Source organism: Erwinia typographi (assembly GCF_000773975.1).
Classification (GTDB): domain Bacteria; phylum Pseudomonadota; class Gammaproteobacteria; order Enterobacterales; family Enterobacteriaceae; genus Erwinia; species Erwinia typographi.
In genome coordinates this window covers 1-57,157 of the sequence record NZ_JRUQ01000059.1, presented here as the reverse complement: position 1 = coordinate 57,157, position 57,157 = coordinate 1, and the positions used below count along the sequence as shown (strand labels likewise).

The window sequence follows — 57,157 nt, the reverse complement described above, 5'->3', positions numbered from 1 at the left end:
ATATAGGGATTGGCAAAACGGGCCAGCACAACATCGCGATAGGCCTCGAGGTCGAGCGGGCTTGGCATCAGGGAAGGAATGACGTCCTGGGTCACGTATTCCCAGGCCATCTCTTTAATTTCGTGAGTCTGAGTGCTCTGATGAATATAGTCTTGTCCAACCAGCGTTCCGGCCCAGGCTATGCAACTGTGGCTGGCGTTCAGAATACGGATTTTAGCTTCCTCCCACGGCAGCACCGAGTCAACCAGCTCCACGCCAACGTTCTCCAGCGCAGGGCGACCGGCAGCAAAATCATCCTCGATCACCCACTGAATAAACGCCTCTGCCATCACCGGCGCTTGATCTTCGAAGCCGGTAGCGGCCAGAACACGCGGAGCGATATCGCTGGTAGGGCGAGGCGTGATGCGGTCGACCATAGTATTGGGGGAGGTGGTGTTTTGCTCTACCCAGGTCAGCAGCGTCGGCTCGTTGCGCAGTTTCAGAAAGGTCAAAAACCCCTGGCGGAAGCGTTCGCCGTTGTGTCGCAGGTTGTCGCAGTTCAGTAAAGTGACAGGGTCACCGCTAGCGACTCTGCGCGCCTGTAAAACCCGGGTTAATGCGCCGTAAATCGTGCGGGCTTCACCGTTGAGATCGGCTTTAATATCGGGTTGCTGAACGTCCAGTTTATGATCGGTATCCAGATAATAGCCGCTCTCAGTCACGGTAAAGGCGATGACTTTTGTCCGGGGGTCCGCACCCTGTTTGATCAGTCCTTTCAGCTCCTCATCCCAGGGAACCAGCGTTTTGATAGAGGTGATTTTTTCATACTGGCGTTCGCCTTCCGGCGTTACCGTTTCAAGAGTGTACTCGCCATTCTGCGCGGCAAGGGTGTTCAGTAACGGCACCGCATCATCGCGAATGTTGCTCAGGGCGATCTCCCAGCGATTATCTCCCTGCTGTAACAATCGGTGCAGATACCAGGCCTGATGGGCACGGTGGAAAGAGCCTGCACCAATGTGCAGCCAGACTGAAGGAATAGCAGCGTTCATCATCGTCTCCGGTTAATTTGGGCAATTGCTCTTGATTAGGGCTTTTGCCTGGTTGGGCTATAGACTGGTGATTTACCCTGCGACTGTCTGCGGGTTAGATCACAAAATTTGCTTTTGCCCATCGGTTGGGCAATTATTCGGAGTAAGCTGCAAAAAAAAACAGAGAGCGGCCAATGAGCAAACACGATAAGAAGCTGGATCAGGCGGCCAGAGCGGCCTGGATGTATTACGTCGCGGGAGAAACTCAGCAGGATATTGCCGATAAGCTTGGCGTTTCGCGCCAGGTTGCCCAGCGGCTGGTGTCGCTGGCGGTTGAACAGGGGCTGGTCAGCGTCAGCATCACCCATCCGGTCGCCGACTGTATGACGCTGGCCGGGCAGCTTAAAGCGCGTTTCGATCTCCAACTTTGTCAGGTGGTGCCTTCTGCTGGCATTGAGGCGTCCGGCTTGCAACAGATGATTGCGGTGGCGGGCGCAGAGGTGATGGCGCAAACCCTCAAGCTGGAGGAGCCGCAGATTATCGCGGTCGGTTCAGGCAGGACTCTTCGCGCCACCATCGATGAGCTGCCCGAATTCGACCGGCCGCAGCACAGCTGCGTGTCGCTGATTGGCGCTATTGCCAGCGACGGCTCCTGTACCCGTTATGACGTGCCGCTGTGGATGGCGGAAAAAACCCAGGGGCGCTATTTCATCCTGCCTGCGCCGCTGTATGCAGACAGTACGGAAGATCGCGACCTGTGGTGCAATCATCGTATCTACCGCACCGTCACCGAAGAAGCAGAAAAAGCCGACGTGATGTTTGTTGGCATTGGGCATGTTTCCGCTGGCTGCCCGCTGAATGCCGACGGTTTCATCAGCGATGAGCAGGTACGCAGGCTGGAATCGCTGCATGTGGCGGCTGAAATGCTGGGGCATTTTATCGGCCAGGACGGGCAGCGGTTGCGCAGTGAGCTGGACGATCGGCTGACCAGCGTTGAGCTGACGGCCAGTACCCAGCGCAAGGTCATTGCCTTCGCGGGCGGCAGCGACAAGCACCAGGCAATCTTTGCGGCTTTGCGCGGCCGCTGGATAACCGGTCTGATTACCGATGAAGAGAGCGCCCGTTTCGCTTTGGCACAGCCAGATTAAGAGGATCGCTTCCCGCCAGACTTTTGCTAAACTAGCCAGATAGAAGCGACATCTACAGCCTCTTTTTTTGCCACAGGGGGACCGGCAAGATGAACCTCGAAGATTGGGATCTGTTTAAAGACGCAATGGAAGACGTTAAGCCGCTGAAGGATTGCGCTAACGTTCACTGGCTGAAATCTCCCGCCGTTAAGTCTCCGCGCGACGCCTGGTCAGATCAGCAGCTCGATAATCCCCTGACCAGCGGTTACCTGACCCTTATCCCGAAAGAGACGCCGCTAGAGTTCAGGGCGGAAGGGATCCAACAAGGGGTCATCGATAAACTCCGGCAGGGCAAATATCCGCCGAATGCGACCCTCAACCTGCTACGGCAGCCAGTGGAAGCCTGCCGCCAGACGCTCTACAGTTTTATGCTGGAGGCAGACCAGCGAAATTACCGTAATTTATTGATTATCCACGGAAAGGGGCGGGAGGATGACTCACATGCCAACATTGTGCGCAGCTACCTTGACCGCTGGCTGCGGCAGTTTGAACGGGTTCAGGCTTATTGCAGCGCGCAGCCCCATCATGGCGGCAGCGGTGCCTGTTACGTAGGGTTGAGAAAAAGCGAGCTGGCGCGGCTGGAAAACCGTGAGCGCCACGCTAAGCGAAGCCGATAATGGTCGGCTAGCCGGAATGGGACTTGCGAACGGTAGCCAGCAGCACTTCCGCGCTCAGACTTAACGGGGTGCCGGAGCGGGTGATGATCCCGACAGATTCCCCCGGCCCGTGTGAGGCGATCGGCAGCGCGGCCAGCGCATTGTGCAGCAAATCCTCTTTAATCGCCCCGGACGGGACAAACCACACGTAGTTGTAGCGCAGCGCCAGCTGCCGCGCCAGCGATGTCGCCGAAGTCTCCACCAGCGTTGCCGGCAGCCTGCAACCGTGCTCTTTGATCATCTCGTCAGCCAGTCGTCTGGGAGCCGTGCCCTCAGGGGAGATGACCACCGGCCATGACAGCGCCTTTGACAGTGTGACATTGTCACTTAACAGGGGGTGATCGGGCCTTACCACCAGCCTCAGCTGCTCGAGAAACAGCAGCTCATAGCTCAGTCCGGTCATCATCTCCGGGTCGGCCATCCGGCCAATTCCGACGTCAAACTCACCGGCTTTCAAACCGGCAATCAGCACGTTGTTATGCAGCGTGGCAACCTGAACAATAGCCTGCGGCTGAAGCTGATGAAAGCTATCCAGAATCGAAGGCAGCATACCCAGCGCCACGGTGGTTAATACGCCGACGCGAAGAACGGCCGGGCGATCCAGATCCGCAGGTCTGAATGACTGTCCGGCATGATTCAGCGCATCCAGCACCCGTACCGCATGGGTAAGAAACTGTTCGCCGAGGGTAGTCAGCTGCGCGCCAAGGCGTCCGCGCTCAAACAGGCGCGCACCGGCCAGCTGTTCCAGCTCGTTCAGCGTTTTGGAAAGGGCTGGCTGGCTGAGGGAGAGTGTTTCGGCGGCGCGGCCCAGCGTACCCTGCTGAGCAACGGCGACGAAAGTATGCAGGTGGCGCAGGCGAATGCGCTGGTTAAACAGGTAATTTTTATCCATAGCCCAGCTAAGCAGCGGGCTGGGTTACAGGCAAGCGGCATGTAATGATTTTGTTAAGCTTATTGCAAATTTAATTAACATTTGCCGAATATGGCACGTTTTCCATCACTTTTCTTCTGCCGTCAGGCGCGATGCATCAGGCCTTATTATTAAACTCGTTGGCCCCACGCCGCGAGGGAATGACGGACTTTAACGTCAGCAATTTGCCGGCGATGAATGCCGTAGCCGATCACATTTTATTAAAAATTTTCTCCGGGTCCGGCGCTTTCCAGTACTCTGACTGCAATACGCCAATGAGGGGCTGAGAATGAAAAGTTTATGGGTGTCGGCTGACAGCCTGCGCGACGGATTTGCCAGCGCGATGTCGCAGATGTACCAGCAGGAAGTGCCGCAGTACGGCACGCTGCTTCACCTGGTCTCAGAGGTGAATGCGGAGGTTTTAGCGCAGGATCCCGCCCTGAAACAGCAGCTGGAACGTGACAATGAACTGTCGCGCCTGAGCGTTGAGCGTCACGGGGCGATCCGGGTCGGTACGGCAGCAGAGCTGTCCATGCTGCGTCAGGTCTTTGCCATTATGGGCATGTATCCGGTGGGCTACTACGATCTCTCGCAGGCTGGCGTACCGGTGCATTCCACCGCCTTTCGCCCGATAGAGGATCGGGCGCTCAACGCCAACCCCTTCCGCCTGTTTACCTCCTTACTTCGCCTTGAGCTGATTGACGATCTGGCTTTACGGCAGCAGGCCACCGAGATTCTGGCCGCCCGTGATATTTTCACTCCGCGCTGCCGTGAGCTGGTCAGGCTGCATCAGCAGCAGGGCGGCTTCAGCGCGCAGCAGGCCGAAGAATTTATTCCCCAGGCGCTGGAAACGTTCCGCTGGCACCAGCAAACCACCGTTGACCAGGCCACCTATCAGGCACTGCTGGCACAGCATCGTCTGATCGCCGACGTGGTCTGCTTTCCAGGTTGTCATATCAACCACCTGACGCCACGCACGCTGGATATCGACCGGGTGCAGGCGCTGATGCCGCAGTCAGGGATTACGCCCAAAGCGATTATCGAAGGGCCGCCGCGCCGCACTGTGCCGATTCTGCTGCGGCAGACCAGCTTCAAAGCACTGGATGAGCCGGTGCGCTTTCGCGATGGTCTGGGGACACATACCGCACGCTTTGGTGAAATTGAGCAGCGCGGCATTGCGCTCACCGCAAAAGGGCGCGCGCTTTACGATCGGCTATTGCTGGAGAGCGAAACCGGCACGGAAAATGATGCTCACCAGCAGAAGCTGGCCGCAACTTTCGCCGCGTTTCCGGACGATGCCAGGGTATTAAGAGAGCAGCCGCTGGCATGGTTCACCTACCGGCTCAGCGAGAAAGGCCGTGCCAACCCGGCGCAGATTGCCGGGCAGCAAAATATTGAGCGCCTGCTTGAGGAGGGACTGATTATCGCCACGCCAATGATTTATGAAGATTTTCTGCCGGTCAGCGCCGCCGGTATTTTCCAGTCCAATCTTGGCAGTGAAGCGAAGCCGCGCAGCCAGGGACACAGTAGCCGGGCGGAGTTTGAACAGGCACTGGGCGCGGCGGTCAGCGATGAAATTGCGCTCTACGGGCAAAGACAGCAGGCCAGCCTGGCAAGATGTGGCGTGAAACAGGGTGGATAGAGAGGCAGGGGCAGAGGTTCTGCCCCGAACAGCTTATTGTAAGCGAGGATTACGGATCAGCGCGTATTTACCCGCACCCAGCAGCATTATGGCTAAGGCGCCAAACAGGTAAATCGCTTCCCCTTCCAGCGCCCAGGCGCCTACGCTGGTACGGTCCCAGAATGCGCCGGTTTTGACCAGCAGCGTGGCGACCACCAGGTTAACCGCAATCACAAAAGCTGCCGGACGGGTCAGCAGCCCAATAATGACCATGATTGGCGCGACAACTTCACCGAGGTAAGCGCCGTAGGCCACGAAGCCCGGAATGCCGTGCGGTTTCAGCATCGTGGCAATCCAGCCGACGCCGTGCACAACCTTAAATTCCCCATGAAACAGCAGCAGGATGCCAAACGTCAGTCTCAGCACCAGCTTGCCAAAATCAGGGTGGTCGGTCAGGCGGGAAAAGCCATTATTCAGGGCCGAAAACATGGTTGAATCCTTACGTATAGACAGATAAGCCAACATAGACAATAACGCCCGCTGATGAAACTCAAATTCTCTGAATTTCTCTTTCAGTCAGTTTCTTTTATCTCGCTCAGCGTAATCCGTAACTGAGCGTGTTGACTGCACTTTTGTCCCACCGCTGCAAATGATAATCGGCAGGTTTGATGCGGTTTGGCGAAAAAGGCCTGTCCTGCCGAAGCGGGAGAAAAGCTTTATGCGGCGGCGTATCCAGCCGTTTCGTCCGCTAATGAAAGGGATGGGGCGGTTAAAAGAGTTGTGGCCGGGCAAAGTAATTTATCAGCAAAATTTTCCATCCGACCTACCTCTGGCGGAAATAGCTGACAGAGCAATGACTTAACGAAAGTCGACTACCATGTAAGTTTCTGAATAACAACCCTTAATTCCTCAAACTTTTTTGCTCCGTGCCGATAACACCTGATAAGCGCCCGATTCTCACGGCGCTATCATCCGGTTTTTTATCGTTACGGAGCAGTTATGAAACTACTAAGAAACTTCACCATCCGCAGCGTAATGCTCTGGGTCCTTGGGCTGTTCTGCCTGATGTGGTCCGCCGTAGGCATGTACAGCGTCTTTTCCCTGAATGCCCTCGGTAAAGGTAATGAAGTCGATCGCATATTGGTTAATCAGATGACCACACTGGGCAAAGGCAACGATCAGTACTTCCGTTTTATCACCCGACTGAACCGGGCGGTGGACTCCCGACTGGCAGGCAGCGCATCCGCCACGGCAGATATGGCGTCGGCGCAGAAGGCTCTCGACAATATGGCTAAGCTGCTCGACGATTTTAAGGCGGAATCGCCGGGGCCGCTGGAGACCAGCTATTATACCAGCGTGATTGCCAGCTGGCAGAAGCTCCTCGAGCAGGGCGTGCTGCCGCAGATGCAGCTGGCGCAGAATACCAGCCTTGACGATTTCCGCCGTCATGCCGCCACGGTTACGCCGTCGCTGAGCCGTGATTTCGGCGCAACGGTGGAAAAATTCAACCTGGCCGCGGGCGTGAAGCTGGATGCCACACGCGTGACCGTCGACCGCCTCACCGACGTGACAAAAATCGTAATTATTATTGCGACTATCGTCGGACTGATCATTCTGCTGTTTACCGATCGTTATCTGGTCAGGATGCTGGTTCGCCCGCTTGAAGGAATGCGCACGCACTTTCGCCTGATCGCCGACGGCGATCTCAGCCAGCCGCTGGAAGACATTGGCCGTAACTGCGTGGGTAAGCTGGTGCCGCTGCTGCGGACCATGCAGGATAGCCTGCGCGATGCGGTGAGCGCTATTCGCAGCGGTACGGACAACATATACCGGGGCGCTGCAGAAATTTCATCCGGTAATAACGATCTTTCCTCGCGGACCGAAGAGCAGGCAGCGGCGCTGGAAGAGACGGCGGCAAGCATGGAGCAGCTGACTGCGACGGTGAAACTCAATGCCGATAACGCGCGTCAGGCCAGCGAACTGGCACAAACCGCTTCGGTTACCGCCAGCAAAGGCGGCAGGCTGGTTGACGACGTTGTCTCGACGATGGAAGGCATTGCCGGCAGCTCAAACAAAATTGCCGAGATCACCAGCGTCATTAACAGTATTGCCTTCCAGACCAATATCCTTGCGCTGAACGCTGCGGTAGAAGCCGCGCGGGCTGGCGAACAGGGACGCGGATTTGCCGTGGTGGCTAGTGAAGTGCGCAATCTGGCGCAGCGCAGCGCCGGAGCGGCGAAAGAGATCGAAACGCTGATTGCCGACTCGGTGACCCGCGTGGACAACGGTTCCCGGCTGGTTGGCGAAGCGGGCAGCACCATGAATGAGATCCTGAAAGCGGTGGCAGAGGTTACCGAAATCATGAAGCAGATAGCTTCCGCTTCCGAAGAGCAGAGCAAGGGGATTTCTCAGGTCGGCACGGCTATCAACGAAATGGACAGCGTTACCCAGCAGAACGCCTCGCTGGTGGAGCAGGTCTCGGCGGCGGCCAGCGCGCTTGAGCGACAGACGGAAGAGCTGACGCTGTCGGTGTCAAAATTCCGCCTCTCGGCCGTGGCGGCCACCTCATCTGCCGCGGCATCCAGTAAGCCGGCTCTTACGCAGGCCCGTTCACTTGTCGCAAAGCCTGCCGCCGCTTCATCCGATGAGTGGGTATCGTTCTAACCTGGCTGACGCAGCCACGCCACCAATGCGGCAAGCTGCGGTGGCGCATCCTCTGCCGGGCGCTGGATCAGACTATATACCGCGCCCGTTTTCACCGTTTCACTGAACGGGGCGATCAGCCGCCGCATGGCCAGGTCCGTCTCGATCAGCGTTACGTCCGCCACCGTCACGCCAAATCCCTGAATTGCCGCGCTGATCGCTAAATCCATTGTATCGAAATGCTGGCTGCGCCTGATGCTGAAGCCTGCCTGCTGCTGGTTAAGCCACAGCCGCCAGTCCCGTCCGTCGGCGGTCGGGTGCAGGAACGTATAGCGCGCCAGATCCTCTACCCTCAGTACTGCCGCTGGCAGCAGGCTGGCGGCGATGGCCGGCGTCAGTTCCTCATCGAACAGTCGCCAGCTTCCCGCAGGCGCACTGCCATAAAGGATCGCCGCGTCATAATTCTCCAACTGCGTGCTGTGATCGACGGTAGTGGTCAGCGAGACGTGGAGATCGGGCTGAGCCTGTTCCAGCGCCACCAGTCTCGGCACCAGCCAGCGCATGGCGCAGGTAGGGGCTTTCAGCCGGATCACCGCATGGGATTTGCTGGCCTGTTCAGCGGCGAACACCATCTGTTCGAAGTTGGTTTTCATTGCGGGGAGCAGGCTGGCGCCCTGAGCGGTAAGGGTCAGCCCACGCGCGTGGCGATCGAACAGCGCAAAGCCAAGCCAGCTTTCCAGCGAGGCAATTTTACGGCTGACGGCACCTTGCGTAATGCACAGCTCGCCAGCGGCGCGAGTCAGGTTAAGATGCCTGGCGGTGACAATGAAGGCATGAACTGCATTTAGCGGGAGCGAGCGCCGTGACATTGTAAGCCTCTGAGCTATGTTTAAAAGTCATGGCTATTATGACAACAATTCGCTTGTCGCCTCAAGTGCGCTCACGTTGAATAGGTTAACCGCGCTTTTACCTCCACCGGAGACAGCATGACTCTGAAATCTTCCGTACAGCAGCGTTCAAAATTACCGGACGTGGGCACCACTATTTTCGCCGTTATTGGTCAGCTTTCCGCCCAGCACAACGCGATCAATCTGTCGCAGGGCGCGCCTAATTTCCCCTGCGATACCGCCCTGATCCACGGCGTTACCACCGCGATGGAGCAGGGACACAACCAGTACGCGCCGATGACCGGGCTGGGTGCGTTGAAAGAAGTGTTAGCCAGTAAAGTTCACACGCTTTACGGCCAGCAATACGATGCGGTCAGCGAGGTGCTGATCACCGGCAGCGCCAGCCAGGCTATCTACGCCGCTATCGGCGGCCTGGTTCATGCGGGTGATGAAGTGATCTTCTTTGAACCGGCGTTTGACAGCTATGCGCCAGTCGTCCGTTTACAGGGCGGGGTGCCGGTGGGCCTCAAGCTCCAGCTGCCAGATTTCAGCATCAGCTGGGACGAGTTGCGCGCGGCCATTACGCCACGTACCCGAATGATTATCATTAATACCCCGCATAACCCAAGCGCTCAGGTGCTGTCGCGGGAAGACCTGGACGAGCTCGCGGCTATTACCCGCAATACCGATATTGTGGTGCTCTCCGATGAAGTCTATGAACACATCCTGTTTGATGGCCGCCAGCATCAGGGCATGGCGACCCATGCGGAGCTGGCGCAGCGCAGCGTGATCGTCTCTTCCTTTGGCAAAACCTTCCACGTCACCGGCTGGCGCGTCGGTTACTGCCTGGCGCCGGCGGAACTGATGGAAGAGATGGTAAAGGTGCATCAGTTTATGATGTATTCCGCCGACACGCCGATGCAGGTAGCCTTTGCTGATTATCTGCGTGAACCGGCCAACTATCTGGGGCTTGGCGCATTTTACCAGCGCAAGCGCGACACGCTGACTGAACTGATGAAAGATTCGCCGTTCCGTCTGCTGCCTTCCGCCGGCTCGTTCTTTATGTTGGCCAGCTATGCGGATTTCAGTGACGAAGCTGACAGCGAAATGGTAAAACGTCTCATTGTTGATTACGGTGTAGCGACTATTCCGCTTTCGGCGTTCTACACGGATGGAACCGACAATAAATTGATCCGTCTCTCGTTTGCTAAAGATGAAGCCACGCTGCGCGCGGGCGCTCAGGCGCTGTGCCAGGTAAAGCCTCGCTAAAATATCCTTCTTAGGGGAAGTTGATGAAGAAACTGAATGCACTTTTTTTAGCGGTTGGGCTGCTCTCTTCCGTGTCGGTAATGGCGCAGGAAACGCTGCGCTACGGTCTGGAGTCGCAGTATCCGCCCTTTGAAAGCCGTAACGCCGCAGGCGAGCTTGAAGGGTTCGATATTGAGCTGGGCAAAGCCATTTGCCAGGTGGGTAATTTCAAATGCAGCTGGGTTGAGAGCAGCTTTGATGCGCTGATCCCCGCGCTGGCCGCCAAGAAATTTGACGCCATCAACTCGGCGATGAATATCACCGAAGCGCGGATGAAAAGCATTGGGTTCACCAGGCCCATCTACCGCATTCCCAGCCAGCTGATTGGCAAAAGCGGCTCGGGCCTGCAGCCTGACGTTCAGTCCCTGAAGGGCAAAAACATCGGGGTATTGCAGGGTTCAGTGCAGGAAACCTTCGCGAAAAAACACTGGGAACCGCAGGGCGTGACCATTACCTCTTATCAGGACCAGAACCAGGTCTATAACGATATGGTTGCGGGGCGTCTTGACGGCACGCTGGTGATGTCGGCCGCCGGGCAGTCTGGCTTCCTCGAAAAACCCCAGGGTAAAGGCTATGCCTTTGCCGGCGTTCCGGTAGAAGATACCCAGATTCTGGGGGTAGGGATCGGTTTTGGTCTGCGTAAAGACGACGCGAAGCTGAAGCAGGCGCTGGATGCGGCGATTGTTAAAGTCCAGGCTGACGGCACCGTTACCAGGCTGGCTGCGAAATTCTTCCCGGGTATCGACGTGACGATCAGAGAGTAACGTTCAGGATCTGAGCGGGCAGTCACGCCACCAAAGGGAGCGAAGATTTTCGCTCCCTTTGGCTTGCTATACGGGCGCTTATTTAGCCGCCAGCAGACACAGCTTCTCCGCAACCTGGTATGACTTCACGAAGGATGGGATCGGCAGAAATTCAAACTTCGAATGGAAGTTATGCGCGCCAGTAAAGAAATTTGGCGTCAACAGGCCCTTAGCAGAAAGGGCCGCCCCATCCGTGCCGCCCCGCATTGGCGTGACCTTCGGCGTAATATCCAGCTCTGCCAGCGCGGCAAAGATCAAATCAATTGCCCGACGATCTTCTCCAATGGCATTGCTGATGTTGCTGTAAATATCGGAAAGGCTAAATTCGACTTTGCCTGTAGGATAGCTTGCGCTAATTTTAGCCGCCACCTCGGCAATTTTTTGCTTCCGCCGTTCAAACGACGCCAAATCGAAGTCGCGAATTGATGCTTTCAGACGCGCCTCGTGCGCATTAGCCGTAAGATCATTAAACCAGACGTAGCCTTCACGGCCTTCAGTATGCTCAGGGGTTTCCAGTCGGTCGAAATGGTTGATAAAATCCGTCGCCATCAACAGCGGGTTGACTAAAACGCCTTTACCGGACATCGGGTGCGCGGTCACGCCGGTAAGACGTATATCAGCTGCGGCGGCGTTAAAGTTTTCAAAGACCACCTCGCCCAGCTCGCAGCAATCGATGGTGTAGGCGAAGTCAACGTCGAAGCGACTTTTCAGATCCAGCGCCTTCGCGCCGCGCAGCCCAATTTCTTCATCAGGAACAAAGGCCACGACAATATCGCCATGCGGTGTGTCCGGGGTCAGATTTTCCATCAGCGTCATCACTACGGTCACTGCCGCTTTGTTATCCGCGCCCAGCACGCTGGTGCCGTCGCTGAAAATAATCTGCTGGCCGCGATAAGCGTTGATTTCAGGATGGTCAGCAACGCGTAGCCAGATATCTTCCTGCTGGTTAAGACACAAATCTTCGCCTTCAAAGCGCAGTGTCTGCGGATGGATATGCGGCGACAGTCCGACGTCAACGGTATCGATGTGGGTAATAAATCCGATGCGGGGAGCAGAAGGGCAGTTGCCTGGCTTCACGGCCGTTACGGTAGCGAATTTATCAATAACCACCTGTTTCATGCCGATGCTGCGCAGTTCTTCCGCCAGCATTTTCGCCATATTATGCTGTTCTGGCGTGCTGGGAAGCTCCTGAGCGGCGGCATCGCTCTGGCTGGTGACGGCGAGGTAACGATAAAAACGGTTGCTGAGCTGGGCAGCCAGTTGCTGATTCATCCTGTATTCCTGTATCTGCTGAGGGGAAAAGTGAATTCACTATCATTATCAGAGAGGAAGAGGCGGGTCAAAATCTCAGGGTGCCTGGCACGCTGTCGTTAGCGTGATACAGAATGTTTACTGTCAGTAAATTTCCTTAAATAACGGTCAGATACCAGGCAATTGCAGCGCACGCTCCGGCGAAGCGTCGGGAAGCCACTATACTGAATGTTCATGATAAACAAACGGGAGGACAGTCATGACCATTCATAAGAAAGGGCAGGCGCATTGGGAAGGCGATATTAAAAATGGCAAAGGCACCATCAGTACCGAAAGCGGCGCGCTGAAAGACCAGCCTTACGGTTTTAACACTCGTTTTGAAGGAAAGCCGGGGACAAATCCCGAAGAACTGATTGGCGCGGCGCATTCAGCCTGTTTTTCGATGGCGCTGTCGCTGATGCTGGGTAATGCCGGTTTCACGCCAGAAAGTATTGATACGGTGGCCGACGTTTCGCTGGACAAGGCGGGTGAGGGCTTCAAAATCACCAGAATTGCCCTGCAAAGCCAGGTGAGGCTGCCGGGTATTGATAGCGGCAAGTTTGATGAAATCATTAACCAGGCGAAAGCTGGCTGCCCGGTATCGCAACTGCTCAATGCTGAAATTACCCTCGAATACAAACTGAACTGATCGTGGTGGCCGGACGTGCGGAAATATCAGTACCATGCCAGCCGCATTTAGCAATCCGGCGGACGGCCTTATCGCTGAATTAAGTAATCCTGTTCATGTTCCTGTGGGCTTCTCCTTAGAGACAGTTTGGTCAACAGGAACCAAAGCACAACGGCTTAAAGTGCTCTGACAGTTCTGTGTTATCTTCGAAGTTTGGGATCGTTCAGGGTGCACAATGGCCATACTAACGCGTGCAGAGCTTGCGGAATTAAATGTATTTTCAGTTATTTGTCGTAAAAAAAGTTTCCGTCTGGCAGCGGCTGAACTTGGCGTCAGCACCTCAGCACTAAGCCATACCATCCGCTCACTTGAGGAACGTACCGGAGTAAAATTATTAAACAGGAATAACCGCGCAGTAGTCCCTACGGCGGCGGGCGTTACCCTGGAAAATCAACTTAAGCTGGGGTTTGATTATATCAAATCTGCACTCTCAGAACTGGACAATTATCGCGACAAGCCAATTGGCAGCTTGCGGATAAACATCCCGCGTGATGCTCTTGACCTCCTTATTTCACCCATCTTAGCTGGCTTCATGAGAGAGTATCCCAACATTTCCTTAGAAGTGGTGGTTGATAATCAACAAGTTGATATTATTAGCGAAGGGTTTGACGCAGGCATCCGCTATGGCGACATTATCCCTAAAGATATGATAGCCGCGCCTTTGAGCGAAAAATTAAAATGGATGGTGGTGGCAGCACCCGACTACGTTGAGAAATATGGCGCGCCACATTCCCCTGATGATTTAAAAGAACATCAGTGTATTAATATGCGGGTTGGCAACGGCACGTTATATCACTGGGAGCTCGGCAATAATGAAAACAGTTGCAGAGTGCTCTCCCCAGGTAAGTATATATATAGCGAAACATCAATGATTATTCAGGCCGCGCTTGCAGGCGTGGGCGTAGCGTATTGCCTGGAAATGCAAATTCGTGAGCATTTGCGCAGCGGCAGGCTGACTGAGGTCATGCCCGGCTGGTCGCATATCAGCGCGCCATTCATGATGTACTACCCCAGTCGACGCCAGCTACAGCCTGGATTAAGGCCATTGATTGAAATCATTAAAGCGCAATGCCTTCCCCCAGGTTGAGTTTTAGTCAATGGCTCATTAAAAATCATTCAACGAAAGCTGTGTTAGGGTAAAAAAACTATCTGATTAAGGCGCGCGTTGGTTTACGAACTGGCGCCGCCGAAGATTAGAAAAGCCGTTATGTATCTTTTTAGCATGACGATTTTTATCAAAATTCAGTTTTTACAGAGTGAGTAAGTCTATGAGTGCTTTATATTTTGATTTGGAAGAGAAAAAAAAGCTTTTCCCTGACAGCGCAGATTCTCTCATTGTTGATATGTACCTCAGTGATAACCCTCAGGGGAGCGTGAGATTATTTCGTGTCTACCAGCAAGTGCCTGAGCATTATCACAAGCAATGCGATGAGGTGCTGATCGTTATTGCAGGCGATCTCGAATTTCAAACTGACGGTGAGCCAGCGAAAGTTTTGTCTAAAGACCAGCTGGTGATATTCAGGAAAAATACCGTTCATTCGATTAAACCAAGTGGCGATAATCCAGTCTACTTCCTTTCCATCGATACCCCTGGAAGAGAGGCGTCCGATATCTATTTTATCGATCCTGCGCATAACGGGTTAAAATTTATAAGCCACATAGGCGAACGCTGATATTTTCTGCCCCTGTGGTATGCGCGTGCCTGCTCAGCAGCCACTGCCGCTTTTACTGGCTCATCACCCCATTAGCGATTAGATTGGTAAACGTTCAGGAGAGACCATAAAAAAATCAATAAAGTGAGGGCAGAGATGAGAAAATCAGTATTAAGGACAGCGGTTGCCGTGTTGACGCTGGCCGTAGCCACTGGGGCGGCGGCAAAAACTCTGGTATTTTGCTCAGAGGGATCGCCAGAGAATTTCAATCCACAACTTTATACTTCCGGGACCAGCGTGGATGCCAGCGCCGTGCCCATTTATAACCGTCTGGTTGATTTTAAAGTCGGCACCACCGAGCTGGTGCCAAGCCTGGCGGAAAGTTGGGATATCAGCCCGGATGGTAAAATCTACACTTTTCACCTGCGCAAAGGGGTGCAGTTCCAGAGCAATAGGGCGTTTAAGCCTGGCCGCGAGTTTAATGCTGACGACGTCATTTTCTCGTTCATGCGGCAGAAAGATCCCAACAATCCTTATCACAATGTTTCCAATGGCACCTATGCCAACTTTGAAAGTCTGGAATTTGGCACGCTGATCCAGAACATTGAGAAAGTGGACGACCATACCGTGCGCTTCACCCTGGCCCACGCTGAAGCACCTTTTCTGGCGGATCTGGGCTGGTATTTTGCCTCAATCCTCTCCGCTGAATACGCCGATGCGATGCTGAAAGCCGGAACGCCGGAAAAGGTCGATCGGGACCCCATCGGCACCGGGCCATTTGAGCTGGCGCAGTACCAGAAAGATTCCCGCATCCTGTTTAAAGCTTTTCCGCAGTACTGGCAGGGCAAGGCGAAGCTCGACCGCCTGATCTTCTCTATCACCCCGGATGCCTCCGTGCGCTTTGCCAAGCTGGAAAAAAACGAGTGCCAGGTCATGCCGTTCCCTAATCCGGCCGATCTGCCGCGCATGAAGGAAAATAAAGATCTGACGCTGATGCAGAAGGCCGGTTTGAATACCGGCTTCCTGTCTTTCAATACTCAAAAACCGCCGCTGGATAACGTCAAAGTTCGCCAGGCGCTGTCGATGGCCATTAATAAGCCGGCCATTATTCAGGCAGTGTTCCAGGGTACCGGCAGCGCGGCGAAAAACCTTCTGCCGCCGGGCGTATGGAGCGCCGACCAGGATCTGAAGGATTACGACTACGATCCTGAAAAAGCCAAAGCGCTGCTAAAAGAGGCGGCAATTAAGCCCGGCACCACCATCGATTTGTGGGCGATGCCGGTTCAGCGTCCCTATAACCCGAACGCCCGGCGTATGGCGGAGATGATTCAGGCCGACTGGGCGAAGGTGGGGATCAAAGCCAACATCGTCAGCTTTGAATGGGGCGAATATCTTAAGCGAGTGAAAAACGGCGAGCATCAGGCTGCCCTGATGGGCTGGACCACCGCAACCGGCGACCCGGATAACTTCTTCGGTCCGCTGTTCAGCTGCACGTCCGCCAACGGCGGTTCCAACTCGTCCAAATGGTGTTACAAGCCGTTTGATACGCTAATCAATGAGGCTCGCGCCGAGCAGGATCACACTAAACGCATTCAGCTTTATCGTCAGGCGCAGCAAATAATGCACGACCAGGCGCCAGCGGTAATGATTGCCCACTCGACGATCTTTGAACCGGTGCGTAAAGAAGTGACCGGTTATGAGATCGACCCGTTCGGCAAACACATTTTTTACCAGGTGGATATCAAATGACCGTGCCGGCCTTCCTTCAGGGAGGGCCGGCCTGCTGCAACACTCAGCCGCTGCGCTTTTTTTTGACGGATTTTATTGTATCATCAACACTTAACTGCTGAAGGCAGTAGGTTACGCCACATTTTAATCCCGTAACAGGAGTCAAATAATGAGTGCGAAATATGAAATCTACAGTGGTAAAAACGGCCAGTTTTATTTTCGTCTGAAGGCCGGTAACGGTGAGATTATCCTGGGTAGCGAAGGATACGTCAGCAAGTCAGGCGCTGAGAATGGTATTGCCTCGGTTAAGAAAAACGCCGGAGAGGACGCCCATTACGATCGCCTGACCGCTAAAGATGGTTCTCCCTATTTCAACCTGAAGGCGGCAAATCATCAGGTCATTGGCCACAGCGAAATGTACAGCTCCACCCAGGCCAGGGACAAGGGAATTGAATCCGTGCGTAAGAATGGTCCGGTAGCCGAAGTTCACGATCTGACCAACGACGCTTAGTCAGCCGTTAGCCCACGCGTCGGGATATTTTCAGCCGTGGGCACAATCAGCGCAACGCCCCCGCTATTGCAATTAACGTGAACCGTTAACGTCAGCCTGCTGCTGACGCCAGTGGCTAATCAGCGCCTCGGTTTTTTGTCGGTCCGCGGGGGAGGACGGGGTGTAAATCAACAGTCCCAAATCCGTTCGCCCCTCAACCGCAAACGTAGAATATTCAAAAATAAACTCACCGACCAGCGGGTGACGAGCGTGCTTGACGCCTTCACCGTAGTGCTGCACGTCATAATCCTGCCAGATGGCGTTGAACTCAGGGCTGAGTTCGCAGAGTTCAGTGACCAGCGGCTGCACCGTCTCCATTGCGCCAGCGCGCATGACTTCCGCACGAAAGGCCGCCACGGCGAACGTTGCGTCCTGCAACCAGTTCACCATATGTCTGCGCACCTCGGTATTGCCAAACAGCAGCCTCAGGACGTTGCGCTGTCCGGCGGGGATTTTTGTGTAATCCGTCAGTATGGCACGGGCCGCTTCGTTCCACGCCACGATATCCCAGGTGGCCGTTTTCACCAGCGCGGGGCTGTGCTCCAGCGAATCCAGCACGCGCTGAAGCTGTGGAGAGACGGGTTCACAGGCTTGGTATTGAACCTGCGGCGGACGCTGCTGAGCCAGTAAAAAGAGGTGTTCGCGCTCAACCTGAGTCAGCTCCAGGGCTTCCGCCAGGCGGTTAAGCACCTCAGCCGAGGGAGAGCCGCCGCGTCCCTGTTCCAGCCAGGTATACCACGTAGCGCTGACGTTCGCCCGGTTCGCCACTTCCTCGCGGCGCAGCCCTGGCGTGCGGCGGCGCAAGGGAGAAATGCCAAAATCAGACGGGTTCAGCTTGCCGCGTCGATCTTTCAGATAGTTGCCAAGTAATTTGGTATCCACTCTATTGCAGGCCTTTAACAGTCAATGTCACCAACAGACTACCATTAAAATCCCTTCAAGCTGCCTATATTATAGAAAAGGAGTGAGGGATAGCTAAACCATGCAAAAAGCCCCTCACCGTTGCCGGTGAGGGGAGGCACTATAATCTCAATATGAGAATGTTTATTAATTGGACTTTTTACTGGGCCTTATTCGGCCTCTTGGTAATGAAGTTGCTGTGTGTATCTTTTTTTTACGCCACCAGAAGCTCAAATGTGCTCTGTGCGAAGTTATATGTTAACCCGATTTATTCCTTTATTGCCAGATGTAATATGCATTATTAATTAGTTTCAGAATTTCCTGGCGCATAACTTTAATTAATTATGGATAATTAAGGTCAGCATTTAGTGGTGCTAATAATTGCTTCCGCGATATCCACCTTTAAAGCCAGACTCCACGCGACATGGCGTAGCCACAGCGTTTTTCAGGCATAAAATTGATTAGTGGAAGACTATAAAAAAACGGACTTATACATCCCCATTACACTATTGATTAGCCATGTTTAACCATTATCCCGCGTATGACATCCTGTCGGCGGATGCTGAATGCGCGCGAGCTGGCTGTGATACCCAGGTGCAGCCGGTTTGTCTCATCCGACTGCACTCACAGGGAAGATAAACAGAAATTAATGATATTGCAGATAAGCGACGTGGGTTTGTAAATACTCCTCAAGGCCATGCCGACCGTCAGCTCCGCCAATCCCTGATTTGCGCCAGCCGGCATGGAAGCCCTGCATGGCTTCAAAGTTTTCCCGGTTAACGTAGGTTTCGCCAAACTTCAGCTGCTTCAGCGCCTGCATGGTGGTATTCAGATCGCGGGTAAAAATGGAGGATGTCAGACCATATTCGCTGTCGTTGGCCAACGCGATAGCCTCTTCAAGCGTCTCGAAAGGAATAACCGGCAGCACCGGGCCGAAAGTCTCCTCGTGTACGATGGTCATCTGCTGATTAACGTTGGTCAGCAGGGTAGGCTCAAAGAAGAAGCCGCGTTCGCCGCTGCGCTTGCCGCCGGTCACCACTTTTGCGCCTTGCTCTACGGCCAGCGCCACTTTCTGCTCAAGGCGCTGCAGAGCATCGGCAGAGATCAGCGGTCCCATATCAATGTCGCTTCTTTGTGCCGGATCACCGTAGGTGACTTTAGCAAAGGCGGTTGTCAGGCGGGCGACCACTTCTTCATAAACCTCTTTCTGAACATAAAGGCGCTCAGCACAGTTACAAACCTGACCACTATTGATCATGCGCGAGCTGACAATGGCTTTAACCGCCAGATCGAGATCGGCATCCTTCATCACAATCGCCGGCGCCTTTCCACCCAGCTCAAGAGAGACTTTTGTAATATTCGGCGCCGCAGCCTGTAGCGTGGCGACACCCGCGTTGACGCTGCCGGTCAGGCTTACCATGCCCACCTTTGGACTGGATGCCAGCGCCTGGCCTACTTCCGGACCGTAGCCAGTCACCAGGTTGAACACCCCTGCAGGCAGGCCGACCCAATCGACAATTTCCGCGAACAGCATCGCATTGTTCGGCGTCAGCTCGCTGGGTTTGATCACAATCGTATTGCCAGTGATCAGAGCCGGAGCGGCCTTTCTGGCGATCAGGAAGAAGGGGAAGTTCCACGGCAGAATACCCGCCGTGACGCCAATGGCCTTTTTAAACACCATAATGGTTTCATTGACCCGATCGCTTTGTACGATCTCTCCCTCGTAGCGGCGTGCCCATTCGGCCATGTAATCAAGATAATCAGCGGTAAACAGCACTTCCGTCTGCGCCAGCTGCTGCGTTTTGCCACCTTCAGCCACGATGGCTGCGGTAATTTCCGCTTCCCGGCTGCGTATGCCAGCCGAGATTTTGCGCAGCCAGCCGCCTCGCTCAACTGCTGGCAACGCCTCCCAGGCTGGCTGGGCCGCTGCGGCTGCTTCAATGGCGCGATCGGTATCTTCGCGGCTGCCTTCAGGGATTTGTGAGATCGGCGCTTCCGTGGCGGGGTTAATGACGTCAATCCAGCGGCCGCTGCGGTTTTCGACAAACTGGCCGTTGATGTAAAGGCGATGTTGGCGTGGGGTCATGGCAGATTCTCCGTAAACATTATTTTATAGTGAGGTTAATAAAATGTTGCGTTATAAAATACTGCCGCAGGCAAAGCGCAATGACCTTTCTGTGGTTGCCACCGCACAGTGCGGGATGGCAGAAATGAGAAGAACAGCGGGGGAGAACGGTAAAAATAGAATTTACCCTTAAAAATGATGTAATTAGTCTGCACAACGCCGTTAATCAATAAATCACAGCAGAAGCTGGATTTGTGATCGCGGTCGTCAGGAGACGCTGAATTTTGCCAGATTTACGCCGGACGGGGCATTGAGCATAAGGTGTCGGCGGTTCAATCCTTCGTAGACTGCCTCTACCGGGAACCTCACCCACCTACGAAGGAAAACAATAATGAGTCAGGCAATCCTTTCAGGCATTCTGTGGCATCTGGTGGGCGCGGCCAGCGCCGCCTGCTTCTATGCCCCGTTCAAAAAAGTGCGTCACTGGTCATGGGAAACCATGTGGTCAGTGGGCGGTATCGCTTCGTGGATCGTGCTTCCGTGGGCCGTCAGCGCAGTATTGCTGCCAAACTTCTGGGGGTACTACAGCAGCTTCTCGCTTTCTCAGCTGTTACCGGTGTTTCTTTTTGGCGCAATGTGGGGCGTAGGCAACATTAACTACGGCCTGACCATGCGCTATCTGGGCATGTCGATGGGCATCGGTATCGCGATTGGCATTACCCTGGTCGTCGGCACGCTGATGACGCCGCTGATCCAGGGGCGCTTTGTCGAGCTGTTCAGCTCCTCAGGCGGCAGGCTGACCTTACTGGGCGTGCTGGTTGCGCTGGTCGGCGTGGCGATCGTTTCTCGCGCAGGTCTGTTAAAAGAGCGGGCGATGGGGATTACGGCCGAAGAGTTCAACCTGAAGAAAGGGTTGCTGCTGGCCGTGCTCTGTGGCGTGTTCTCAGCCGGGATGTCCTTTGCGATGAATGCGGCGAAGCCAATGCACGATGCGGCCGCTGCGCTGGGCATTGACCCACTTTATACTGCGTTACCGAGCTACGTGGTGATCATGGGCGGCGGCGCGCTGGTTAACCTGGGCTTCTGCTTTATCCGCCTGGCGACCAAGTCCGACCTGTCGGTCAGGAGCGATTTCTCAGTGGCGAAGTCTCTGCTGATTAGCAACGTGCTGCTTTCAATACTTGGCGGCACCATGTGGTATTTGCAGTTCTTCTTCTATGCCTGGGGCCACGCGCGAATTCCGGCACAGTATGACTTTATCAGCTGGATGCTGCATATGAGCTTCTATGTGCTGTGCGGCGGGCTGGTCGGGCTGGTGCTGAAAGAGTGGAAGAACGTGGGGCGTCGTCCGGTCAGCGTGCTTTGCGGCGGCTGTGTGGTGATTATTCTGGCGGCGAATATTGTAGGGATGGGCATGATGTCCTGAGTCGTTAGTCTGTTGTAAGAAGAACCCGCCCTCATTGAAACAGCCACCACATGGACGTGGTGGCACCGAATTTCCCCTGCTGTTTATCCCTCATGCCGCACAAACTGGAGCTTACGCTGGCTACTGTGCTCAAACTGCTGACGGAATGCGCTTGGAGTCAGGCCCGTTTCGCGAGTAAACACCACCGAGAAATAGTTACTGTCGTCAAAGCCGCAGCGGGCGGCAACTTCTCCAATCAGGCAGTCGCTGCTGCGCAGCAGATACTTCGCCCGGCAGAGCTGGAGCTGACGAATATAGTGGCCTGGGGTCATCCCGGTTTGCTGGCGGAACAGCTGTTTTAATGCCCGTTCAGAGAGGTGATGCTGATGACAAAAGGCGCTCAGATCAAAGTGAGTGGCAATCTGCCCCTGGATTGCCGACATCAGCAGATCCAGCTGTTCCCCCTCAGGAAGTTGATATACCCCGTCCGCCGAATAGCGGTGACGCTGTAGGGTCAGCGCCAGCTGGAGAAACAGCGTTTCCGTTAGCTGCCTGGAGAGCCGGTCGCTCTTGCGGCACTCCTGCCGCAGCTGCTGGATAACTCCGCGAGCCAGCGCCATTCCCCGCGTTGTCAGCCGCCAGGCTGAACCCTCGTTCTCCGGCAGAAAATTTTGCCACTCAAGGCCAAGGCTGAAGCGCTCCGGGCAGAAAATAATGTTATCCAGCACCAGATCGTTCACGGCGTCAAAGCTGTGGCAGTCGTCCGGGCGCAGATAGAACAAATCTCCGCAGGTAATCAGCCAGGGCTTGTCGTTCATCACATGCAGGCCGTTTCCGCGCCAGACAATCACCAGCTCGCTGAACTCATGAACATGCGGCGGGAAGCAGGGCTGCGGCGCGCGATCGGCAACCGCTACCGGCATCAGCTCAGAAGGGAAGTAGTCGGCTTTCGCCAGGCGAAGGGAGACGGTCAAAGGTTCACCTCACAAATCGTTTTGCCTGATGGTACGTGGAGAGGTGCCAAACTCGCGCTTAAACAGTGTAGAAAAGTGATTGCTGTCACCAAATCCGCACTGAAAAGCGATATCGGTAATGCGCATGTCGCTGTGGCGAAGCAAATGGCGCGCCTGAAGCAGGCGCAGCCGGTTGAGATAGCGCTGCGGCGTGCTGCCGGTTTGCTGCTTCAGCTGGCGGTGCAGGGTTCTCAGCGACAGGGCAAAGCGGCTTGCCAGCGCCTCCCAGTCAATTTCTTCACTGAAATGATCGGCCAGCCAGTTCAGCAGCCCGCGCATCCGGCCATCCTGATCGTCGCCCGGCAGTTCGCTACAGCCCCGTCGCAGAAGCACCAGCAACTGCATAAACCGCATCTCCTGTTCGGCCTGAGCGTCAACTCCCTCAAGCCCGGCAGGGTTTTCCAGCTCTGCGATCAGCGCTTTCGCCTGGGCCAGCACCTTGTTGCCGACGCGCCAGTGCGAAGGGTAATTACCCTCGATCTCCTGCGGCAAAAGATGCTGGAAGCCGGTCATAAAGCGAAAGGCCTCCGGCCCGCGGTACAACACGTTGGTGAGGATCAGTTGGTCGGTATTCTCATACAGATGGCGATCGTGGTTACGCACGAAGCAGACGCAGCCGCCGCACAGCGGTCTCGGCTCGCCGTTAAAAATATGAATTCCCGCTCCCTGCTCAACAATCACAATTTCGTGAAAGTCATCATGATGATGTTCCGGGAACGCGCGCTGGGGCGCACGGGGTTCGATGGCTATCGGCATCGCGCCGTTCGGGAAAAAATCCACGCTGTGTAATACGGTCATATTTTGCCCTCTTTGCCTGGTATTGACGGAGTCTACTGCCGGGGCGGGGACGCTGACCTTGAATTTTCGACGAGAATTTGCCGCGAAGCGGGCTGTTTTTCAAGAATCCGCCGGGTGAATAACAGAATTGCGCGGCGTGTCACAACGATCGCTGAAGGGGGTGAAAAACAGAACTGTGAGCTGATTCACGTTCACCTTTGCCAGGTTGCCAGCGCCCGTTTGCCGCTGGCAGTGGCGGGAAGGTGCCAGCTTATCAGGCTTTTAGACTGTAGCTATCGAACTGACAGGAAGCCAACGCTATGAGTATGCGAAATTGTGTCGCCATTGACCTCGGCGCATCCAGTGGTCGCGTGATGCTGGCCCGATTTGATTCACAAACGGGTCAGCTTCAGCTTGAAGAGGTCGCCCGTTGCGTAAACCGTCTGGTCACCATCGGGGAGCGGCAGTGCTGGGATCTTGACGCCCTTGAGACGTTTATTATCGGCTCGCTGAACAGGCTGGTTGAGCAGGGGATCGTCCCTGACAGCATCGGCGTGGATACCTGGGGCGTGGATTATGTCCTGCTGGATAAAGAGGGCAACCGCGTCGGGCTGCCGGTGGCCTACCGGGATGACAGAACCCAGGGCGTGATGCCGCGTGCCTGCAAGGAGTTAACGGCAGAAGCTATCTACCGCCGCACCGGCATCCAGTTTTTGCCGTTTAATACGCTCTACCAGCTGCGTGCGCTGACGGAATCCCAGCCCGCCTGGCTGGACAAGGTTGAGCATGCGCTGCTGATCCCGGACTACTTTCACTACCGCCTGACGGGGCGGATGAACTGGGAATATACCAACTCGACCACCACCCAATTGCTGAATATTCAAAGCGGCGAGTGGGATAAAACCCTGCTCGACTGGGCCGGAGCAAAAGCCAGCTGGTTTGGTCAACCCTCTCAGCCTGGTAGCCCGGTTGGCGAGTGGAAAACCGCTAATGGCGATGCTGTTCCTGTGATCGCGGTAGCGACTCATGATACGGCCAGCGCGGTGCTCGCTGCCCCGGTAGCCGGGACTAACGCCGCCTGGCTAAGCTCAGGCACCTGGTCGCTAATGGGTTTTGAAAGTTTTGAGCCTTTCACCGACGACGCGGCGCTGGCGCTGAATATCACCAACGAAGGCGGTGCCGAAGGGCGCTATCGCGTACTGAAAAATATTATGGGCCTGTGGCTACTCCAGCGCGTCTGCGCCGAACTGGCCATTGAAGACCTGTGTGAGCTGGTAAACGCGGCGGAGCAGCAGCCAGCCTGCCGCTCGCTGATTAATCCTAACGACGACCGCTTTATTAACCCGGCCAGTATGGTGTGCGAAATTCAGGACGCCTGCGTCGGGCAGGGTATGCCAGCGCCAGCCGATGCCGCCTCGCTGGCACGCTGCATTTTCGACAGTCTGGCCCTGTTTTACCGCCAGGTGCTTCACGAGCTACAGGAACTGCGCGGCGCGGCGTTCAGCTGGCTGCACATTGTCGGCGGCGGCTGTCAGAACCCGCTGCTAAACCAGCTCTGCGCGGATGCCTGCGGAATACCGGTTATCGCCGGGCCGATTGAGGCCTCCACGTTGGGCAACATCGGCAGCCAGCTGATTGCCAGCGGCGATATCAAAGACGTCACGCATCTCCGTCAGTTGATGAAACAAAATTTCCCATTAAAAACCTACACCCCTCACGCCAGTGACGCGTACAGCCGCAGTTGGCCGCGCTTTCAGTCACTGACACACAAGGCAAAGGAGCTATGTATATGACCCGAGCAATCGAGCAGGCGTTTGAGCTGGCGAAACAGCGTTTCGCCGAGATCGGCATTGATGTCAACGCCGCGATAGCGCAGCTGGATAAGCTGCCCGTTTCCATGCACTGCTGGCAGGGGGACGATGTCAAAGGGTTTGAAAACCCTGAGGGCGCGCTGACCGGCGGTATTCAGGCTACCGGCAACTATCCCGGCAAGGCCAGCACCGCCAGCGAGCTGCGGGCCGATCTGGAGCGGGCGATGTCGCTGATCCCTGGACCAAAACGCCTGAACCTGCACGCTATTTACCTGGAAAGCGACACGCCGGTAGAACGTACCGACATTCAGCCGAAGCACTTCAGTCAGTGGGTGGAGTGGGCGAAGAAGAACCAACTGGGGCTGGACTTCAACCCGACCTGTTTCTCGCATCCGCTGAGTGAGGATGGTTTTACCCTCGCGCACGCCAATCCTGAAATCCGTCAGTTCTGGATTGAACACTGCAAGGCCAGCCGAAAAATTTCCGCATTCTTTGGCGAACAGCTGGGCACACCTTCGATCATGAACATCTGGGTGCCGGACGGCATGAAGGATCAAACTATCGATCGTTTCGGACCGCGTCAGCGCCTGATGAACTCACTGGATGAGATCATCAGCGAGAAGCTTAATCCTGCTCATCATTACGATGCGGTGGAAAGTAAGTTATTCGGCATCGGCGCAGAGAGCTACACCGTTGGCTCTAATGAATTCTGCCTGGGCTATGCCAGCAGTCGCCAGACGGCGCTGACTCTTGACGCGGGCCACTTCCATCCTACGGAAGTTATCTCGGACAAGATCTCCACCGCCATGCTTTATGTGCCGCGCCTGCTGCTGCACGTCAGCCGCCCGGTGCGCTGGGACAGCGACCATGTGGTCACGCTGGATGATGAAACCCAGGCGATTGCCAACGAAATCGTCCGCCAGCGCCTGTTCGACAAAGTGCATATCGGTCTGGATTTCTTTGACGCCTCAATCAACCGTATCGCGGCCTGGGTCATCGGCACGCGAAACGCGAAAAAAGCGCTGCTGCGCGCGCTGCTGGAGCCGGTCGACCAGCTGAAAAAACTGGAGCTGGAAGGCGACTACACCAGCCGTCTGGCGCTGCTCGAAGAGCAAAAATCCCTGCCGTGGCAGGCCGTTTGGGAAGCTTACTGTCTGCGCCACGATGTCCCGGCCGGCGCCAGCTGGTTAAGCGATGTCCGCCATTATGAACAACAAGTTCTCAGCAAACGTTAAGGACGTAACATGCAAAATATTCTGAATGCCTGGTTTGTACAGGGCATGGTTAAAGCGACCAGCGATATGTGGCTGAAGGGCTGGGATGAGCGCAACGGCGGCAACGTCAGCCTGCGTTTGCTGGATGAAGAGGTTCAGCCGTTTGCCCAGGATTTTTACCGCGAGCCGAGAACCGTAGAGCTGACCCAGCCTGCGCCGGGGCTGGCAAACTGCTGGTTCCTGGTCACCGGGTCGGGCAAGTTCTTCCGTAACGTACAGCTCGATCCGACCGACAGCCTGGTACTGCTGCGGGTGAGCGATGATGGCCGTGCCTACAGCATTTACTGGGGGTTGAGCAACGGCGGTTTACCGACCTCCGAGCTGGCGTCACACTTCCAGTCGCACAGCGTGCGTATGAAGGCGACCAACGGCGGCGACCGCGTGATCATGCACTGCCATGCTACAAACTTTATGTCCCTGAGCTACGTAGTAGATTTGAACGCAGCCAGCTTTACCCGTCTGCTGTGGGAAGGCAGTACCGAATGCCTGGTGGTGTTCCCAGACGGCGTGGGGATCGTGCCCTGGATGGTGCCAGGTACCGATGGCATCGGCGACAAGACGGCAGAGCAAATGGCTTCGCATAGCCTGGTCATGTGGCCGTTCCACGGTATTTTTGGCGCAGGCCCGACGCTGGACGAAACTTTCGGCCTGATCGATACCGCTGAGAAGTCTTCCGAAGTGGTGGTGAAGGTGCTGTCGATGGGCGGCATGAAGCAGAGCATTACCACGCCGGAGCTGATTGCGCTGGGTGAGCGCTTTGGCGTGAAGCCGTGGCAGGCGGCACTGGAAGCGAGCCATCCTCATGTTGCGTAAAGCCTTTGTGATGCAGGTTCACGCGGATAAGCATCTGGAGTATCAGCAGCGGCATAATCCGATCTGGCCCGATCTGGCGCAAACGCTGAAGGAGCACGGCGCGCATCATTACAGCATTTTTCTTGATGCACCGCGCAGCCTCCTGTTTGCGGTGGTGGAGATAGAATCGGAGGCGCGTTGGAATGCCGTCGCCAGGACCGAGGTGTGCCAACGTTGGTGGCAATCAATGTGTGAGCTGATGCCCTCCAATGCCGACTGTAGCCCGATCAGTGCGGAGCTGAAGTCGGTGTTTTACCTGGACTAAGCTGAGTAAAAACGGGGCAAAATTTGCCCCGTTATTTTTTCAGCCCTAACCGTTTATCCTCAGCTGTGGATAGCGCCGCATACTCCAGGCGCACCATGCCAGAGAAATCAGACCGATAGCGCCGCCCGCGTACCCCACATTCTGCATATTCAGGTGCAGGCTGACCTGATTCCCCAGTAGTGCGCCACCACCAATGCCCAGGTTATAAATCCCCGAAAGCAGCGACATCGCCACGTCCGTTGCGTCCGGCGCCAGCGCCAGCACGCGAACCTGTACCGCGAGGCCAATAATCATCATCGACATGCCCCAGATAATGCACAGCGTCGAAATCGCCAGCGTGTGGGTAGCCGCAACGTACAGCGTCAGCATACAGAGGGAAATTAAGGCAATGGCACCCAGTAAAAAGGTAGCCGGGAATTTATTGCCCAGAGTACTGAACAGGATGCTGCCGACAATCCCGGCTGCGCCGAATATTAATAGCAGGAAGGTGGTGAAATTTGCACCCATCGCCGCGACGCTCTGAATAAACGGCTCAATATAGCTGTACGCCGTATAATGCGCGGTCACGACTAGCGCAATCAGTATATAGAGCGAGACCAGAGCAGGGCGCTTAAATAACATCGGCACGCTTTTCAGCGAGCCGCTGTGTTCACTCGGTAATTTAGGCAGCAATCTGGCCAGGCACAGTAGGGTAATCAGCGCCACGATGCCAATCACGCCAAAGGTAATGCGCCAGCCAAGATACTGACCAATCAGACGACCAATCGGCAGGCCCAGAACCATTGCCAGCGCGGTGCCGGTCGCCAGCATACCCAGAGCCTGGGTCTTTTTACCGGCGGGGGCTACGCGAATTGCCAGCGATGCGGTGATCGACCAGAAAATGGCGTGCGAGAGCGCAATACCGATGCGTGACAGCACCAGAATGTTGAAACTCCAGGCCATAGTCGACAGCGCATGGCTGGCGATAAACAGCGCAAAAATGGCGATCAGCAGAAGGCGTCGCTCAACCTGGCGCGTCAACAGCATCATTGGCAGGGACAGCAGCGCGACTACCCAGGCATAAATAGTCAGCATCAGCCCTACCTGTGCCGTCTGCATACCGAAACTGGCGGCAATATCGGACAGCAGGCCCACCGGAACAAACTCAGTCGTATTAAAAATAAACGCAGCGATGGCTAACATGATCACACGCAGCCACGCCGTTTTACGCGAAACGGTATTAGTAGATTGCATTGAGGTTAATGACTTGTTGGCATAAGGTTAATTCCACGCCTGGCGGAATCTTAAAAAGAGCGCGTATTGTGTTTTATTTATCCGACAGATGACATCGAAAAAATGCCCTTTTTTGTAAATCAGAATAAATGTCGGCGTCATCGGCAATAAAAAGGCCGTAGTAGTCCGTCTTGCTGCAGAAAATACGGCCGTCTGAGGAGGAAAGGAGGGAGAAACCTGAGAACATCAGCCAGGCTGTACCTGAATTTTTCTGCGGGAGAGCACCGCGCGGACGACCAGCAGTAGCATCAGAATAAACTCCGCGGCTAGCGTGATAAGCACAGCATCCTGATGGCTGCCGTGCTTTTGCAATACCTGGCTGTAAACCGTGCCCAGTAGCATCGGGCCGAGACCAAAGGCCGCCTGCTGCACGGTAGAGAGCATTGCGCTGCCCGCACCAGCGTGGTCCTTCGGCACGTCAGCCAGGCCAATACGGTAGAAACAGCTGACGATAAAGGATTGCCCAAAGCCAATCAGCACCGTGGCAGGGATCAGCGAATAAATGCCTACCTCAGGCCAGGCCGATTTGAAGGTCGCGATCAGCACCAGCAGCCCGGCCATCTGAATGCCGCAGCCGGCCAGCAGCGTGGCAAGTCTGCCCAGTTTTTCCACCGCGCGAGTGGTCAACAGCGAGCCGACGAAATAGGCCGCGCCGAGCGCAATAAACGCATTGCCGGACTGAAAGGGCGTCATACCCAGACCAGACTGTAGGGTCAGAGCCACGGCGAACATAAAGCCGCTCCAACTGGAGAAAAACAGCACCGCGATGGAAAGGCCAAAGCGCACGCCGTTCAGCCGCATCAGGCCTGGCGGGAGAATAGGGTGCCCCTGGCGCTGTTCCAGCGCAAGCTCAGCGCGCCACAGGCGATGAAGTAAAAGTGGGAAAGCGGCCAGCAGCAGAATGCAGGGCCATGACCAGTGCAGAACGGGGCCAAGCGCCAGAGCGATCATCAGGCAGCCGATAGCGCTGGCGAGCAGCAGCGTGCCGACTTTATCCTGCGAAACGCTTTGGCTCTTGCGGGTTTCCGGGATGGTTTTCGCGGCAAAGAGCACAATCAGCACGCAGAGGGGAATATTGATCAGAAAGACGCTGCGCCAGCCGTAACCACCCAGATCAATGGCGATCAAAAAGCCGCCCAGCACCTGACCGATAATAAACGCCAGTCCACCAATGCCACCGTACAGGCCAATGGCTCGCGCATGGGCTCGGCCGTGAAGGCAGACGTGCAGGGTGGCGAGGATCTGCGGAACAACCAGCGCGGCGCCTACGCCCTGTAGTGCACGCGCCGCCAGTAACAGCCAGACGGAGCTGGCAACGCCGCACAGTAGCGAGGCCAGACCAAACACGACCACGCCAAGGGTGAATACCCGACGTCGGCCATAGTTATCTCCCATCCGGCCGCCCATCGCCAGGCTGATGGCAAAGGCGATACCGTATGCCGCAACGATCAGCTCCAGCTGAACCGGGCTGGCGTGCAGGGTGGTGGACATGGCGTCCAGCGCTACGTTTACAATTGAAAAATCAATCATCGGCAAAAGCTGTCCTGCCAGTAAAACCAGCAGGCCGCTGCGGCCAAGAGTGGGAGATTGCGAGGCATTGTTCATCAGATAAAACCTTGTCAGAGAGCGCGATGAGGAATAGCATCAGCGATCTGTGAAACGGGTACCAGTTTTTGTTTATCATGGTATAAAAGCTACCCGCCTTGCCTGGAGGCCTTATCATGACCGAGTTTACCGTTATTCCTGTGTCGGAAAATAACCGTCAGCTGCTCGGCGCCTTTTTGCGCCGTCGCCGCGAAAGCCTGGACCCTGACCGACTTGGACTACCACGGATGCGAAACCGCCGCACGCCGGGACTAAGGCGCGAGGAAGTGGCGCAGCTGGCGGACGTCGGCGTTACCTGGTATACCTGGCTGGAACAGGGACGAGAGATTAAAGCCTCCAGCAAAACGCTCTCAGCGATTGCCGTTGCGTTACAGTGTAACGAGGCCGAGACGCAGCACCTGTTTACGCTGGCCGGTCATCAATATCCGGTTCTGGCTGCGGCCAGGGTGTGTGCCAAAGTTTCCGCTCACGGGCGAATTACCCTTGATGCTCTGCACCCCTTACCGGCAGTGATTCAGACCGCGCGCTTTGACATTCTGGGCTATAACGAGGCCTGGCAGCGGCTGGTCAACGTAGATTTGCAGACTATCCCACAGGACGATCGCAACTGCATTCTGTTGGCCTTTACCAATCAGGCCTGGCGCAACTCGATGCTGGATTGGGAAACCGTGATGCCGAATATGGTGGCCAGATTCCGCGCGCAGATGGGGGATAATCTGGAAGATCCGCACTGGAAAATCATGGTCGATCGTCTGCTGGCCTGTTCCGATGAGTTCCGCGAAATCTGGCAGCGCTATGAGATTCGGGCCATTGAGAATCAGGTCAAACGCTTCTTCCACCCTAAGGTTGGGGCGCTGACGCTGCGGCAGAATAACTGGTTTTCCGCTCCGCGCAATGGGGAAAGGCTGCTGGTTTACATCCCTGAGGATGAGAACAGCGCCGCCGCGCTAAGCCAGATTGTGGCAGGCTGAGTGCCAGCTGCTGAAAAAAGGGCACCGTCATTTCCTGCGCCCCCTTTCTGATCACACCCGCTCTTCGCGACTACGCTAACCGATCGCATGCCGCCTTAAGCTGCCGACAGGCCTGTTCCAGCAGCGTGTCGTCAACGGCATAGGCCAGGCGTAAATAGCCCGGTGAACCGAAAGCAGAACCGTGCAGTACCGCCACGCCAGCTTCGCTAAGCAACCAGCTGGCGACGGCCTTATCGTCGGCCAGAGCGTCACCCGACGGCGTTTTTCGGCCAATTAAGCCCTGACAATTGGCAAAAACATAGAAAGCGCCCTGCGGGACGTTGGCGCTAAGCCCGTCTGTCTGTTCAATCATCGTCAGCACGCGTCTGCGGCGACAGTCCAGTTTTTCAATCCAGCCGGTCAGAAAGCCCGCTGGCTGGGTGAGGGCGGCGACGGCGGCAGCCTGAGAGATGCTGCTGGGATTAGAGGTACTTTGTGACTGGAGAATTTGCATCGCCGCAATCAGCCAGGCGGGACCGGCCGCGTAGCCCAGACGCCAGCCGGTCATGGCGTGACTTTTTGACACGCCATTAACCGTCAGCGTACGTTCAGCCAGTTGCGGAGCAACCTCGGCGAAGGTAGCGAAAGGGGCCTGGTCGTAGCGCAGCGGTTCATAAATGTCGTCCGCCATAATCAGTACCTGCGGATGATCGGCCAGTACCGCAGCCAGCGCCTCAAGTTCTCTGGCGGTATAAATTGCACCGGTGGGATTGCCGGGCGAGTTAAGGATCAGCCAGCGCGTTTCTGGCGTCAGCGCTGCGGCCAGTCGTTCCGGCTGGAGCTTCCAGTCGTGATGTTCCTCACAGGCCACGATCACCGGTTCGCCTTCTGCCAGCGTCACCATATCGGGATAGGAAACCCAATAGGGCGCGGGAATAATCACCTGCTGGCCTGGATTGACAGTGGCCAGCAGCGCATTAAAAATCAACTGCTTGGCGCCGCTTCCGGCGATGATCTCGTCCGGCTGAAAAGACAGGTGATTGTCGCGGGCAAACTTAGCCGCAATCGCGGATTTTAAAGCAGCAGTGCCGGAAACTGCGGTGTATTTCGTCTGATGCTGCACAATCGCTTCAATACCTGCGTAGCTGATGCTGGCGGGAGTGGCAAAATCCAGCTCTCCTTCACCTAAATTGATCACGGCTCTGCCCGCCGCTTCAAGTGCACGAACCTGGTCAGAAATGGTCGCCGTTGGCGAAGGCCGAACGCGTTGCATACGGCGGGCTATTTGACTGATATTCATAAATCCTCTTTTGTATATAATGGTTCAACTAATACAATTTATCATCCAACGTCAGCAGGAACTTCGCCATGTCACCTCTGTTCATTCTTGATGATTCATCCGTTCCGGCCCGCTATGGCATAACGGCCAGCCTGTGGGCTAATCAGCTGGGGCTGCCGCTCTGGAGCCTGCGCCCCGACTTCGACCGGGATTTTCACGACAGCCATCAGCACGTTGCGCGTGCGGGGTACTGCGTGACCAGCGGCCTGTATCGGAGTGACACTCTGCAACAGGAAGTCACCGAACCGGGCCAGCTCCCCACTCAGGACGCCGTCATAGTGCTGATGGCCGCACAGGCCCAGCGGATCGCCATGCTGAGCGGACAACGGCTGCTGAGCACGGCTTCCCGTGACACGCTCACGCTGCGTGACGGCGAGCAAACGCTGATGCAGCTTTATGCCGACGGCTATGGCCGCTGGGCGGCATCACTTCCGCAAAATGCCAGCGCCACCGTACGCATTGGCCTGATTGGCCGCGAAACCGACCACCGCCAGGTTTATCCCGCCACGCTGGCGGCGTTGGGCGATGCGGCTTCAGCGCTGAATCTCCATGCTGACGTGCATTTCCTGCCGCCTGCCAGCCTGTCTGCCGGGCTGGATGAGCTGAAGACTCTGCACGGCGTAATACTGCCCGGAGGAGCCTCAATGGCGGTCGTCGCCGGGCAAATCCGCGTTGCCGAAGCCACCTTCAGGCACACCTTACCGACGCTGGGGCTGTGTCTCGGTATGCAAAGCATGGCGACGGCAGCCGTCCGGCAGAACGAAGGGTTCGGGCAGGCAATTCCGGCGGAAGTTGCCCCTGATGCTCCGCTGCACAGTTTTGTCGCTTTTGAGGATGGCCGTCATCGCTGCGGCGTGCTGCCGTTTACCTCCAGCGCCTTGCCTGGCGCTATCAACGAGATGCATTACAACCATCGCTATCGTTTTAATCCGCAACTGATACCGCAACTCGCGGCCAGCGGGGTGAAAATCAGCGCGCATACCGGCGATATTGTGGAGGGCATTTCCCAGCCTGCGCTGCCATTCTGGCATGGCGTCCAGGGGCACCCGGAGCTGCTTTCCCGCCCCGGGGCTCCTCATCCACTGTTTATCGCTTTTTTACAGGCGGCGCTTACTTCGCCAGCGTAACGCCGCTGCGGGCATCGCTGGCCAGCTGTTGCATTACGCGAGTCAGCGCTGCCACCGCATCAGCGGAAACCGGCTTCAGCGGGGCGCGTACCGTGCCGCCGTTAAAACCGCGCAGTGCCATGGCCGCTTTCACCAGCTGCGGCTGGCCGTGCTGACGAGCCAGCGCGCGATAGTCGTACCACAGCTGATGTAAATCGCGTGCGGTCGACGCGTCGCCTTTCTCTACCGCACGGTAGGTGGCAATCACCAGCTCGGGCAGGGCGCAGCTGTTAGTACTGCTGATGCCATCGAATCCCGCCATCATCGGGCCTAAAAACGCCAGATCCGAGGCGCAGAACAGGCGCAGCTTGCCGCGCAGGCGGTTGGCAATCCGATCGATCGCCGTCGGGTTGAGATCCCCCTGTTTAATGCCGACCACGCCAGGCACTTCGGCCAGCTGTTCCAGCAGCGAAGGCGACAGGGTGATGCCAATGCCCGGCGCGTTGTAAACCAGAATGCCGGTTCTGGACAGCGGCGCGATTTCCTGGAAGTACGCCAGAATCTGTCCGTCGGTGATCTCGCTGACGTAAGGCGCGGTGACCATCGGCAAACCGCCTAAATCGCCTGCCAACGCGGTCAGTTCACGGGCTTCACGCGGGTCGGAACTGGCGCTGCACAGCATCACCGGGATGCGATCCTGTACGCAATCCATCACTTCACGGAACAGCTCACGACGTTCAGCCAGCGACATCACTGGAAATTCGCCGTAGGTGCCGCCAATTAGAATGCCGTCGTAGCCCAGGCTAATCGCGCGCTCAATGTTTTCCCGCAGCGCGGCGAAGTCGATCTCACCCTGAGCATCAAAAGGGGTCACGGTAATATTGAAAATGCCATGCAGGCGATCGCGGCATTCATTGATGTCTTTCATCTTGGTTCCTTACAGCAGAGTTAATGGGCGATTAAGGGTGCTCAACTGGCGGTAGCCGCTTTCAGTCACCACCACGGTTTCACTGACGCCAACGGTGAATTCACCGTAAATGCGCAGCGCAGGCGGAATATGGAAAACCATACCGGGTTGCAGCTCGGTGGTGACGCCGCTGTACAGGCTGAGAATGCCGCCTTCGCCCCAGTCCGGCGCAAAAGAGACGCCGATGGAATACCCGGCGCGTTTTTTGAAGTTATCGGTGAAACCGGCGCGGTCAATGACCTGCTGACAGGCAAGGTGAGGGGCTTCACAGGTCGCACCGGGACGAATGGCGTCCAGCGCTGCCTGGAGTGCCTCCTGGCACACTTTTTCCATCTCAAGCGCGATAGCCGGTGGACGACCCAGCCAGGCCGAGCGCATTAGCGCCGCGTGATAGCGATCGTGGGCCGCGGCCATTTCCAGGAATACCGGATCGTTCTCTTTTATTACCCGACGCCGCCAGGTACCGTGCGGTACACCGCTGCGTGGGCCGCTGGAAACCAGCGGTTCCATGCCGACGTATTCAGATCCGGCGGCAATGGCTGCGCCCATCATGGCCGAAACCAGCGCATTTTCATCAGCCCCGCTGCGGATGGCGGCGATACCTGCGCGCATACCTGCATCCACATAGCGTGCAGCAGTGGCGATTTTTTCCACTTCGGCCGCAGACTTCACGGCCCGCAGCGGTTCAATCACGCCTGCGGTGTCGGCGATAACGCCGAGTTTGCTTTGCAGCGCTTCATAGACCGCAACCGGCAGGAACCAGCCTCGTTTGTCCAGCCCGATACGCTTGTTGAGCCAGTTGCGCTGCTGCAGCATTCCCACCAGAAAATCTACCGGGTTGTCGCCATCCTGATAGATGGCCGCATCAGAGATAAAGGTGTTGGCGATGAAATTGAAATATTCCAGCTGGCGAATAACAAAAACCGGCTCGCCTTCGACCGGTAGCAGCAGAGCCTGGAAGGTGTAATAACCCGGCGTCTGCTGGCCGGTGAGCCAGAAAATGTTTTCCGGCCCGGTCACAATCATCACGTCCACGCCAGCCGCACTTAGGCGCTCGCGGGTACGATGAATTCGTTGTGCGTACTCCTCCGCGGTAAATGCGGATTCACTGCCCTGAATGACATTATTAACTTGTTGCATCACTAAACTCCTGAAGGAAGGTGGCGCGCGCGGCATCGAAATGCACGCCCAGGCCGGGAGAATCAATCACATTAATCTGGCCGTCGCGGTAGGTCAGGCCGCTGACCGGGTCATCGACCAGGCCATCGGCGCCATAAAGCTCGGCAAAGGCAGGTTGCAGCACGCGACAGAGTTGCAGTGCCGCTGCGGTGGCCGCATGGCCCTCGTTCATCTGGCCGATCATGAAAGGTACGCTGGCGGCTTGCAGACGTCGCGCGGCGGCGAGCGTAGGGGCGATGCCGCCCAGTTTCACCAGCTTGAGGTGCCCCCATAAAAGGCCTCCGGCGGCGGCCAGTCGCTCAATGGCGGCCGCGCTGTTAAGGCTTTCATCGAGCATCAGCGGAATGCCGTAGCCCACCAGCTCCGTTAGCTGCGCGTCCGCTGTCGGTGCGAGAGGCTGTTCAACATAGCTAAGCTTCAGCTCGCGCAGCTGAGGGAGCGCCTGATGAGCCTCGGCCAGCGACCACTTGCCATTGACATCAATCGCCAGTGAAATCGTCTCGCCGAACTCACGGCGCAGAGTTTTCAGACGGTGCAGATCGGTGGCAAAGTCCGCAATGCCGGTGCGCAATTTCAACTGAGTGAAACCGCGCGCCACATAGGCCCGCGCCTGCTCCAGCATCTGTGCTTCACTGCTCCAGAACAGGGTCTGATTGGTGGGGAAGCAGGGAGAGGTCTCGGCAGTCCCCAGCCAGGCGGCCACCGTTTTACCGGCCTTGCGCGCCAGCAGGTCGTGCAGAGCCATATCCAGCAACATGCGCGAAGGGGCCAGCAGCGGACTTTCCGGCGCATGGATTGCCTCCAGCAGCGCCTGAGCATCGCGATGCCAGCGCCATTGCGCCAGCATTTGTTGCACATTGCTGAGGACCTCGGTTTCGCTGTAGCCGTGCAGATACTGGATATTCAGCCGCACCTCACCGATGCCCTGAACAGCCTGATCTTCCAGCCGCAGCCACAGCGTATCCAGCGCGTGGACCGCGCCAGAAGCGGCGGTGTGCAGCGTCACGCCAGCATAGTGCAGGTCACCCCGCCAGAGCTGCGCTTTCACGATGCGGACTCCTGTGGCAGCAGCGCCAGAGCGATATCCAGATAGATGTGCGCCGCGGCGATAAACTCTTCCACCGGCACAAATTCATCCGGCTTATGCGCCACCGCCAGCGTGCCGGGGCCGATGACCACGCCTTTTGCGCCAAGCGCGCGAAAGTGCACCAAATCGCAGCCGCCCTGGAAACCAAACGGGCCTGGTTCTGGCTGACCATGACGACGGCAGGCCTCCAGACTGTGCAGGACAATCGCTTCATTGCTGTCGGTTTCGGTCGCGCCGCCGGTAGTGGGCTGCCAGGCGATGATTTCCGCCTCGACGCCTGCGTTCTGGCGGGCACTTTCCAGCAGCTGTTGCAGTTCGGCTTTCACTTCAGCCTCATCTTCACCAGGCACCATGCGACGATCCAGCAGCAGTTCACAGCTGTCCGGCACCACATTATCGGCATGGCCGCCGTGAATACGCGTTACCGTCAGGCTGGCATTACCAACCAGCGCATGGCAACGGCAGCGCACCTGCTGGTGATGGGCTTCCTCAATCAGTCCTAACAGCCGGGCTGACTGATAAATGGCATTAATCCCCAGTTCCGGCGTACCTGAGTGCGCGGTAATGCCTTTTACCCGAACCCGCGGACGCAGGCTGCCTTTATGCGCAGAAAAAGTGGTATTGGACGTCGGTTCGCCAATCACCGCGAAATCGATCGCCGGAGGGGCGTCGCTGGCATAGAATTTTGCCCCTTCGCTTGCTACCTCTTCATCCGCGGTGAACACGCCCATTAACGTACCGGACCAGTGCTGGCGGTGCTCAGCCAGCAGACGCAGCGCTTCGACCATCGCCACCAGCGGTCCCTTGGCATCACAGGAACCGCGGCCATACAGGCGGCCTTCGCGTTCGATCAGCGTGAAAGGATCGCTTGACCAGCCTTCGCCCGCCGGCACGGTGTCGAGATGGGTGTTGAAGGCAAAGCAGGGCCCCGGGCCATTTTTTAGCACGGCAATGACATTGGTGCGTCCCGGCGCGTATTCACTGAATGAAAGGTCATAACCGGCAGCCTGTAGCCAGTTCGCCACGCATTCGGCGGCTTCGCGCTCCTGGCCCGGAGGGTTTTCGGTGTTAATGGCAACCAGCGCGGTTAAATCCTGCTTCATGCGCACGCTGTTAACCTGATAAGTGGTCATAAAAACTCCGCTGTTAATGTAAAATCTGATCGAGGAAACGCTTCGCACGCTCGCTGACCAGACCGGTAAAAAAGTCCTGGGCGGTGGCCCGTTCGAGAATTTCGCCTTCTTCCATAAACAAAATGTGATTGGCCGCCCGGCGGGCAAAGCCCATTTCATGGGTGACCACCATGCTGGTCATCCCTTCAGCACTCAGCTCCGCCATCACCTCAAGCACCTCGCGGATCATCTCTGGATCGAGCGCGGAAGTGGGTTCGTCATACAGCATCAGCTCAGGCTTCATCGCCAGCGCCCGCGCAATGGCGACGCGCTGCTGCTGGCCGCCCGACAGCTCATCCGGGAAATGGTCGGCTTTATCATGAATACGCACTTTCGCCAGCAGCGCCTCGGCCTGCTTGCGTGCCTCAATGCGGTTCACGCCCAGCACCGTCATCGGCGCCAGCATGATGTTTTCCGCCGCCGTGAGGTGCGCAAACAGCTCGTAGTTCTGGAATACCATGCCAATACGCTGGCGTAGCTGATGCGGTGGCACGTCGCCCCGGCTGACGTTCTGATTAGCAAAAAAGACATCGCCGCTGTCCGCCGGGGAGAGCATATTCACGCAGCGGAGCAGGGTGGATTTACCGGATCCGGAAGGACCAATCAGCACCACGGTCTCGCCGCGCCTGACGCTTAATGAGCAGTTTTTCAGCACCGTCTGGCGGCCAAAGGCTTTATCGATACCGATCATTTCCAGCAAAGGTTTCTGCTGAGAACTCATAGTGTTTCCCTCGCTGGCTTGGGTAATTTCATCCGGCGTAACCGGGATTTCTGGTTTTTATGCCGACGCTGTTTCGGGTCAAGCACGCTTTCCAGCCACGACTGGAAAATCATGAACAGCGAGGTCAGCAGCAGGTAATAGATCCCGGCGGCGCACAGGGCTTCAAAGTAGCGGAAGCTGGCGCTGGCAGTCTGGTTGGCGACCAGCAGCAGCTCCTGTACCGCGATCACCGAAACCAGCGCGCTCGATTTCAACATGCTGATCATTTGATTTCCCATTGGCGGCAACACGATACGGGCGGCCTGAGGCAGCACGACTTTGCGCATGATTTGCGCATTGGTCATGCCAAGCGCCATGCCTGCCGTGCGCTGACCGCTTTTCACCGCCTGCAACCCGGAACGTAAAATCTCAGCCATATAGGCGCCCTCATTCAGCGAGAGCGCCAGCACTGCACAGGTAAACGCGGAGAAGCGTATGCCGAAGCCGGGCAGCACGTTGTAGACAAAGATGATTTGGAACAGCACTGGCGTGCCGCGAAACAGCCACAGATAGAAAAAAGCGAGCCCTTTTCCGGCACGGAACGGGGCCTCCTGTAGCAGGGCCAGTACCAGACCCATCACCACGCCACACAACAGTGAGCAGAGGGTGATTAACAGCGTCATCCCGGCACCCGTAAGGAATTCAGGTGAAAGGAAGTACTGCCACATTAAATCGATCGACATAGCTTTCTCCGGTTAAGGCTGAGACAAATTAGTAAATGGCAACGGAATCCGGAAAATTCCATTTCTCAATCAGTTGCTTGTAGGTGCCGTTTTTCACCAGGCTCTGCAGACCTTTCTCCAGTTGCGCTTTGGTTTCTGCATCTCCCTTACGCACGGCGAAAGCAATATGGGTATCGGCTTCAAACTCCGGCCCTACGGCTTCGAACAGGCCTGCTTTTTCGCTGAACAGCGCGACCGTTCCAGGTGTGGAAAGGAATTCAGCATCGGCACGGCCCTGAGCCACCGCTATGGCGGAATCCGTCGCCGCCGGGAACGTCATCACGTTGATGGCGTCCTTTTTGGCGTCCAGACAGCGTTTGTTGTCTGCCCGGGCCTGGCTCTCTTCAATGCCGCCAAGCGTAACGGCGATATTTTTGCCACACAGGGATAAATCACGGCCGGTAATCTTCGCCGGATTGCCTTTCGCAACCACCACGCGGCTGCCTATTTTCAAATAGGGCACAAAATCAACCTGCGCGGCACGCGTTGGGTTCACGTACATTGCGGAGTTAATGATGTCGAGGCGTTTCCCCTGCAGTGCCGGGATCAGTCCTTTGAATTCCATCGACATCGGCGCAGGCGTCAGTTTGATTTCCTTACTCAGGGCAGCAATCAAATCGATGTCGAAACCGGTGAGCTTTCCCTCTTTCATAAATTCAAACGGCATAAAGGTAGCGGCGGTGCCATAGGTCAGTTTGCCGGGCGCGACGCTTTCGGTGGCGGCATGGCTGGCTGCCGGCAGCACGGCCAGGCTCAACATCAGTCCACTAAGGCGGCGTAACAGTACAGAGGTGCTGGTCATACTCGTCTCCTGGTGAAGATTACAATTGGATTTTATGATTCAACAAATACAATTCAGATCGTCAAAAAATGCCTCTTTTTGGTGCGCAATGCCCGATTAATGTGCAGGCCTTGCATTATTTCACTGCAACCTGACGTCCATTTTATTGTATATTCAGACCACAATAATGCATTTCAGGAAACTCTTCCCATGCAGCCTGACTCTACAGCGAGCAGTCTCCGGTTAGCCCGGCAAATCCTTGACCTGATCTATGAAGCAAGATTCGATCCAGGTCATCATTTACGTGAACAACATCTGGCCGATGCGCTGGGCGTTTCGCGCACGCCGGTGCGTGCCGGACTCAAAGAGTTAACCCGACTGGGCGCGGTGGAAGCCCGGCCTAATCAGGGCTTTTTTTTACTGAAAAGCGCGGAGGCGCTGTCTCAGCTGGCGATTGAACAACCCAGCAGCGCTGACCAGACGCTGTATGAAGTTTTGGTACGGGACCGCATTGCGGGCAAGCTGCCTGAGTCTTTCACCCAGACCAGTATCGGCCAGCGCTACGAGGTGGACCGCGGCGTGCTGACCCGCACGCTGGTCAAGCTGTCCGAGGATGGGCTGATCGCGCGTAATGCCGGACACGGCTGGCGCTTTCAGCAAACGCTCAACTCGGATGTGGCGCTGCGCGACAGCTACGGTTTTCGCCTGATGATTGAGCCCGCCGCGCTGCTGACGCCGCAACTGCGCGTTGAGCGTCGCCTGCTGAAGCGACTGCGGGCGCAGCATTTGCGCTTAATTACCCACCCAGATATTACTCAGGTGCCAGCCCGAGAAATCTTCGAAACCGATGCCTCTTTTCACGAACTGCTGGCGGAAGCCAGCGGTAACCTGTTTGTTCTACAGGCCATTCAACAGCAGAACCGCCTGCGGCGTTTGCTGGAGTTTGGCAGCTATCACAATAAGCGCCGGGTGAAAGCCTGGTGCGAGGAGCATGTGGCGATCCTCGATGCGCTGCGCGATAACAAAGCGGAACAGGCTGCTGAACTGATGAAAAAACATCTCCAGTCAGCCTATGACCAGGTAAATAATAAAACGGGCCCCGCATAACCGGCATCAATTTTGCACATTACGATCCTGAAAATACAATCAGGAGGACCTATGGACTTGCAAATAGAGCAGCGCGTCGCGCTGGTATGTGGGGCAGGAAGCGGGCTAGGGCGGGCAATCGCCCAGTCGCTGGCACAAGAAGGCGTGCGGGTAGCCGTCTGCGGTCGTAATCCCGAGAAGCTGGCGGAAACCGTATCGGCCATCGTCGGGCAAGGCGGCAGTGCCAGAGCGTGGCAGCTGGATCTTGCTGCGCCGCAGCACTTCGAGGGGATACTGAGCGAGATCCGCCAGCACTGGGGAGACGTCGATATTCTGGTTAATAATTCTGGCGGGCCGCCGCCAGCAAAGGCTCAGGGCACCGACGCCGCCTTGTGGCAGCAGCAATTTACGCTGATGGTCGCCTCGCTGATCCAACTTACCGATTGCGTGCTGCCCGCAATGCGCCAGCAGGGCTGGGGCCGCATCATCACCACGACCTCTTCCGGGGTGGTCGCTCCCATCCCTAATCTGGCGTTATCCAATGCGTTACGCATGAGTCTGCTGGGCTGGTCAAAAACCCTCGCCAACGAAGTCGCCGCCGACGGCGTCACCGTGAACGTTATGGTGCCAGGCCGCATTGCCACGGCCCGCGTCAGCCAGCTTGATGAAATTAAAGCAGGACGGGAAAACATCACGGCGGAACAGGTAGCAGAAAATAGCCGCAAAACTATCCCGGCAGGTCGTTATGGCGCCCCGGAAGAGTTTGGCGCCACGGCGGCCTTTCTGGCCGGTCAACCCGCCAGCTATATCACCGGCTCGGTTATCCGGGTTGACGGTGGGTTAATCTCTTCCCTCTAAAGGTGGCGAGCATCCCGCGAGCGGGCCCGTCCCGCTCGTGGTTATGCCTCAACCTTTCAGCCATTTAGTCTCAGTCATTTACAATTTCCGATAGCATATTTTTAGTAAGCTGTTAGCGTGATTTGTTGCCTCAGTGAGCCCCCCCTCAATGGAAGTAAAGAGGGCACGGTCCGCTGGCGCCGCCATTTTTTTATCAAAAGGAGATCTTCAGATGACTCAACGTCCCTCTGTTGCCGTATTGGGATTAGGCGCGATGGGCCATGCCTTCGCCGCTAATTTAGTAAAAAAAGGCTTCTTAACTTTCGGCTGGAACCGCACCAAAGCGCGCGGGGAAGATCTGCTCAGCAGCGGATTAAAGCTTACCGACAGCCCGCAGGAGGCCGTTCACCAGGCCGACGTGGTGATTGCCATGCTGGCCGATGCAAAAACGACTGAAACGGTCCTGGCCGAGGTTCAGGCAACGCTGAAACAGGGCGCGATCGTGGTGCAAATGGGCACGATTGGCGTCGAGGCGACGGAAAAGCTGATTGCCACCTTCCGGCAGCAGCGGCCGGATGTTGTCTTCCTTGATGCCCCTGTCTCCGGCACTAAAACTCCGGCAGAGAATGCGCAGATAGTGGTGCTCGCCAGCGGCGATCGTCAGCGTTCTGCCGCTGTCGAACCGGTCTTTGCCGCCATTGCCAAAGGTACTAAATGGCTTGGTGAAGCGGGCGCAGCTTCAAAAATGAAGCTGGTCGTTAACGCCTGGCTGATTTCAATGGTGCAGGGGCTGTCTGAGAGCACGCAGATGGCGAAAGAGTTTGGCTTCACGCCAGAAGATCTCTGGTCGGTGCTGGACGGCGGTCCGCTGGCGGTGCCTTACGTCAAGGGCAAGCTGGAGATGATCAAAGAGGGGACCTATGAGCCGCAGATGCATCTGACCTGGGCCGTAAAAGACGTCAACCTGGCGTTGGCCGCCGCCAGGCGTAGCGAGCTGCCTGGTCTGAAACTGATCTCCGGCGTCTGGCAGCAGGCCGTTGATGCAGGCTATGGCGAGCAGGATTTATCCGTTGTTTATCGTTATCTGAGCGATAAGTCGTGCGGATAATCCTGGCAGACTGGCGGCCGGTACGGGTCATAACCTTATATTAATCAGGTCGATAAGGGGAATAGCAGTAATCGCTTAAGCGGGTCCTTCTAAAGTGCAACAGTATTTGTTATATTAATCTCAGATTGTTTTTAATAGTTGACTGATTTTAAATGCTTTTTAAGACCACCGCAAAAATGGTGATGCACAGCTAAAAGCAAGGATCTGAACATGCTTGATATTCGTTTTCCTACAGCCTTACAAATGGTGCTCTGCGTGGCCCAGGCGGAACGGGAAGGTAAACGCAGCACCAGCAAAATTCTGGCAATGGGCCTTGAGGCCAATCCCAGCTTCGTGCGCAAGATGATGGTACCGCTAACCCGCGATGGCATCATTGTTTCGACGCTGGGCCGTACCGGTACTATCCGTCTGGGCAGACCGGCAGAAGAGATAACGCTTTGTGATATCTATGTTTCCGTGCTGGAAGATAAGCCGCTGATGGCTTGTCGCCCTGAGGTTCCCGCCCGCTGCCTGGTCAGCGCTAATACCTGCTGGTTCTTTAAGGAACTGGCGCGGGAGGCCGAACAGGCTTCGCTGGACGTGCTGGCTAAACGCACGGTTGCCGATGCGTTAACCGAGATCTACGAGCGCGCCCGCTCTAATCCGGCGGCCAGCCGCGAAGAGCAAAAAGCCCGCGAAGAAGCCGAGTCGTAATCGCTTCTTTGGCAAAAGAAAAGGCCGGACATTGAAAAATGTCCGGCCTTTTTGACTTTCTGGTCTGGCGATCACGGAGATTATCGGGTGAAAAGGGGACGACGGCATCGTCCCCTGTGTTTTGCTTATCAGCCTTCAAACACCGGCTTGTTCTCCGCTGCGGGTTGTTCTTTCTTCACCAGCTTGCGCAGGGTGACATAGAACACCGGCGTCAGGAACAGCCCAAACAGCGTAACGCCCAGCATCCCGGCAAACACGGTGATCCCGGTAACGGTACGCACTTCAGCACCCGCTCCATGACCCAGCATCAGCGGGATCGTCCCGGCGATAAAGGCGATGGACGTCATCACAATAGGGCGCAAGCGCAGGCGACAGGCTTCCAGCGCAGCCTGCACGATAGTGCGTCCCTGCATCTCCAGCTCGCGGGCAAACTCAACGATCAGAATGGCGTTCTTACAGGCCAGTCCCATCAGCACCACCAGTCCCACCTGTACGAAGACGTTGTTATCGCCTCCGGTCAGCCAGACGCCAAACAGCGCAGAGAGCATGGTCATCGGCACAATCAGGATCACCGCCAGCGGCAGCGTCCAGCTTTCATAAAGCGCCGCGAGCACCAGGAAGGCCAGCAGGACGGCAACCGGGAAGACGATGATCGCCGCATGTCCCTGGGTTGACTGCTGATAGCTCAGATCGGTCCACTCGATATTCATGCCGTTAGGCAGGATCTGATCCGCAATCCCCTGAACCGCCTGCATCGCTTCGGCAGAAGAGAGCACGCGCGGATCGGCATCGCCAATCAAATCCGCCGCCGGAAAGCCGTTATAACGGATTACCGGGTCCGGTCCGTAGGTGGTGCCAATATGTACCATGCTGCCGATAGGAACCATTTCGCCGCTGGCATTGCGGGTACGCAGGTTAGCGATATCCTCAATGCTGTCACGGAACTGACCATCGGCTTGAGCATACACCTTCCACGTACGGCCAAAACGGTTGAAATCGTTAATGTAGGAAGAGCCGAGATAGGTTTGCAGCGTGCCGAACAGATCGGTCAACGCCACGCCCTGAGCCTTCGCCTTGTCACGATCTACCTGCGCATCCAGCTGCGGCACGTTGGCCTGATAGGTGGAGATAGGGAAGTGCAGGCCCGGCGTCTGCATGATAGTGCCCGCCATGGCGTTAGCCGCCTCCTGTAGCGCGCCGTAGCCCAGCCCCGCACGGTCCTGAATATAGAGAGAATAACCGGCGCCCTGGCCCAGCCCCAGGATTGGCGGCGGCATAATTGAGAAGGTGAACCCTTCCTGAATCTTCGCCAACTTCGCGTTGATCTCCGCATTGATCTCTGCCGCAGAGCGCGAACGCTGGTCAAGCGGCTTCAGCGCAAAGAACACCGTACCGGTATTCGGCGTGTTAGTGAACTGCAGCGCGTTGAGACCAGGAAAAGCCACCGCATCCGCAACGCCTTCCGTATGCAGGGCGATATCGCTCATCTGGCGGATTACTTTATCGGTACGTTCGAGCGACGAGCCTTCCGGCATTTTCACCCCACCAATCAGGTACAGCTTGTCCTGTGTCGGGATAAAACCAGCCGGAACGGCCTTAAACATTACGCCAGCGCCAACCAGCAGCAGCACGTAAACGCCAAAGACCGCGCCTCTGCGCTTAAGGATGCGCGAAACGCCGCCCTGATAACGCTCGGAATTACGGTTAAAGAAGCGGTTGAACGGGCGGAACAGCCAGCCAAACAGCCGGTCAATGATGCGCGTCGGGCGATCTTTTGCCGCGTGATGCGATTTCAACAGCATCGCGGCCAGCGCCGGAGAGAGCGTCAGCGAGTTGATGGCTGAGATCACGGTAGAAATCGCGATGGTCACCGCAAACTGCTTATAGAACTGCCCGGTAACCCCTGACAGAAACGCCATCGGCACAAACACCGCGCAGAGCACCAACGCAATGGCGATAATCGGACCGGAAACTTCTCGCATCGCCTGATGGGCTGCGGCTCTCGGCTCCAGCCCTTCCTCGATATTTCGCTCGACGTTCTCCACTACCACGATGGCGTCATCCACCACGATGCCAATCGCCAGCACCAGGCCAAACAGGCTTAGTGTGTTGAGCGAGAAGCCCAGCAGATAGAGCACGGTAAAGGTACCGACCACCGACACCGGCACGGCCAGCAAAGGAATAATCGAGGCGCGCCAGGTTTGCAGGAACAGAATAACGACCAGTACCACAAGCAGAACCGCTTCCAGCAGGGTATGCAGCACGGAACTGATGGAGTCACGCACGAAGATCGTTGGGTCATAAGGCGCTTTCCACTCCACGCCATCCGGGAAGCGGGTAGCCAGCTCGGCCATCTTCGCCCGTACCGCATTGGAGAGATCTATCGCGTTAGCGCCGGGAGCCTGGAAGATACCGATACCGACCGCATCCTTATTATTGAGCTGCGCGCGCAGCGCGTAGCTGCCCGATCCCATCTCAATACGCGCCACGTCGCGCAGGCGAACAATCTGTCCGTCATCACCGCTTTTCAGGATGATATTGCCGAACTCTTCTTCACTTTGCAGACGTCCCTGGGCATTGATTGACAGCAGGAAATCACTCTTATTGGGCATCGGCTCGGCGCCGAGCTGACCGGCGGAAACCTGTACGTTCTGTTCCTGGATCGCCGCCACCACGTCGCCTGCGGTCATACCGCGGGCCGCAACTTTGGTTGGGTCCAGCCAGATGCGCATGGCGTATTCACCGGCGCCAAAGATCTGCACCTGGCCAACGCCGGGCAGGCGCGCCAGCTCATCCTTCACCTTCAGCTGCGCGTAGTTGCGCAGATAAAGCGAGTCATAGCGGCCGGAAGGCGAATCCAGATGCACCACCAGAGTCATGGTCGGCGACTGCTTCTGAGTGGTTACGCCCTGGCGCCGCACATCCTCAGGCAGCCGCGCTTCGGCCTGCGCCACGCGGTTCTGTACCTGTACCTGCGCCTGGTCAGGATCGGTTCCCGGACGGAAGGTCACCGTGGTGACCAGCACGCCGTCCGAACCGGCGATCGATTTCATGTACATCATGTTTTCAACGCCGTTGATCGCTTCTTCCAGCGGCGTTGCCACGGTTTCCGCAATCACTTTCGGGTTAGCGCCAGGATATTCAGCACGAACCTGCACGCTTGGCGGCACCACGTCCGGGTATTCACTGATCGGCAGCAGCGGAATAGCGATCAGCCCGGAGACGAAGATCAAAATCGACAGGACGGCCGCAAATATCGGTCGGTCGATGAAAAATCTGGAAAAATCCATAACAGTTCCCGCAGCTCGAATTAAAGAGAGGCTGGCGCCATTGGCACCGTTTTGGCATTGACCGGCATCCCCGGCATAAACACTTTCTGTACGCCGTCAACGATCACCCGGTCGTCTGACTGCAGGCCGTGCTGCACAATACGCAGCCCGTTGGCCAGCTCGCCGGGCTGAATGTCGCGGCGCTGCGCCTTATTCTGCGCGTCAAGCACCCAGACATATTTACGGTCCTGGTCGGTCAGCACCGCTTTGTCATTAACCAGCAGGGCAGTGAAGTCGGCGCGCCCTGGAAGCTGTACGCGGGCAAACAGTCCCGGCGTGTAGAGGCGCTGGCTGTTGTCGAGCAGGGCGCGCATGCGGATGGTGCCGGTGCTGGACGTCAGCTGATTATCGGTAAAATCGACTTTGCCTTCGTGCGGGTATCCCTGTTCGCCGACCAGGCCAATTTTAACCGGCAGCGCGTGGTGCGCGGTGGCCGCGCTTTCTCCTTCGCGACTCATGCGCTGGTAGCGCAGGAAGGTCGCCTCATCCACATCGAAATAGACGTACACCGTATTCAGCGAAACCAGCGTGGTCAGCACGCTGCTGCTGTCTCCCGCGGTCACCAGATTGCCTGAGGTGATCATTGCCCGGCTGGCGCGACCGTCAATCGGCGCGGTGACCTGGGTAAAATCGAGGTTCAGGCGCGCCATATCAACAGCGGCCTGCGCCGCCAGCACGTTGGCCTGAGCCTGGGTTGACGCCGATCTTCTCTGCTCCCAGACTTCGCGGGAAATAGCCTGGCTGCCGATTAGCTTTTCAGTTCTGCCTGATTCGCTGCGGGCCAACTGCGCCTGAGTGCGGGCGCTGGCGAGGTCGGCCTGCGCGCGTTCAAGCTCGGCCCGGTAGGTTCGGTCATCGATAGTGAACAGCACATCGCCTTTTTTAACTTCCTGGCCTTCGGTGTAGTTCACTTTATCGATATAGCCGGTGACGCGAGGGCGGAGCTGCACGCTCTGCACTGCTTCAACGCGGCCGTTAAAATTATCCCACTGGCTGACGGTCTGCTGCTGGACCTCGGACACACTGACCTCTGGGGCAGGCGGCGCGCTCTGTTCGGCCCCTTTCGAGTCACAGCCCGCCAGCCAGAAGGCGGAGAGAAGCGACAGCGCAGCGATGCGCGTGCGCGTAGAGGTGATTGATTTCATTTTTGATGATCCCTGTAGCAGATGCTGACGACGTGAAAAGTGGTGCACGGCATAGCGCATAAAATGTACTTATAAAAAGTACAATAAGCGAGTGGATTGTAGGAAGAGTGAAAATAAAGTGCAAGTATTATTGTTGCTTTTAGCATTTTCCTGTCAACGAAGATGTGGAAATGTTAACGAGAGGAAAAGGGAGGGAAGGGAAGCGTTTAAACAAGAGTGCCAGCAAATCGCATTTAATGCAACAATTAAACTTGCATTAAGTCGGCGTCTGCTCTAGCGTATATATATGCATTCATTAAAGTTACCTTTTACCCGCTGGCGGGGAAGAGGTCAAGCCAGGTTGATAACAAAAAGCATTAAAAGGGGAAGAGTAATGAGCCATGATGATTTTATTAACGATCTCGTAAAATGGATCGACACTCACATCGAAGGGAAAATGGACCTGGACACGGTAGCCGATCGTGCCGGGTATTCCAAATGGCACCTGCAAAGGATGTTCAAGCAGCACACAGGTTATGCGCTTGGCGAATATATCCGCGCTCGCCGGCTGAAAAAATCTGCTGAGCGTCTGGCAACTGGCGGTGAGCCGATTCTTGACGTCGCCATTTCGTTCGGCTTCGATTCCCAGCAGTCCTTTAACCGTAGCTTTAAGCGACAGTTTGGCCAGTCTCCCGGCGCATGGCGTCGTCAGATTCAGGTCAGCGCCTGCCAGTAATTCAGTCAGTTATTCTATCGCGGGCGCGACTGCCCGCTGCCAGACTCCTTTCTCAGGCGCTCGCCAGGCAACTTCGTGGCGCTGGGCTGCCGCATAGTCCTTACAGGATTATCCATAGTCACAATTGATATTTTTCCTCGCGACAAAAAAACGTAATAGTGCCTTATTGACGCCGGTCCAGCGGCCTGGCCGAAGCGGCTTAGCAACGGAGGCAACATGACATCACTGACTTCACTACCCGTGCTCGATTTTTCCCAGCTGCTGGGGGATGAATCGCAGCGGCGGGATTTTCTCAGCCAGTTAAGCCAAAGCGCGCGCGAGATTGGCTTCTTTTATCTGATTAATCACGGCGTTGACCAAACGCTTTCGGCCAGAGTTCAGCAGCTGTCACGGCAGTTTTTTTCCCTGCCTGATGAGGAAAAGCAGCGCGTCGCGATGATCCATTCACCGCATTTTCGCGGCTACAACCGCGCGGGTTCCGAAATAACCCGTAACCGACCGGACTGGCGGGAACAGTTTGATATCGGGGCAGAGCGCCCGGCGTTAAAACTCAGCGCGGATCAGCCGGGATGGAAGCGTTTGCAGGGCCCCAACCTGTGGCCACACTCCCTCCCTGAGCTGGAGGTGACGCTGCGGCAATGGCAGCAGGAAATGACGCAAATGTCCTTAAGGCTGCTGCGCGCCTTTGCCGAGGCGCTGGCGCTGCCCGTTAACGCGTTTGATGAACTTTACGGAGAAAAACCTAACGAGCATGTGAAGCTGATCCGCTATCCCGGCCGGACGCCAGGCGGCGAGGGGCAGGGAGTCGGAGCCCATAAAGACTCTGGCTTTCTCAGTTTCCTGTTGCAGGACCAGCAGCGTGGACTACAGGTAGAAGTTGAGCCCGATCGCTGGATTGACGCACTGCCGCTGGCGGGATCTTTTGTGGTGAATATTGGCGAACTGCTGGAGCTGGCGAGCAATGGCTATCTGCGGGCAACCGTGCACCGGGTTATTTCTCCCCAGGCAGCGCAAGAGCGACTGTCGATCGCCTTCTTCCTTGGCGCTCAGCTGGAGGCCGTGGTGCCGGTTTATCAGTTAAAAGAAGAGATAGCCCGCGTGGCCAGAGGACCGACAAGCGATCCGCACAATCCGCTGCTGCGTGATGTCGGCTGGAACTACCTCAAAGGACGGCTGCGTTCACATCCCGAAGTCGCCGCTCGCTGGCACAGCGACCTGCTGGAAGCGTCTATAAACAGGGAATAACCCACGGTGGCGTTGTATACTGTCCGAATCAGGCTGGTTTTATTATTCAGACAGGAATCGTCATGGAGATGTGGAAACTGAACAAACAAGGGCTGTGCGAAGTCGCCAGCTTTTTGCTGGTTTTTGGCGCGTTATTTTTAATTTTTCCGCTGCGGCTGCTGCCCTGTTTTTTGGCCGGATTTATTGTCTATGAAACAATCCTGGCGCTGACGCCCTGGGTGGAGAGGCTGGTCAAAGGCCCGCTGGCCCGCTGGATCATCATCTTTGTTCTTACCATTGTTATCCTGCTGGCGCTGGTTGGCGGCATCACCAAGCTGATTGGCTTCCTGCTGCATGATTTCCAGAACCCTGCGGCGTTTCATGCGGCGGCCAGTAAGCTGCTGGAAGACGCGCAGCGGACCCTCTCCCCGGTTGTGACCCGCTATCTGCCAGCCGATATTGATGAGCTTCAGCATCAGGTGGTGACCTGGCTACGCGAGCATCTGGTGGTGGTGCAGACCTTTGGTCGCAGCGCGGCGCACACGTTCGCCACCATGCTGATTGGTATGCTGCTGGGCGCGATCATTTCCCTGCGCGTCGGCAGCATCAACAGTCAGGACGCGCCGCTGAGGCATGCGCTGCTGGAGCGTCTGTCCGTGCTCGCCGCCTCGTTTCATAACGTGGTCTTTGCGCAGATTAAAGTGTCACTTGTCAACACCGTCCTGACCTGCGGCTTCCTGTTTGGCGTGCTGCCGCTGTTTGGGCTGCACTTCCCGTTCGGTAAAACCGTGGTGGTGCTGACGTTTGTAGCCGGGCTGCTGCCGATTATCGGTAACCTGATCTCTAATACGGTGATTGTGCTGATCGGCCTGTCTATCTCGCTGGAGGCGGCGGTTATCTCGCTGATTTTTCTGATCCTGGTACACAAGCTTGAGTATTTCATCAATGCGCGAATCTTTGGCACCCGCATAAATGCCAAAACCTGGGAAATCCTGCTGGCGATGCTGGTATTTGAATCGGCGTTTGGCCTGGCTGGCGTGGTCGCCGCGCCCGTGTACTATGCCTACCTGAAAAGTGAACTGCGCATGGCCAAATTAATCTGAAGCACAGACCCGACCTGCTGCTGTCCGCACGCCGGATGCCGCAGGTCGGACATCTTCTGATACAGTCCTGCTCCTGCTGATCCCCATACCTTAATAAAGTTCCTCCTCGCGCGCGTCGATAACCCTTACTGAAAGACCAGAAAACGACTTCTGGTCTGCCTTTTCCAGGGGCTGTTATGAAATTATCCAATTTTAAAATCGGTCTCAGGCTTGGCCTGCTGGCTGCAATTTTGCTGTGCGTTACGGTGTTTATCGGCCTGAGGGGGCTGATCGTCAACGAAAATGCACTTGAGCAGAGCCGCCAAATCATGCGGCAGGAGCTGCAGATCGAGCAAATTATCGATACCGCGCGCAACGCGCAGGTGCAGTTCAAAATTCAGGTACAGGAGTGGAAAAATACGCTACTGCGCGGGGCGGTTGACCAGGACAGTTTTAATAAATACCAGGCGGCTTTTCGTGAACAGGGTAAGCTGACGCAGGATCTGCTGGCGAAGCTGATCGTCGCCATGCCTGCACTGGGTATGGACAATAAAGAAGTCGTTCAGACCAGACAGCTGCACGCCGAGCTGGAGCAGCGCTACCTTGCCGCGTTGCAGCAGTATCACGTTGGCGATGTCAGCAGCGCCCAGCGGGTGGATCATCTGGTCACCGGCATCGATCGTTTGCCAACCCAAATGATCGATGAGGTTGTCGCTCAGGTGCTGATGCACACGGTAGAAATGCACCATAACATTGAGGGAGCCAGCCAGGCTTCCTACCAGCATACGCGCCTGCTGCTGGCAATCTCGATGCTGATCGCTTTAATCAGCGGCTCAACCATTACCTTCTGGCTGGTGCGCAGCATCACTCGCCCGCTGGCCCAGGCGGTAAAAATTGCCCAGACCGTCGCCGCTGGCGATCTGCAAACCCAGATCGTGGTGAAAGGTCGTGACGAAACGGCGTTGCTGATGGCCGCCCTGAAAGAGATGAACGGCAACCTGACCCGCATCGTTTCCGATGTGCGTGAAGGTACGGAAACTATTGCCACCGCCTCGGCGGAAATTGCGCTCGGCAGCCAGGATCTCTCTTCGCGTAACGAGGCGCAGGCCAGCGCGCTGGAGGAGACCGCAGCCTCGATGGAAGAGCTGACCTCCGTGGTGAAGAAAAATGCCGACAATGCCCGCCACGCCAGCGATATTGCTCTGACGGCAACCTCTGCGGCACAGCAGGGTGGCCGCGTGGTGGAAGAGGTGGTGCAGACTATGGGCGAGATCCATCATTTCTCGCATCAGATCAGCAACATCATCAGCGTCATTGATGGCATCGCCTTCCAGACCAATATCCTGGCGCTGAACGCTGCCGTGGAAGCCGCCCGGGCGGGAACAGAAGGGCGAGGGTTTGCGGTGGTCGCCTCAGAAGTTCGCGCGCTTTCTCAGCGTTCGGCTTCAGCCGCGCGGGACATCAAAGCCCTGATCGACAGTTCGGTTAACCGGATTAACGCCGGCAACGCGCTGGTAGTCAGGGCGGGCGAGGCGATGGAGCACATTGTCGACAACGTCCAGCGCGTGAGTTCGCTGGTGGCGGAGATTTCGCTGGCGAGCGGTGAGCAGAGCGTCGGGATTGACCAGGTCAATCTCGCTGTCACGCAGATGGATTCCGCTACGCAGCAGAATGCTTCGCTGTCACAGCAGTCGACGGTGGCGGCACAGTCGCTACAGGCGCAGGCAGAAAATCTGCTGGAGAGCGTCAGCGTATTTAAACTGGCCCCGGCGGTCTGAGATGAAGCCGGGTTCGCCCGGCTTTTTTCATCCGGCGGCTTTACCCCGATTGACATCGATCTTATGGTAAGGGAAAACGACTGACAGTTGAGCCCTTCATGCCTGCGCTTCTGGAAACCCTGCTGCACCAAATCCTGCTTTCCATGCCGTTGTTTATCCTGATTGCCTTAGGGTGGCTGCTGGTCCGCTGGCGAAAATGGCCCGACAGCATCACCGAAGCGTTGAACCGCGTAGTGTTTAAAATTGCGCTACCTGCCATGCTGTTCCGGCTGATGTGCGATTTTAGTAAAAGCCCGCCGGTTGATGCCCGCCTGCTGATTGCCTACTTTGGCAGTTGCCTGGTGGTCTTTGTGCTGGGGAGGGTGGTTGCCACCCGACTGTTCAGGCTGGATGGCATTTCGGGGTCGGTCTTCGCGCTGGGCGGTATTTTCTCCAATAACGTGATGCTGGGGTTACCGATTGCTACGGTGATGCTCGGCGAAAAGGCGATCCCCTCGATTGCGCTGGTCCTGGTGTTCAACGGCCTGATCTTGTGGACGCTGGCAACGGTCTCCGTCGAATGGTTCAGACACGGCTCGCTTAACCTGAAGGGTTTTGGCAACACGGCGATAAACGTGCTGAAAAATCCGTTAATTATCGCCATCCTTTCCGGCACATTATTTAGCCTTACCGGCCTTCAGCTACCTTCGATGGTCGATCAGCCGATCGGCATGTTGGGGAAAATTGCCGTCCCGCTGGCGCTGGTAGCACTGGGGATGAGTCTGGCGGCGTACAAAATGAAAGAAGGGCTAAAAGAGAGTTACGCAATCTGCCTGCTGAAGCTGATCGTCCAGCCGCTGGCGATCTGGGGGCTGGCGGTGCTGATCGGTTTGCCGCCGCTGGAGAGCAAAGTCGTGGTGCTTCTGGGCTCCATGTCGGTAGGCATCAACGTCTATCTGATGTCGCAGCAGTTCAACGCCTTAACCGGCCCGGCGGCCACCAGTATGCTGTTATCGACAATTTTCTCAGCGATTACCACGCCGCTGTTTATGCTGTTAATGGACCTCGCCTGATCGGTAAATGTGAGCCAACCTGCGGAATCAACAGTAAATAAGCAGAGAAGGGATAGACGCTAAATCGGCCGTCGGGGTAAACTTCTCCGATGAATAAAAAACTGATTGTCGCGGTGATTTTGGCCATTGTCGCCACCGCCGCTGGCCTGCGCCATCCAGCTAATAACCCGCCTGCTCAGCAGCAGACGGCACCCACCTCATCCACTGCCGCTAACGACATCAGCAGCTTGACGCAGTTGCAGCGCGTAGCCAGTTACCTCCACCAACATCAGCGGCTGCCCGCCTGGTACCTGACGAAAAGCGAGGCCAGGCGCCAGGGCTGGGAGCCGGGCAAGGGGAATTTATGCCAGATCCTGCCGGGCAGAGCCATCGGCGGGGATCGCTTTTCCAACCGCGAAAAAGTGCTGCCGGAAAAGCAGGGACGACGCTGGTTTGAGGCGGATGTGAACTACGACTGCGGCCGCCGGGGCAGCGACCGCATGTTGTATTCAAGCGACGGTTTGATTTACGTCACCAGTGACCACTACCGCAACGTTAAACAGGTTTATTGAGATGAACAGCGTCAGCTTTGATTTCGCTAAAATCGCCGACGTCGACGACTTTTATCGCCAGTTTGCCCACAAGTTTGTCCTTGGCGAGCAGTTTGGCGCCAACCTTGACGCGCTTTGGGATGCGCTAACTGGCCTGGTTGAGCTTCCGCTGCGCATCACTTTTCGCCATCTGGCGCAACATGCCGACGCCGCGCAGTTTGAGCAGGTGATTGCCGTGATGCAGGAAGCAGAGCAGGAGTTAGCTGGCAAATTCAGTCTGAGGATCCGCCAGGCGCCGTTTTCTGCGGATTAGGTTTGCCTGAAATATTGGACGGATCGCCCCGGGCGCAGTACCTCCGGGTTGATCCAGAAAGTTGATGCCTGCTATGCAAAAGGGCATCGCTATTTAAAGGGAATTAAATATGAAAGAAAGAGTGATACCGTGGGACGGTAGCTACACGCTGGTGACCCGCGCCGGAGGTGTCTGCAAAGAAGTGGTTGTTCCCTCTTATCCCCGCCTCTATTTTCATCCCGACAGTGAAACCCTGCTGGCCGTTGACCAGTGTGACTGGCATGACCTTGAGCAGGAGAGCAACCGGCTCACTTTCTACCTCGCGAAGCGGGCTGACTCTCTGATGCGGATTGAAAACCTGTTGAAAGGCGTTGTCACGCTGGACTGGGTAGATGCTATTCAGCGCGCCCGGTATCAGCATCTGCTTGATGAAGAGTACCGGCATCTTGATGAAGCCTGTCAGACCCTGCGGGCTGAACTGAGTGAACTGTCACCGGTGGAGCATTTGCCGAAAGCCACCCTGCTGGATGAGGGCAGTAAAAAGAGTGCTGTCGGGCTTATGGAGCTGATTGAGGTGCGGGGTGGAAAGAGCGGTGCTAAATACGTTTATGTCCGCTCGGACAAAATACGCAGCCACTGGCGGCGTTATCAACTGAGCGATTCTGAGCTGAACAGTGGCGAAAAAAGCTTCCTGAAAACGGTGACCTACACCGGGGAGGACGGACTGTCCCGCACCCGTCAGGAGATTGATCCTGACAAGTTGACCGGGCAACTGGCTAAGCTGAAACCCTCGATGAAGGTCTGGGAGATGAAGCTACTGGAGGATAAAGCCGGTATCTGGAGCGTATGGGCTCGGGAGTTTAACGACAGCCTGAAGCACTCGCCTTATGGTAGTACCCGTATAGCGTTTGACGCGCAGGCACAGTTGCTGCGCTGGGCGTACGGGGCCAGCATGAAAGGGACGCTCAATCCATTTGAAGTTGATATTCGCACCGGAAAAAGTAAGGCAACTACCGAGCTGAGCGGCAAGACCAGCTTTTATGCAAACCTGGTTCTGGCTGAAGCGAAAAGCAGTGGAACGCTGCATCTGCCGGATAAAGCCGGGGTGAAAATCTGCTATCCGCTGGACCCCGCGAAGATTCCCGGCGGCGGCACTGGCATTCTCGGTACGCTGCGCTTTGACATTGAACTCACGCTCTCCGGCAGCATCGGAGCAAGTCTGGGCGTGGAAGCAGGGGTTAGCATCAGGGACGATCGGGCAAAGGGGGTGCCAGTAAAAGCCATCCCGGATGAGCGGTATGGCTTCTGGCGGCAGGTGGATATCACCAAAGCGGCGAAAGAGCCATTCAGCGCTGGCGCAGAACTGGGCGTATTTGCCGGTGCAGAAGCCGGTGCCAACGTGTCCGGAGCGCTGGTCTGGCTCAATCCTGACCAGGATAGATACAGCACGTTGGCGAAGGTGGCGGTAGGGACGGCGGCACAGGCTGGGGTCGGAGGCAGCGGGCAGCTTATTTTCAGTTGGAAGGGAGGTAAAGTCAGGATACAGGTTAGCGGTGGGCTGTGCTGGGGAGCTGGTGGCAAAGGTTCGATGAGTTTTGACGTAGATGGCCCGGCCATTGTGCGGGAATTTATACCCTGCCTGGTCTATATGCTGCGCAATGCTGACTACATGCAACTGATGCAGATTATGGTAGCCGATGACTATTATGCGTTCTGCGCCATCCCTCTGCTGGTTGGGATGTATGGTATCAACCGTGTGATAGATGTTGGTAACAATGTTGCCGCAGAGCTGAAAAAGGGCTGGGCGGCAAAGGAAGTCCGTGTGGCACTGATGGAAAAACTACTTGGGACAAGAGGAGATTGCCTGAAATTTTCTCCACCGGAGAGTAAGGGCGCGGCCATTGCGGCGCTTATTAGAACTGTACTGGTCAAGTTAAACAGGACACTTTTTTCTCAGTCATTTGCTCATAACGCACCGGAGACAGCTCTCCGTTGGCGACATGATTTCGGTCAAGATTGTAATAGCGGATATAAGCGACCCTGTACACGATTCT

The 57,157-nt window shown here is 56.3% G+C and carries 51 protein-coding genes (1 of these 51 cut by a window edge); 29 read left to right on the top strand and 22 right to left on the bottom strand.

Annotation, left to right across the window (positions count from 1 at the left end; genetic code table 11):
* Window positions 1-1,028 carry the 5' portion of a D-arabinitol 4-dehydrogenase gene (dalD, locus tag NG99_RS20525; RefSeq protein WP_034897085.1) on the bottom strand. The gene continues 367 nt to the left of window position 1, outside the view, so only the first 1,028 of its 1,395 coding nucleotides appear in the window; its start codon is at window positions 1,026-1,028; its stop codon lies beyond the left edge, outside the window.
* Window positions 1,029-1,201: 173 nt separating this feature from the next.
* On the opposite strand from dalD, the gene NG99_RS20520 reads away from it, so the two are divergent.
* Both NG99_RS20520 and smrA read left to right on the top strand, forming a co-directional pair.
* Complete coding sequence (locus tag NG99_RS20520) at window positions 1,202-2,155, top strand: sugar-binding transcriptional regulator (RefSeq protein ID WP_034897083.1); 954 nt, start codon at window positions 1,202-1,204, stop codon at window positions 2,153-2,155.
* Between the two features lie 89 nt (window positions 2,156-2,244).
* On the top strand, window positions 2,245-2,811 hold the full coding sequence (smrA, locus tag NG99_RS20515) for a DNA endonuclease SmrA (protein WP_034897080.1): 567 nt from the start codon (window positions 2,245-2,247) through the stop codon (window positions 2,809-2,811).
* A 7-nt stretch (window positions 2,812-2,818) separates the two neighbouring features.
* Here the strand turns inward: smrA and NG99_RS20510 are convergent, their stop codons facing one another.
* Window positions 2,819-3,742: a LysR substrate-binding domain-containing protein gene (locus tag NG99_RS20510; protein ID WP_034897077.1), complete on the bottom strand. Its 924-nt coding sequence runs from the start codon at window positions 3,740-3,742 to the stop codon at window positions 2,819-2,821.
* Between the two features lie 307 nt (window positions 3,743-4,049).
* Between NG99_RS20510 and hglS the strand changes: the two genes are divergently transcribed.
* Window positions 4,050-5,402 carry a 2-oxoadipate dioxygenase/decarboxylase HglS gene (hglS, locus tag NG99_RS20505; RefSeq protein ID WP_034897074.1) on the top strand — a complete coding sequence of 451 codons (1,353 nt, stop codon included), beginning with the start codon at window positions 4,050-4,052 and terminating at the stop codon, window positions 5,400-5,402.
* A gap of 33 nt (window positions 5,403-5,435) precedes the next feature.
* Here hglS and NG99_RS20500 read toward each other — a convergent pair whose 3' ends face one another.
* Window positions 5,436-5,870: a DoxX family protein gene (locus NG99_RS20500; protein WP_034897072.1), complete on the bottom strand. Its 435-nt coding sequence runs from the start codon at window positions 5,868-5,870 to the stop codon at window positions 5,436-5,438.
* A 510-nt stretch (window positions 5,871-6,380) separates the two neighbouring features.
* Here NG99_RS20500 and NG99_RS20495 point away from each other — a divergent pair.
* Complete coding sequence (locus tag NG99_RS20495; RefSeq protein WP_034897069.1) at window positions 6,381-8,045, top strand: methyl-accepting chemotaxis protein; 1,665 nt, start codon at window positions 6,381-6,383, stop codon at window positions 8,043-8,045.
* Here the strand turns inward: NG99_RS20495 and NG99_RS20490 are convergent.
* Window positions 8,042-8,893: a LysR substrate-binding domain-containing protein gene (locus tag NG99_RS20490; protein ID WP_034897067.1), complete on the bottom strand. Its 852-nt coding sequence runs from the start codon at window positions 8,891-8,893 to the stop codon at window positions 8,042-8,044. The genes NG99_RS20495 and NG99_RS20490 overlap by 4 nt on opposite strands.
* A gap of 117 nt (window positions 8,894-9,010) precedes the next feature.
* Between NG99_RS20490 and NG99_RS20485 the strand changes: the two genes are divergently transcribed.
* Together NG99_RS20485 and NG99_RS20480 are read left to right on the top strand one after the other, a co-directional pair.
* Window positions 9,011-10,180 carry a methionine aminotransferase gene (locus NG99_RS20485; RefSeq protein WP_034897065.1) on the top strand — a complete coding sequence of 390 codons (1,170 nt, stop codon included), beginning with the start codon at window positions 9,011-9,013 and terminating at the stop codon, window positions 10,178-10,180.
* Window positions 10,181-10,203: 23 nt separating this feature from the next.
* Window positions 10,204-10,983 (top strand): transporter substrate-binding domain-containing protein, encoded by a 780-nt coding sequence (locus NG99_RS20480; RefSeq protein WP_034897063.1) that lies wholly within the window; start codon window positions 10,204-10,206, stop codon window positions 10,981-10,983.
* A gap of 78 nt (window positions 10,984-11,061) precedes the next feature.
* Here the strand turns inward: NG99_RS20480 and pepT are convergent, their stop codons facing one another.
* Window positions 11,062-12,294, bottom strand: coding sequence for a peptidase T (gene pepT, locus NG99_RS20475; protein WP_034897061.1), 1,233 nt, complete (start codon window positions 12,292-12,294; stop codon window positions 11,062-11,064).
* Between the two features lie 238 nt (window positions 12,295-12,532).
* Between pepT and NG99_RS20470 the strand changes: the two genes are divergently transcribed.
* From NG99_RS20470 to NG99_RS20450, 5 genes are all read left to right on the top strand, one after another.
* Window positions 12,533-12,961, top strand: coding sequence for an OsmC family protein (locus NG99_RS20470; protein WP_034897059.1), 429 nt, complete (start codon window positions 12,533-12,535; stop codon window positions 12,959-12,961).
* Window positions 12,962-13,175: 214 nt separating this feature from the next.
* On the top strand, window positions 13,176-14,087 hold the full coding sequence (locus NG99_RS20465; RefSeq protein ID WP_034897057.1) for a LysR family transcriptional regulator: 912 nt from the start codon (window positions 13,176-13,178) through the stop codon (window positions 14,085-14,087).
* 181 nt (window positions 14,088-14,268) lie between these two features.
* On the top strand, window positions 14,269-14,673 hold the full coding sequence (locus NG99_RS20460; protein ID WP_034897055.1) for a cupin domain-containing protein: 405 nt from the start codon (window positions 14,269-14,271) through the stop codon (window positions 14,671-14,673).
* A 135-nt stretch (window positions 14,674-14,808) separates the two neighbouring features.
* Window positions 14,809-16,401 (top strand): ABC transporter substrate-binding protein, encoded by a 1,593-nt coding sequence (locus NG99_RS20455; RefSeq protein WP_034897052.1) that lies wholly within the window; start codon window positions 14,809-14,811, stop codon window positions 16,399-16,401.
* 148 nt (window positions 16,402-16,549) lie between these two features.
* On the top strand, window positions 16,550-16,891 hold the full coding sequence (locus NG99_RS20450) for a YegP family protein (RefSeq protein ID WP_034897049.1): 342 nt from the start codon (window positions 16,550-16,552) through the stop codon (window positions 16,889-16,891).
* Window positions 16,892-16,963: 72 nt separating this feature from the next.
* Here NG99_RS20450 and NG99_RS20445 read toward each other — a convergent pair whose 3' ends face one another.
* Window positions 16,964-17,812 (bottom strand): helix-turn-helix transcriptional regulator, encoded by an 849-nt coding sequence (locus NG99_RS20445; RefSeq protein ID WP_034897047.1) that lies wholly within the window; start codon window positions 17,810-17,812, stop codon window positions 16,964-16,966.
* A 664-nt stretch (window positions 17,813-18,476) separates the two neighbouring features.
* On the bottom strand, window positions 18,477-19,916 hold the full coding sequence (aldA, locus tag NG99_RS20440; RefSeq protein ID WP_034897046.1) for an aldehyde dehydrogenase: 1,440 nt from the start codon (window positions 19,914-19,916) through the stop codon (window positions 18,477-18,479).
* Between the two features lie 370 nt (window positions 19,917-20,286).
* On the opposite strand from aldA, the gene rhaT reads away from it, so the two are divergent.
* Window positions 20,287-21,321, top strand: a complete 1,035-nt coding sequence (rhaT, locus tag NG99_RS20435; RefSeq protein WP_034897043.1) for an L-rhamnose/proton symporter RhaT — start codon at window positions 20,287-20,289, stop codon at window positions 21,319-21,321.
* 83 nt (window positions 21,322-21,404) lie between these two features.
* On the opposite strand, the gene rhaR is transcribed toward rhaT, so the two are convergent.
* Together rhaR and rhaS are read right to left on the bottom strand one after the other, a co-directional pair.
* A complete protein-coding gene (rhaR, locus tag NG99_RS20430) occupies window positions 21,405-22,274 on the bottom strand; it encodes an HTH-type transcriptional activator RhaR (protein ID WP_034897041.1) in 870 nt (289 codons plus the stop codon).
* 9 nt (window positions 22,275-22,283) lie between these two features.
* The gene (gene rhaS, locus NG99_RS20425; RefSeq protein WP_034897039.1) at window positions 22,284-23,111 is read right to left on the bottom strand and encodes an HTH-type transcriptional activator RhaS; all 828 of its coding nucleotides are present in this window, start codon (window positions 23,109-23,111) and stop codon (window positions 22,284-22,286) included.
* A 299-nt stretch (window positions 23,112-23,410) separates the two neighbouring features.
* On the opposite strand from rhaS, the gene rhaB reads away from it, so the two are divergent.
* The 4 genes from rhaB to rhaM are packed head-to-tail and all read left to right on the top strand — an operon-like array spanning window position 23,411 to window position 27,292.
* Window positions 23,411-24,883 (top strand): rhamnulokinase, encoded by a 1,473-nt coding sequence (rhaB, locus tag NG99_RS20420; protein ID WP_034897037.1) that lies wholly within the window; start codon window positions 23,411-23,413, stop codon window positions 24,881-24,883.
* Window positions 24,880-26,136: an L-rhamnose isomerase gene (locus tag NG99_RS20415; protein WP_034897035.1), complete on the top strand. Its 1,257-nt coding sequence runs from the start codon at window positions 24,880-24,882 to the stop codon at window positions 26,134-26,136. Before rhaB ends, NG99_RS20415 begins: the two co-directional genes overlap by 4 nt.
* A gap of 9 nt (window positions 26,137-26,145) precedes the next feature.
* Complete coding sequence (gene rhaD / locus NG99_RS20410; protein ID WP_034897034.1) at window positions 26,146-26,988, top strand: rhamnulose-1-phosphate aldolase; 843 nt, start codon at window positions 26,146-26,148, stop codon at window positions 26,986-26,988.
* Window positions 26,978-27,292, top strand: coding sequence for an L-rhamnose mutarotase (gene rhaM, locus NG99_RS20405; protein ID WP_034897032.1), 315 nt, complete (start codon window positions 26,978-26,980; stop codon window positions 27,290-27,292). The genes rhaD and rhaM overlap by 11 nt, the downstream gene beginning before the upstream one ends.
* Window positions 27,293-27,337: 45 nt before the next feature.
* Here the strand turns inward: rhaM and NG99_RS20400 are convergent, their stop codons facing one another.
* Together NG99_RS20400 and NG99_RS20395 are read right to left on the bottom strand one after the other, a co-directional pair.
* Window positions 27,338-28,525 (bottom strand): sugar transporter, encoded by a 1,188-nt coding sequence (locus NG99_RS20400; RefSeq protein WP_034897031.1) that lies wholly within the window; start codon window positions 28,523-28,525, stop codon window positions 27,338-27,340.
* A gap of 225 nt (window positions 28,526-28,750) precedes the next feature.
* Window positions 28,751-30,169 carry an MFS transporter gene (locus NG99_RS20395; RefSeq protein ID WP_034897028.1) on the bottom strand — a complete coding sequence of 473 codons (1,419 nt, stop codon included), beginning with the start codon at window positions 30,167-30,169 and terminating at the stop codon, window positions 28,751-28,753.
* A gap of 116 nt (window positions 30,170-30,285) precedes the next feature.
* On the opposite strand from NG99_RS20395, the gene NG99_RS20390 reads away from it, so the two are divergent.
* On the top strand, window positions 30,286-31,140 hold the full coding sequence (locus NG99_RS20390; protein WP_034897026.1) for a helix-turn-helix transcriptional regulator: 855 nt from the start codon (window positions 30,286-30,288) through the stop codon (window positions 31,138-31,140).
* Window positions 31,141-31,210: 70 nt separating this feature from the next.
* On the opposite strand, the gene NG99_RS20385 is transcribed toward NG99_RS20390, so the two are convergent.
* Window positions 31,211-32,419: a pyridoxal phosphate-dependent aminotransferase gene (locus NG99_RS20385; RefSeq protein ID WP_034897025.1), complete on the bottom strand. Its 1,209-nt coding sequence runs from the start codon at window positions 32,417-32,419 to the stop codon at window positions 31,211-31,213.
* A 68-nt stretch (window positions 32,420-32,487) separates the two neighbouring features.
* Between NG99_RS20385 and NG99_RS20380 the strand changes: the two genes are divergently transcribed.
* Window positions 32,488-33,585, top strand: a complete 1,098-nt coding sequence (locus tag NG99_RS20380; protein WP_034897024.1) for a glutamine amidotransferase-related protein — start codon at window positions 32,488-32,490, stop codon at window positions 33,583-33,585.
* Here NG99_RS20380 and NG99_RS20375 read toward each other — a convergent pair.
* From NG99_RS20375 to NG99_RS20345, 7 genes are read right to left on the bottom strand one after another with little or no spacing between them, the layout of a single operon-like run.
* On the bottom strand, window positions 33,569-34,492 hold the full coding sequence (locus NG99_RS20375) for a dihydrodipicolinate synthase family protein (RefSeq protein WP_034897023.1): 924 nt from the start codon (window positions 34,490-34,492) through the stop codon (window positions 33,569-33,571). The genes NG99_RS20380 and NG99_RS20375 overlap by 17 nt on opposite strands.
* Before the next feature lie 9 nt (window positions 34,493-34,501).
* Window positions 34,502-35,671, bottom strand: a complete 1,170-nt coding sequence (locus tag NG99_RS20370) for a M24 family metallopeptidase (protein WP_034897021.1) — start codon at window positions 35,669-35,671, stop codon at window positions 34,502-34,504.
* On the bottom strand, window positions 35,658-36,758 hold the full coding sequence (locus NG99_RS20365; protein ID WP_034897020.1) for a mandelate racemase/muconate lactonizing enzyme family protein: 1,101 nt from the start codon (window positions 36,756-36,758) through the stop codon (window positions 35,658-35,660). Before NG99_RS20365 ends, NG99_RS20370 begins: the two co-directional genes overlap by 14 nt.
* On the bottom strand, window positions 36,755-37,930 hold the full coding sequence (locus NG99_RS20360; protein WP_034897019.1) for a M20 family metallopeptidase: 1,176 nt from the start codon (window positions 37,928-37,930) through the stop codon (window positions 36,755-36,757). The genes NG99_RS20365 and NG99_RS20360 overlap by 4 nt, the downstream gene beginning before the upstream one ends.
* Window positions 37,931-37,943: 13 nt before the next feature.
* Window positions 37,944-38,690, bottom strand: coding sequence for an amino acid ABC transporter ATP-binding protein (locus NG99_RS20355; RefSeq protein ID WP_034897018.1), 747 nt, complete (start codon window positions 38,688-38,690; stop codon window positions 37,944-37,946).
* On the bottom strand, window positions 38,687-39,412 hold the full coding sequence (locus tag NG99_RS20350; protein ID WP_034897016.1) for an amino acid ABC transporter permease: 726 nt from the start codon (window positions 39,410-39,412) through the stop codon (window positions 38,687-38,689). Before NG99_RS20350 ends, NG99_RS20355 begins: the two co-directional genes overlap by 4 nt.
* Window positions 39,413-39,440: 28 nt before the next feature.
* Complete coding sequence (locus tag NG99_RS20345) at window positions 39,441-40,253, bottom strand: ABC transporter substrate-binding protein (RefSeq protein WP_034897014.1); 813 nt, start codon at window positions 40,251-40,253, stop codon at window positions 39,441-39,443.
* Window positions 40,254-40,442: 189 nt separating this feature from the next.
* Here NG99_RS20345 and NG99_RS20340 point away from each other — a divergent pair, with 189 nt between their 5' ends.
* The 4 genes from NG99_RS20340 (at window position 40,443) to NG99_RS20325 (ending at window position 43,956) form a co-directional block, all read left to right on the top strand.
* Window positions 40,443-41,339, top strand: coding sequence for a GntR family transcriptional regulator (locus NG99_RS20340; protein WP_034897012.1), 897 nt, complete (start codon window positions 40,443-40,445; stop codon window positions 41,337-41,339).
* A 51-nt stretch (window positions 41,340-41,390) separates the two neighbouring features.
* Entirely contained in the window at window positions 41,391-42,176 is a 786-nt protein-coding gene (locus NG99_RS20335; RefSeq protein ID WP_034897010.1) for an SDR family oxidoreductase, read from the top strand.
* A 211-nt stretch (window positions 42,177-42,387) separates the two neighbouring features.
* The gene (locus NG99_RS20330) at window positions 42,388-43,263 is read left to right on the top strand and encodes an NAD(P)-dependent oxidoreductase (RefSeq protein ID WP_034897008.1); all 876 of its coding nucleotides are present in this window, start codon (window positions 42,388-42,390) and stop codon (window positions 43,261-43,263) included.
* 210 nt (window positions 43,264-43,473) lie between these two features.
* Entirely contained in the window at window positions 43,474-43,956 is a 483-nt protein-coding gene (locus tag NG99_RS20325; protein ID WP_034897004.1) for an RrF2 family transcriptional regulator, read from the top strand.
* A gap of 128 nt (window positions 43,957-44,084) precedes the next feature.
* On the opposite strand, the gene NG99_RS20320 is transcribed toward NG99_RS20325, so the two are convergent.
* The gene (locus NG99_RS20320; RefSeq protein ID WP_034897003.1) at window positions 44,085-47,246 is read right to left on the bottom strand and encodes an efflux RND transporter permease subunit; all 3,162 of its coding nucleotides are present in this window, start codon (window positions 47,244-47,246) and stop codon (window positions 44,085-44,087) included.
* A gap of 20 nt (window positions 47,247-47,266) precedes the next feature.
* Complete coding sequence (locus NG99_RS20315) at window positions 47,267-48,430, bottom strand: efflux RND transporter periplasmic adaptor subunit (protein ID WP_052130812.1); 1,164 nt, start codon at window positions 48,428-48,430, stop codon at window positions 47,267-47,269.
* A 373-nt stretch (window positions 48,431-48,803) separates the two neighbouring features.
* Between NG99_RS20315 and NG99_RS20310 the strand changes: the two genes are divergently transcribed.
* The 7 genes from NG99_RS20310 to NG99_RS20280 all read left to right on the top strand — a co-directional run bounded on the left by NG99_RS20310 (window position 48,804) and on the right by NG99_RS20280 (window position 55,124).
* Window positions 48,804-49,145, top strand: coding sequence for a helix-turn-helix domain-containing protein (locus tag NG99_RS20310; RefSeq protein ID WP_034897001.1), 342 nt, complete (start codon window positions 48,804-48,806; stop codon window positions 49,143-49,145).
* Window positions 49,146-49,361: 216 nt separating this feature from the next.
* A complete protein-coding gene (locus NG99_RS20305; protein ID WP_034896999.1) occupies window positions 49,362-50,390 on the top strand; it encodes an isopenicillin N synthase family dioxygenase in 1,029 nt (342 codons plus the stop codon).
* A 62-nt stretch (window positions 50,391-50,452) separates the two neighbouring features.
* Window positions 50,453-51,472: an AI-2E family transporter gene (locus tag NG99_RS20300; RefSeq protein WP_034896997.1), complete on the top strand. Its 1,020-nt coding sequence runs from the start codon at window positions 50,453-50,455 to the stop codon at window positions 51,470-51,472.
* 176 nt (window positions 51,473-51,648) lie between these two features.
* Window positions 51,649-53,229, top strand: coding sequence for a methyl-accepting chemotaxis protein (locus NG99_RS20295; protein ID WP_034896995.1), 1,581 nt, complete (start codon window positions 51,649-51,651; stop codon window positions 53,227-53,229).
* 98 nt (window positions 53,230-53,327) lie between these two features.
* The gene (locus NG99_RS20290; RefSeq protein WP_034896994.1) at window positions 53,328-54,281 is read left to right on the top strand and encodes an AEC family transporter; all 954 of its coding nucleotides are present in this window, start codon (window positions 53,328-53,330) and stop codon (window positions 54,279-54,281) included.
* 89 nt (window positions 54,282-54,370) lie between these two features.
* Window positions 54,371-54,832 carry a ribonuclease domain-containing protein gene (locus tag NG99_RS20285; RefSeq protein ID WP_034896991.1) on the top strand — a complete coding sequence of 154 codons (462 nt, stop codon included), beginning with the start codon at window positions 54,371-54,373 and terminating at the stop codon, window positions 54,830-54,832.
* A gap of 1 nt (window position 54,833) precedes the next feature.
* Window positions 54,834-55,124, top strand: a complete 291-nt coding sequence (locus NG99_RS20280; RefSeq protein ID WP_034896989.1) for a barstar family protein — start codon at window positions 54,834-54,836, stop codon at window positions 55,122-55,124.
* A gap of 1,907 nt (window positions 55,125-57,031) precedes the next feature.
* Here the strand turns inward: NG99_RS20280 and NG99_RS29390 are convergent.
* The gene (locus tag NG99_RS29390; RefSeq protein WP_408606424.1) at window positions 57,032-57,151 is read right to left on the bottom strand and encodes an IS3 family transposase; all 120 of its coding nucleotides are present in this window, start codon (window positions 57,149-57,151) and stop codon (window positions 57,032-57,034) included.
* Window positions 57,152-57,157: the final 6 nt, after the last annotated feature.

What these genes read in the sequence shown, in the direction of transcription:
- hglS (WP_034897074.1), top strand. Translation starts at nt 4,050, where the DNA reads ATGAAAAGTTTATGGGTGTCGGCTGACAGCCTGCGCGACGGATTTGCC.
- NG99_RS20360 (WP_034897019.1), bottom strand. Translation starts at nt 37,930, where the DNA reads ATGACCACTTATCAGGTTAACAGCGTGCGCATGAAGCAGGATTTAACC.
- NG99_RS20305 (WP_034896999.1), top strand. Translation starts at nt 49,362, where the DNA reads ATGACATCACTGACTTCACTACCCGTGCTCGATTTTTCCCAGCTGCTG.
- NG99_RS20345 (WP_034897014.1), bottom strand. Translation starts at nt 40,253, where the DNA reads ATGACCAGCACCTCTGTACTGTTACGCCGCCTTAGTGGACTGATGTTG.
- NG99_RS20500 (WP_034897072.1), bottom strand. Translation starts at nt 5,870, where the DNA reads ATGTTTTCGGCCCTGAATAATGGCTTTTCCCGCCTGACCGACCACCCT.
- NG99_RS20300 (WP_034896997.1), top strand. Translation starts at nt 50,453, where the DNA reads ATGGAGATGTGGAAACTGAACAAACAAGGGCTGTGCGAAGTCGCCAGC.
- NG99_RS20325 (WP_034897004.1), top strand. Translation starts at nt 43,474, where the DNA reads ATGCTTGATATTCGTTTTCCTACAGCCTTACAAATGGTGCTCTGCGTG.
- rhaD (WP_034897034.1), top strand. Translation starts at nt 26,146, where the DNA reads ATGCAAAATATTCTGAATGCCTGGTTTGTACAGGGCATGGTTAAAGCG.
- NG99_RS20470 (WP_034897059.1), top strand. Translation starts at nt 12,533, where the DNA reads ATGACCATTCATAAGAAAGGGCAGGCGCATTGGGAAGGCGATATTAAA.
- NG99_RS20320 (WP_034897003.1), bottom strand. Translation starts at nt 47,246, where the DNA reads ATGGATTTTTCCAGATTTTTCATCGACCGACCGATATTTGCGGCCGTC.
- NG99_RS20380 (WP_034897024.1), top strand. Translation starts at nt 32,488, where the DNA reads ATGTCACCTCTGTTCATTCTTGATGATTCATCCGTTCCGGCCCGCTAT.
- NG99_RS20460 (WP_034897055.1), top strand. Translation starts at nt 14,269, where the DNA reads ATGAGTGCTTTATATTTTGATTTGGAAGAGAAAAAAAAGCTTTTCCCT.
- NG99_RS20465 (WP_034897057.1), top strand. Translation starts at nt 13,176, where the DNA reads ATGGCCATACTAACGCGTGCAGAGCTTGCGGAATTAAATGTATTTTCA.
- NG99_RS20295 (WP_034896995.1), top strand. Translation starts at nt 51,649, where the DNA reads ATGAAATTATCCAATTTTAAAATCGGTCTCAGGCTTGGCCTGCTGGCT.
- NG99_RS20415 (WP_034897035.1), top strand. Translation starts at nt 24,880, where the DNA reads ATGACCCGAGCAATCGAGCAGGCGTTTGAGCTGGCGAAACAGCGTTTC.
- NG99_RS20375 (WP_034897023.1), bottom strand. Translation starts at nt 34,492, where the DNA reads ATGAAAGACATCAATGAATGCCGCGATCGCCTGCATGGCATTTTCAAT.
- NG99_RS20335 (WP_034897010.1), top strand. Translation starts at nt 41,391, where the DNA reads ATGGACTTGCAAATAGAGCAGCGCGTCGCGCTGGTATGTGGGGCAGGA.
- NG99_RS20390 (WP_034897026.1), top strand. Translation starts at nt 30,286, where the DNA reads ATGACCGAGTTTACCGTTATTCCTGTGTCGGAAAATAACCGTCAGCTG.
- pepT (WP_034897061.1), bottom strand. Translation starts at nt 12,294, where the DNA reads ATGAATCAGCAACTGGCTGCCCAGCTCAGCAACCGTTTTTATCGTTAC.
- NG99_RS20455 (WP_034897052.1), top strand. Translation starts at nt 14,809, where the DNA reads ATGAGAAAATCAGTATTAAGGACAGCGGTTGCCGTGTTGACGCTGGCC.
- aldA (WP_034897046.1), bottom strand. Translation starts at nt 19,916, where the DNA reads ATGACCCCACGCCAACATCGCCTTTACATCAACGGCCAGTTTGTCGAA.
- NG99_RS20290 (WP_034896994.1), top strand. Translation starts at nt 53,328, where the DNA reads ATGCCTGCGCTTCTGGAAACCCTGCTGCACCAAATCCTGCTTTCCATG.
- rhaM (WP_034897032.1), top strand. Translation starts at nt 26,978, where the DNA reads ATGTTGCGTAAAGCCTTTGTGATGCAGGTTCACGCGGATAAGCATCTG.
- NG99_RS20495 (WP_034897069.1), top strand. Translation starts at nt 6,381, where the DNA reads ATGAAACTACTAAGAAACTTCACCATCCGCAGCGTAATGCTCTGGGTC.
- NG99_RS20310 (WP_034897001.1), top strand. Translation starts at nt 48,804, where the DNA reads ATGAGCCATGATGATTTTATTAACGATCTCGTAAAATGGATCGACACT.
- NG99_RS20490 (WP_034897067.1), bottom strand. Translation starts at nt 8,893, where the DNA reads ATGTCACGGCGCTCGCTCCCGCTAAATGCAGTTCATGCCTTCATTGTC.
- rhaB (WP_034897037.1), top strand. Translation starts at nt 23,411, where the DNA reads ATGAGTATGCGAAATTGTGTCGCCATTGACCTCGGCGCATCCAGTGGT.
- NG99_RS20485 (WP_034897065.1), top strand. Translation starts at nt 9,011, where the DNA reads ATGACTCTGAAATCTTCCGTACAGCAGCGTTCAAAATTACCGGACGTG.
- rhaS (WP_034897039.1), bottom strand. Translation starts at nt 23,111, where the DNA reads ATGACCGTATTACACAGCGTGGATTTTTTCCCGAACGGCGCGATGCCG.
- NG99_RS20395 (WP_034897028.1), bottom strand. Translation starts at nt 30,169, where the DNA reads ATGAACAATGCCTCGCAATCTCCCACTCTTGGCCGCAGCGGCCTGCTG.
- NG99_RS20340 (WP_034897012.1), top strand. Translation starts at nt 40,443, where the DNA reads ATGCAGCCTGACTCTACAGCGAGCAGTCTCCGGTTAGCCCGGCAAATC.
- smrA (WP_034897080.1), top strand. Translation starts at nt 2,245, where the DNA reads ATGAACCTCGAAGATTGGGATCTGTTTAAAGACGCAATGGAAGACGTT.
- NG99_RS20330 (WP_034897008.1), top strand. Translation starts at nt 42,388, where the DNA reads ATGACTCAACGTCCCTCTGTTGCCGTATTGGGATTAGGCGCGATGGGC.
- NG99_RS20520 (WP_034897083.1), top strand. Translation starts at nt 1,202, where the DNA reads ATGAGCAAACACGATAAGAAGCTGGATCAGGCGGCCAGAGCGGCCTGG.
- NG99_RS20480 (WP_034897063.1), top strand. Translation starts at nt 10,204, where the DNA reads ATGAAGAAACTGAATGCACTTTTTTTAGCGGTTGGGCTGCTCTCTTCC.
- NG99_RS20450 (WP_034897049.1), top strand. Translation starts at nt 16,550, where the DNA reads ATGAGTGCGAAATATGAAATCTACAGTGGTAAAAACGGCCAGTTTTAT.
- NG99_RS20285 (WP_034896991.1), top strand. Translation starts at nt 54,371, where the DNA reads ATGAATAAAAAACTGATTGTCGCGGTGATTTTGGCCATTGTCGCCACC.
- NG99_RS20510 (WP_034897077.1), bottom strand. Translation starts at nt 3,742, where the DNA reads ATGGATAAAAATTACCTGTTTAACCAGCGCATTCGCCTGCGCCACCTG.
- NG99_RS20400 (WP_034897031.1), bottom strand. Translation starts at nt 28,525, where the DNA reads ATGCAATCTACTAATACCGTTTCGCGTAAAACGGCGTGGCTGCGTGTG.
- rhaT (WP_034897043.1), top strand. Translation starts at nt 20,287, where the DNA reads ATGAGTCAGGCAATCCTTTCAGGCATTCTGTGGCATCTGGTGGGCGCG.
- NG99_RS20370 (WP_034897021.1), bottom strand. Translation starts at nt 35,671, where the DNA reads ATGCAACAAGTTAATAATGTCATTCAGGGCAGTGAATCCGCATTTACC.
- NG99_RS20315 (WP_052130812.1), bottom strand. Translation starts at nt 48,430, where the DNA reads ATGAAATCAATCACCTCTACGCGCACGCGCATCGCTGCGCTGTCGCTT.
- NG99_RS20350 (WP_034897016.1), bottom strand. Translation starts at nt 39,412, where the DNA reads ATGTCGATCGATTTAATGTGGCAGTACTTCCTTTCACCTGAATTCCTT.
- NG99_RS20385 (WP_034897025.1), bottom strand. Translation starts at nt 32,419, where the DNA reads ATGAATATCAGTCAAATAGCCCGCCGTATGCAACGCGTTCGGCCTTCG.
- NG99_RS20280 (WP_034896989.1), top strand. Translation starts at nt 54,834, where the DNA reads ATGAACAGCGTCAGCTTTGATTTCGCTAAAATCGCCGACGTCGACGAC.
- NG99_RS20355 (WP_034897018.1), bottom strand. Translation starts at nt 38,690, where the DNA reads ATGAGTTCTCAGCAGAAACCTTTGCTGGAAATGATCGGTATCGATAAA.